This is a genomic window from Boseongicola sp. (assembly GCA_014075275.1).
GTDB lineage: Bacteria > Pseudomonadota > Alphaproteobacteria > Rhodobacterales > Rhodobacteraceae.
This window is the reverse complement of record CP046179.1, coordinates 588,529-645,675: the sequence shown is the minus strand read 5'-3', so window position 1 is coordinate 645,675 and position 57,147 is coordinate 588,529. Positions and strand designations below refer to the sequence as shown.

Here is a 57,147-nt window from a genome sequence, read left to right as displayed (position 1 = left end):
TCCGGTTTTATTTCAGCATCTTGTTCGGGCTGCGTGTGCATGTTCGTTTCCTTCCGAGCGGCCACTTAGAGTTTAGCTTTCGAGTAAATTGGCCAACTTTTTCCGCAAGTCTCATATCTGATCAAATTCTTCAGCGCAGAGTAATCATCTTGCAAGCGGAATGACCATCATTATTGGCCTCAAGTGTTTCCAGTCGGCGATTCAACTCGGACCGCCAAAGGCCATTTGCGGTTACTCTTGATCTATCGCGATCCATGCCCATCCAAATGGGGGAAGCTCGATGCGCTTTGCATCTATGTGCGCATTTGAAGGACCAATCAATTCACCCATTGCGGGTATTGAATAATGCATCGCCGCGTCGCAGAGGTTGAAGACACAGAGTAAAGTTTCCGCATCCGAGCGATTGAAAACCAACAATTGTTCGGAGATTTCCAAGAACTCGGTTTCTCCGGAACGAAGACAGTTGCTCTGAGCATAAAACCCAAGAACGGTGCGGTAGTGTACCAGCACTGAATTTGGATCATCTTCTTGTATGTTTACCGAGCGCAGTTCCTGCGCTGGTTTTATCGGCAACCAAGGGTCCTGCGAACTGAACCCGGCATTTGAGGCTGTAGAATCCCAGACCATTGGCGTGCGACAGCCATCGCGGCCCTTGTATTCGGGCCAGAATTTCAAACCAGGCGGATCTATGATCTCGGAATACTCCAGGTCAGTTTCAACTTGTCCAAGCTCTTCTCCTTGATACAGACATTTCGTGCCCTCAAGACTGACCATGAGTGCGATGGCCTGCTTTGCGACATCGTTTGCAAAGTTCTCGTTCCCCCAACGACCGGCATGGCGTTCGACATCATGATTTGAAAATGCCCAACAAGGCCATCCAACACTCGACCCATCAAAAAAACCGCCGACACATTTAGCAAAATGCTCAGGCGTGTAGTCCGGTCCCAACATTTCGAATGAATAGGCCATGTGAAGCCGGTTTTCGGCGGTGTAGTCCCGCATGATTTCGGCGCCGCGCCTACCCTCTCCTACTTCGCCGACCAGCATGCATCCAGGATAGCCATCGACGAGCGAACGCACCCGCTCGAGAAACTTCAGATTCTCTGGTTGGGTCTTGTCGAACTGGTGCCGCTGCACATTGTAAAGGTTTACCCAGTCGTCTTCGGTGGCCTCTGGTTCTGGTGGATTGTCGCGAAACTGAGGGTCGAAATACGGATAATTTATACTGTCCAAACGGAATCCATCCACACCGCGATCCAACCAAAATTGCATGCCATCGAGTGTCGCCTGAACAACTTCTTCGTTGTGGAAATTCAGCTGCGGTTGTGAGGACAAAAACGAGTGTAAGTAATATTGCTTCCGCCGTGGCTCCCAGGACCAGGCCGGGCCGCCAAAAACCGAAAGCCAATTATTTGGAGGGGTGCCGTCCTTTTTCGCATCCACCCATACATACCAATCCGATTTTGGACCTTCTTTCGCCGACCTGCTTTGAGCAAACCAGTCATGAACCTCGGCTGTATGGCTGGGTACTTGATCAATGATGACCTTCAAACCCAAAGCGTGGGATGCCGCCAGCATTTCGTCGAAATCTGCGAGGTCGCCGAACAATGGATCAACGTCAGTCGCGTCTGATATGTCGTAACCCATGTCGTTCATCGGGGATTTGAAGAACGGTGATAGCCAAATGACGTCGACACCGAGCGACGCAATATACGGCAATCGACGCGTGACGCCCGATAAATCACCTATTCCATCACCGTTGTCGTCTTGAAATGACCTGGGATAAACTTGGTAGATTACCGCGCTTTTCCACCATTCGCTCATCGAGAGCCTCCTTCTGCGTACAGAGCGATGGCGCTAACGAAAAATTGCGAGTGCCGCAAGTTGCGTCGTGCTAAGATGCGGACATGCGAATAATCACGATACTTGCGTCGCTGTTTTTAGTTCCAAGTCATTCCTTTGGTCAGGAGCAAATTCCGCGTCCCTTTGCCAGCTTCGATTTGGCCAGCGAGCAGATATTAGGCGACCCGCACGATTTAGCGATTGGTCCAGATGGACGATTGTATGTGGCTGACAAACTAAACGCGCGCATTGCGGTACTTAATGCAGACACGTTGGTATTGATCGAGACACTGGCCGACGGGTTTCTGCCCGGAGTGCGCGATGTTTCGTTCGGCCCAGATGGCCAGGTGGCGTTAGCGGTTAGTGGAGCAAGCATGGTGGCGGTTTTTGACAATGCGCGCGCAATCGGTCCGACCCCCAGCCTGGCGATCCGGGCGCCCAACTCTGAAGGAACGCTTTTCCATTCATCGGGGAAGATCTTTGCCATGGCGAGCGGAGTTGGGGCGCTGGCTTTGTTTGAGAACTCAGAGTTCGTTGCAGCGGTTGACGGGCACCTTGGTGCACATGACGTAGCGGAAGGCCCGGATGGCACCATTTGGGTCGGAGACAATGCATCGCGGCGTCTTGTTCAATATGCGCCAGATCTGACACAACTAAACATCGTCAACGCATCGAAGTTCGGGTTTGTAGGTCCCAGGTATCTGGATGTAACCGAAAATGGCTTTCTGGTTGTTGCAGATCAGGAAAGCCATCGCATCTTGATGATTGATCCAACTGGACCCAACGGCGGTACATTGATCGGTGTTTTAGGAGATGGAAGCCCGGGGCTGGGACCAAACAAGTTTGATGACCCCGAAGGAGTGGCCGTGGACGGAACGCGGTATTTCATCAGCGATTCCGATAATAATCGGGTCGTAAGATACTCTGTTGTCTTGAAATACTCTGTTGTCTTGAATTAGATCATTTGACCGGGAGGATCAGAGGGCCGTCTGAGATCGCAGTTTGCTCTTCATCCGTGACCGCCGCAATAAGCAAAACTGCGACCAGCAGTGCAAAGCCACCCGCTGCATAGGCCAAAAGCATTCCAAACACACCGGCACCGGCGAAAGCTGCGAGAACCGCAGAAAGGGTTGCTACAAAAACACCTGCAAAGACGAGCGCGAAGGCCATAAGTTGAATCCGATCCAATGGAACCAACTATTGTTATCGTCGCCAAATCCGGCCGGAATGCGGCTCTTACGCCTTCAATCAAGGCAAAATGGTGACTGATTGGGCCTCGGATGGAAACAGTTCGTTAATCTAACAGTTCATATGCACAACTGAACGAACCCAGCGTTGTTTCAACAGCATTTTTTTGATCAGGGTTGTTAGCTGAGATCATAGCGACCAGTCCGCGCTTTTTGTCTTCAATGACATCATCAACAGTTGCAGACAGGCCCGCATCTGCAAGTGCAGAATTGTAAACGCGGGTGATTGCCATGCGACGCAGGTCAGGTTTGAAGACTTTGCCAACAGCAGTTTTTGGCAGCTCATCTACAATTTCAAGATGTTTTGGAAATGCTGCACGCTCGGATATCTTCTGGCGTGCGAATTCAAGCAAATCTTGCTCGCTCGCAGTGGCATCTTGCACCAACTCGACATAGGCGCAGGGCAGTTCGCCGGCGTGCGCATCTGGTTGCCCAATCGCTCCGACCATGGCCACGGCCTCGTGCCCTGCCAAGGCCTCTTCAATATCAGCGGGATCAATATTGTGACCGCCCCGTATGATCAGGTCTTTTGCACGTCCGGTAATCCAAAGATAGCCATCGGCGTCAATGCGTCCCAAGTCACCTGTACGCAGGTATTTACCTAGTTGGTACAGATTTCTGTTCTTTTCAGCTTCGGTGTAGGTTCCATCGACGACAACACCGGGGTTAGAAATGCAAATCTCGCCAACCTCATCGTCGTCGCATTCGCGGGGGCCGTCAGACGTACCAATCAGAACTTTGACGTCGGTATAGGGTAGGCGAATGCCAACTGATCCAATCTTCTTGGTGCCGCCAAGTGGATTAACAGCAACCAGGCAAGTTGCCTCGGTCAGTCCGTAGCCTTCGACGATTTCAACACCAGTCGCTTTCTCGAAGCGTTTGTATAGCTCAATTGGCAGCGGAGATGAGCCGGAGAACGCGGTTTTGACAGAAGATACGTCGGCATCAACCGGACGCTGCATGAGCGCTGATATCGCAGTTGGGACCGTTATGATGAAAGTCACCTGCCATCGCTCGATCAATTTCCAGAAATTGTCGAACACACCATCGCCCCGGTATCCTGCCGGCGTTGGAAACACGACATGCGCACCTGATGAGACCATGGCCATAAGGATTACGTGGCAGGCAAACACGTGAAATAGCGGCAGCGGACAGATCACCACGCTTTCAGGTTCAAATAACAACGTATCACCCAGCCAACCATTGTAGATCATGCCGCCATAGGTGTGCTGGGCGACTTTTGGCATGCCTGTTGTTCCGCCTGTGTGAAAATAGGCCGCGACTCGGTCGGCTTTCACATCTTCAAAGTCGAGCGCTTTATTCTGTTTTCCAAGTTCCGAAACAAAATCAAGAACTTTTGCACTGTGTGAGACAGGGTTCTTGGGGCGAACCAGTGGAACGATCCAGGATTTTGGCGGGGTCAAATACCGATTAAGATCAACCTCAAATACCGTTTCGACATTCGGCGCCATCCGCACAGCTGCGGCTGCTTTTTGCGGCACGTCGGTCTTGGGAAAAGCCTTTAGTGTTACCAATACCTTCGCACCGGTCTCACGAAGAATAGCCCCTATCTGTTCGGCGCTCAGCAGAGGATTTATCGGGTTTGCTATTCCTGCAACTGTTCCCCCGAGAAGTGTGAAAACCGTCTCGTTCGCATTTGGCAAAAGATACGCAACCACGTCTTTTTCACCGATACCGTGCTTTCGGAACAAGTTCGCAGTCTGGGTCACTTTCGTATGGAGCTGATCCCAAGTTAGTGTTTCGGCCCTGTCGTTGGGTCCAGACATCAGCTGATACGAAACGGCTGCCTTACTGCCGTATTGCGACTTTGTGCGCGTCAGCATCTCGTAGATTGTGGTTGGCACAGATCGGTCAGACCACGGCATTGCATTTTCAACGGCATCTCTATCGGCGACAGTCGCGAAATTGCTCATGCAGAATTCCTTGTCTTAGGCAGTCAGCTCAGCTCTTGTTTGCCGATGATTTGTCGCCGTTTTGGACTGCTGGCGCAAGCTCACCGTCTTTACCACAGTTTCTGGTCACTTTTTTACTCGGCAGCGATTCCATCGGTGAACTGCAAGCGGGCCAGCCGCGCATAAAGACCACCGGCGGCAACCAATTCACTGTGCGTGCCTTCGTCGACGATTTTTCCGCCATCAAAAACAAGAATTCGATCCGCTTTTTTTACGGTTGCCAAGCGGTGAGCGACCACGATGGTTGTGCGGTCTTGAGACAAGGTTTCGACGGCAGCTTGAACGGCCATTTCGCTCTCGGCATCCAGAGCACTTGTCGCTTCGTCCAGAAGCAGAATCGGCGCGTCGCGTAAAATCGCGCGTGCGATGGCAATTCTCTGCTTTTGCCCGCCGGACAACATGACGCCTCGTTCACCTACGTAGGTTTCATATCCCTGAGGCAACGCCGTTAGAAACTCATGTGCAGCTGCCGCCTTGGCGGCCTGTTCAATTTCTGCGTCGGTAGCATCGGGGCGGCCAAACCGAATGTTCTCGCGAGCAGTCGCTGCAAATATGACAGGGTCTTGAGGTACAAGTGCGATCGACCGACGGAAGTCAGCGCGCTGAAGGCTCCGCAAATCGTTCTCGTCGACACGGATTTGACCAGTGTCCGGATCATAAAACCTCAGCAATAGTTGAATGATCGTGGATTTTCCGGCACCTGACGGACCGACAAGCGCAACCGTTTCGCCGGGTTTGATTTCAAATGAGATGTCCTCCAGCGCCGCAATCTCCGGGCGGGCCGGATATCGGAAAGTGACATCTGAAAACGCGACGGCGCCGGTTAGCATCTTTGACTCGATCGCATCACCCACCGGATCAGATACGCTGTCTTCAGCCCCCAAGAGTTCGACCAACCTCTCGGTTGCGCCTGCGGCGCGCTGAATCTCGCCCCATATCTCGGATAGCGCTCCTACCGAACCGGCGACCATGATTGCGTAAATGACGAACTGAACAAGTTCGCCAACTGACATCTCGCCACCGCGAACGTCCCGGGCACCGATCCATAGGACGCCGACAACACCTGCAAAAACCAGACTGATAACGATGACCGTCATTACGGCGCGGGTGCCAATCCGTTTTCTGGCAGCGGAAAACGCCTTCTCTGAAACTTCGGCAAAGGCTGCGCGGCTTGGGCTTTCATGGGTAAATGCCTGCACAGCCTGAACCGACAACAAAGCCTCGGACGCACTTCCCGAAGACGCTGCGATCCAATCCTGATTCTCACGACTGAGCGCGCGCAAGCGCCTGCCAAGTACTACGATGGGCACAATAATTGCTGGCACAATCAGCAAAACCATTCCGGCTAACTTGGGCGATGTAAAAAACAACAACACCAGCCCGCCGAATAGTATCAATACATTGCGAAGTGCTACCGAAATCGACGACCCAATAACGCTAAGGATCAACGTTGTATCGGTGGTAATGCGGCTTAGGACTTCGCCCGTCATGATCTTTTCAAAGAATGCCGGGCTCATTCCGATCATTCGATTAAAGACTGCGATCCTAATGTCGGTTACGACTCGTTCGCCAAGTCGCGTGACTAGATAATACCGAAATCCCGTTCCGACGGCCAACAAGATGGCAATTGCAAATGCGGCAATAAAGTAGCTGTCTAACAGCTCTGCCGCGGATGTTTCAAAGCCGTCGACAACCCGGCGCACCGCCAAAGGCAGAACAAGAGAGATCATGGCCGTCAGGATTAGCGCCGCGCCGGCGGCTGCCATCATGAGCCTATGCGGTGCCAGATATGGCCACAGCGCCGTCAAAGCCCTTACGTTCTTCGAGGTTTCGCGGTCTTCAGCTTGGGAAAATGACGTGTCTGACATAGTTCTCCGGGTCCGCAACCGACATAGCGATCACACCAGCAGCCGACAAGAGCGTGCGCGCAACTATTCCAGACGGTTTGTTCGATGGGATGCTTCGCATTCGTGGCGGGATGGACCAGCCATCATGGAAGCCAAGTAATATTGGTGCGGGTGGAGGGACTTGAACCCCCATGCCTTGCGGCGCCAGAACCTAAATCTGGTGCGTCTACCAATTTCGCCACACCCGCGATCCGCGCGCTCTCTAGCAAAGCCTTTTGGTATTGGCAAAAGGAAAGTGCGTATTCCCCCTCGCCCTTGGGATTCAATCTGCATATAACCCCCGTGCCACATTGCGGAGCTGCCCCATGATTGACGAACTCTCTCCGATCGAAACCGCCAAATTTGCTGCTGCCAAACGCGCAAGCGGATTTGTCGAGAATGGTATGAAAATTGGTCTTGGAACCGGATCGACGGCCGCTTGGCTGGTAAAATGCCTGGGCGACCGCGTTCGTGACGAGGGATTGAATATCATCGCAGTTGCCACTTCATCTCGAACCGCCAAACTTGCGGAAGAAGTTGGTATCAAAGTGACGTCGCTAAACGAAGCACGCTGGCTGGACCTGACTATCGACGGAGCGGATGAATACGACACCGATCTGAACCTGATAAAAGGTGGAGGTGGAGCATTGTTGCAGGAGAAAATCGTTGCAACTGCTTCTGATCGCATGATCGTGATCGCAGACAGCACTAAGAAAGTTGAAACGCTTGGGGCTTTTCCACTTCCAATCGAAGTTTTGGGTTTTGGAATGCAAACTACCCAAATGCTAATCGAAGAGATGCTGCAAGGCCTTGATGTCATGGGAAACAAGACCTCTCCGCGCATGGATGGTGAAGAAATGTTTGTCACCGACGAAGGCAATCATATTTTGGATCTTCACGTGGAGCGCATTGGGAATGCCAGACAATTAGCTCTGATCCTTAATCAGATTCCCGGCGTGGTTGAAAACGGGCTTTTCATTGATATCTGCGACGTGATTGTCACCGGTTATGGCGATGGCAAGGTTGAAACCCGAGATATCAATTCGGGCCAAGTCGATACGACACATTTTCAGCCGTCGCCTGTCAAAAACCTGTTTCGTGAAACGGAAGATACTTGATGAGCTATGATGTTGATCTGTTTGTAATTGGCGGCGGATCGGGTGGCGTTCGCGCGGCGCGAACTGCGGCTGCGACCGGAGCGAAAGTCGCAATCGCTGAAGACAGTCGTATGGGCGGCACCTGTGTTATTCGCGGATGCGTACCAAAAAAGCTAATGGTTTTCGCTTCTGAATTCAGCGGCAACTCCGACTTGGCCCGCAACTATGGCTGGTCGGCGGATGTTGGCGAATTTGATTGGTCTGCATTTAGCAGCAAATTGAATGTCGAGCTTGATCGGTTAGAGAATATTTATCGCAACTTGCTAGATAACTCGAACGTCGAAATCCACGACGCACGCGCAACTCTTTCTGATACACATACAGTTCAACTTTCGAACGGGAAAAGTATAACTGCGAAGCATATTCTTGTCGCGACGGGCGGGCATCCAATACGACCGGATCAAACCAATGCACATCTTGGGCTGGTGTCGGACGACATCTTCCAACTGGAAACATTGCCAAAGTCGATCTTGATCATCGGTGGTGGATATATCGCTTGCGAATTTGCCTGCATCCTCAATGGGCTCGGCGTTGAAGTTACGCAGTATTACCGGGGCGCTCAGATCTTGCGTGGATTTGATGACGAAGCTCGCGGACTGGTTGCCGAGATGATGCACGAAAAAGGTGTCAATCTGCATTTGGGCACAAACATTGTCGAAATGCGCTGCGCTGATGATGCCCCTGAAGACGGGATCGCCGACGGACCAACCCCTGTTGCAGCAGACGATGCAACAGGCAAACCGATTTGGGTTAAGGCCACTAACGGGGACGTGTGTACTTTCGATCACGTCATGTTCGCGACAGGTCGCGCACCAAACTCGCACAGCCTTGGGCTGGAAGAAATAGGTGTCAAAATCAATCGTCGCGGTGCCATCGAAGTGGATGACTTCAGTAAGACTGCCGTTGACAACATTTATGCGATTGGCGACGTGACTGACCGCATTCAGCTTACGCCTGTCGCCATTCGCGAAGGCATGGCTTTCACCGAAACTGTCTTCAAAAATAACCCGACCAAACCGGATCACCAGCTTGTTGCCTCGGCTGTATTCACCCAGCCAGAGCTTGGCACAGTGGGGCTCACCGAAGAACAGGCGCGCGAAAACGAGGCTATTGATGTATACTGCACGTCGTTTCGGCCAATGCGATCTGCCTTTGCCGGAAAGCCTGATCGTGTGCTAATGAAACTTATCGTCAGCCAAGCCACTCAGAAGGTGCTTGGTTGCCAGATTGTTGCCGATGGCGCAGGTGAATTGATCCAAATGATTGGCATTGCTGTTAAGGCTGGACTGACGAAAGACGATTTCGATCGGACGGTCGCAGTGCACCCAACAATCTCGGAAGAGTTGGTAACAATGCAAAACCCCGTTAGAAGCGCTTGAAATTAGGCGCTATAGGCTACAATTAGCTATCAACCGAATTTGACCAGACCTAGAGGGAAAGAACCTTACATGGCCAATAACAATGGCGGACCCTGGGGCGGCGGCGGTCGCGGTGGTGGATCGGACGGAGGCGACGACGACGACCGTCGCCCTGGACGCCCGACCGGACAAGACGGACCGCAGATCCCCGAGATCGACGAAATCATGAAAAAAGGTCAGGAGCAGCTTCGCGTCCTGATGGGAGGCCGTGGCGGCAACAATCGCCCTAACGGCAGCGGTGGAGGCGGTGGCGAAGGCCCCAAACTTACCCGAGGCTCAATTGTTATTGGCCTATTGGCAGCCGTCGGGCTTTGGACCTACACGTCGCTCTATACGGTTCGACCGGAAGAACAATCAGTTGAGTTGTTCCTTGGCGAATTTAGTTCGATAGGTGAATCGGGACTGAATTTTGCGCCTTGGCCCGTGATGACATACGAAATTCTGCCTGTAACGCGCGAACAATCCGAAGACATCGGGGTTGGGCGTTCAGGCGCGGCTGGCGGCGACGGGCTTATGCTGACGACGGACGAAAGCATCGTCGACATGGACTTCCAGGTCGTTTGGAATATCAACGACCCAGCTAAATTCCTGTTTAATCTACGTGATGGCCGCCAGACGGTGCAGGCTGTGTCAGAATCAGCCATGCGAGAAATTGTGGCCGGCAGCGAGTTGGCACCTCTTTTGAACCGTGAACGTGGAGCGGTTGCTCAGCGCGCCGAAGAATTGATCCAATCGATCCTCGACAGCTATGAATCCGGCATCAATATCGTGCGTGTAACGCTCGATAAGTCGGACCCGCCGCGCGAAGTTATCGACGCTTTCCGCGACGTTCAGGCTGCTGAACAGGAACGTTTGCGTCTTCAGCGAGAAGCGGATGGTTATGCCAACCGAGTGCAAGCTGAAGCGCGCGGTGAAGCTGCGCAAATATTGGAACAAGCAGAAGCCTATCGGGCGCAAGTCGTGAACGAAGCTGAAGGTGAAGCAAGCCGCTTTTCGGCGGTTCTGAACGAATACCTTCTGGCCCCCGAAGTCACCCGAAAGCGTCTCTATATTGAAACGCTCGAGAAAGTGTTGGGAGACGTCGACAAGATCATTCTTGATGAAAGCACTGGCGGTGCAAACGGCCAGGGCGTTGTGCCTTACCTACCGTTAAACGAATTAGGCCGACGCCAGACGGGAGACAACTGATATGCGCGCAGGAACATTTGTACTCATCGCTGCGGTTTTGGGCATCTTCACATTGCTCTCATCCGTTTTCATCGTGGACGAACGTGAAAAAGCTCTGGTCCTTCAATTCGGGCAAATCAGATCGGTTAAAGAAGATCCCGGTCTTGCTTTTAAAGTCCCTTATATCCAAGAGGTTGTACGCTACGACGACCGCATTCTGTCTTTGGACACTGCGGTCATTGAGATCACGCCATCGGATGATCGCCGGTTGGTGGTTGACGCCTTCGCGCGATATCGCATCGCGGACGTTGTCCAGTTTCGCCAAGCGGTTGGCCCCGGTGGTATTCGAACAGCCGAAGACCGCCTAAACGACATTCTGCGTACAAACATTCGTGCGGTTTTGGGTGAGGAAGGTGTTGAATCCAACACAATCCTGTCGTCCGAACGTGCCGAACTGATGAACCGCATTCGCATCCGCGCAGATGCCAGCGCCTCGGCCCTTGGTCTCGACGTTGTTGACGTGCGCCTGAAGCAAACAAACCTGCCCGAGCAAAACCTGGCAGAAACGTTCAATCAGATGCGCTCAGAGCGTGAACGCGAGGCCACAGACGAACGCGCACGTGGTGCAGAAGCGGCACAACGTGTTCGGGCACAAGCAGACAGAACTGTTGTCGAGCTTGTCTCGGAAGCACGACGCGAAGCCGATATCACGCGCGGTGAAGCGGACGCAGAGCGGAACAATATCTTCGCACAGGCGTTCGGCGCAGACCCTGAATTCTTTGAGTTCTACCGCTCCATGGCAGCTTACGAGAATGCCCTGAAAGGCAGTAATTCCACGATGGTCATTACTCCTGACAGCGAGTTCTTTGAGTTCCTCAAAGGCGACGGTCTGGATTGATGAGTATCATTCTACTGGGACTGGGATTAGTCCTGGTCATCGAGGGGCTGGTGTTCGCACTGGCCCCTTCGCGTTTGGAAGAACTTGTCAAAATCATCGCCGAGATGCCGCTTGAAACACGGCGTGCACTTGGTCTGGGCTGTGTCGCCCTTGGCGTTTTTCTGGTCTGGCTGGCTAAATCATTTTAGCTGAAGCCATCAGTCCTGAGGTTGGGACGAAATCGCAGGCAGGGGAATGCTATCGCCTGCATCATACTTAGCCAAGAGAACCAGGGCGCGTGCCTCGGCTTTCCGGATGCGCATCGCTGTGGAAAACGTCTCTTGCAAAGTCGGTGACGATGAACCGATCTCGTCGGCAATGCGGGCTTCAATTTTTTCATCGCCAGTTTTAGCAATCAAATCGATTGCGCGCTTAGCCAAACCATCGGCAATATCTTCCAGCATCGACATTGGTTGTTTCCTCTTCCTACAAACTCGATTTGTCTATAGGGGGCAGCATTGCGGCTGGCTATGGATCATTGACGATTTTATGCACCAAGATGCCGCTGTGAACCAATCTGCAACGCCTGCTCAGCGTATTGGTGGGGCAAACAAGGACCGGTCCATGTTTCTTTCTGTCTTCGATATGTTCAAGGTCGGCATCGGACCTTCGTCGTCCCATACGATGGGCCCGATGGTGGCCGCTGCGCGGTTTCTGGACGACCTCAGGGCATCGCCGTTTGCGGTCTCGGGTCTTCGCGCTTCGTTGCACGGTTCCCTTGCCTTCACTGGTGTCGGCCATGCGACCGACCGTGCCGTCATTCTTGGCCTGGCTGGGTTTCGCCCAGATGACTACGACGCCGCCAAAGCTGAAATAGCATTCAAGTCCATTCACGATACCAAAACTGTATCGCCGGATGGGTTAGGCGAGCTGACCTTCGACCCGACAAAAGATCTTATATTTGATTATGGGCCGCCGTTGGAGGGCCATGCCAATGGCCTGATTTTGATGGCGACCGATGCGCAGGGCGATGTCATCCGCCAAGAATCATATTTCTCGATCGGTGGCGGTTTTATCTTGAGCGAGGCAGAACTGGCAGCGGGCAAAGATACCGATGACGGTCCACCCGTCCCCTACCCCTTCAAATCCGCAAAAGAGATGCTGGCAATGTGCGCAGCAAATGGAAAATCCATTGCTGCCCTGAAACGTGAGAACGAGTTGTCACGCCAAGGCGCCACGGTCCTGGACGACGGCATGCGCCGTATCTGGCAGGTCATGCGCGAATGTATGGATGGAGGACTAATCACCGACGGCATTCTGCCCGGTGGCCTGAGCGTCCGTCGGCGGGCTGCTGCTATTAAGCGTTCGTTGGATGCTGAACGCGGCCAAAATCTGACGGCGCCACACACCATTAACGATTGGATCAGTGTCTATGCGATGGCAGTCAACGAGCAGAATGCAGCCGGAAGTCAGGTTGTAACCGCCCCAACAAATGGCGCGGCGGGCGTAATACCAGCTACAATCCGTTATTGGCTGGATCATGTTCCCGGCGCAACGGAATCGCGCGTTGGCGAATTTCTTTTGACCGCTGCCGCCATTGGCGGGCTGGTCAAATTCAACGCTTCGATATCCGGCGCAGAATGCGGATGTCAGGCCGAGGTCGGCTCGGCGTCTGCCATGGCCGCAGCAGGCTTGGCCGCCGTTCTGGGCGGCACGCCAGAGCAAATCGAGAATGCTGCCGAAATCGCCTTGGAACATCATCTTGGTATGACATGCGACCCCGTAAGGGGATTGGTGCAGGTGCCTTGCATTGAGCGCAATGGCCTTGGCGCAATCAAGGCTGTCTCGGCAGCGTCACTGGCGCTGCGCGGCGATGGACAGCACTTCGTGCCCTTGGATGCCGCAATCGAAACCATGCGCCAGACCGGTGAAGACATGAGCGAAAAATACAAGGAAACCGCGCTAGGTGGTCTGGCTGTGAATGTTCCGAACTGCTGATCCGCTGCAGTCTTCTTATTTTCAAATAGGCTTCGGAAGCGAACGGATTAGCACTTCACATTGCTTTTAGAACGCTTCGGGCTTGGCTTCACGCGCCATGTGATCGAGAACACCGTTGACGAATTTCGGTTCGCGTCCATCTGGAAAGAACGCCTTGGCCACATCGACAAATTCGGTGATCACGACTTTTGGGGGGGCGTTGCCTTCAAGAAACTCGGACCCGGCAGCACGAAACAAGGCACGGATGGTTGGATCAATACGGTTGATCGGCCACTTGGCCACCAACGCACGATCCGTCATCTGGTCGATCTTTGCCTGCCAATTGACAGCTCCGTCTATCAGCTGACGGAACAAGTTCACGTCTCCCTCGGCCATCGAGTCGCCGTCATATTCAGCGCCGAAGCGATGATCTTCAAATTCCGATTGCACCGCTTCGACGGTTTGACCAGAGGCTTCCATCTGAAAAAGCGCCTGCACCGCATAAAGCCGCGCCGCTGACTTCATCTGCCGTTTGTTGTTGCTCATGCCTGGTTCGAGCCGCCCATGTCGCCTGCAATCTGAATGTCGCCGGGGGTAAACCCAACTGACTTTTTGGTGCCGCCAAAACGACGGGCCAGTGCGACCAGATGCAAGGCTGCGCCCGCAGCTCCGCCAGCTGTATCCAGTCGGTTTGCGTCAGCACGTTCCTCGGCTTGCTCCATATTCTCGACGGTGATTATCCCGTTGCCTATCGCCAGCCCCTGCAAACCCAGCAGGGTCAGGCCCCGGGCACTTTCGTTGACGACCACGTCATAGTGACTGGTTCGCCCACGTATCACGCAACCCAGCGCAACAAATCCATCATAGTTGGACAAACGATGGGCCAGATTAATTGCAGCTGGAATTTCCAGAGAACCGGGCACTTCGATGGTCTCGTGGGTGGCGCCTACGCTTTCAATTACGCCCCTTGCCGACGCCAATTGGGCCTCGGATATTTTTGTGTAATAGGGCGCAATAACGATCATGATCTTTACCGGTTGGGTAAAGTTCGGCAGGCCTAGATCGTTGTCGGAATGGCCAGCCATTATCCGATCTCCGAAATCTTACGGGTGCCGACAATCTCCAATCCATAGGCGTCCAAACCAACGACTTTGGGTTGCGGAGAGTTAGTTAGAAGGATCAACTGGGCCAGTCCCAGAGACGATAAAATTTGCGCGCCCAGGCCATATTGCCGAAGTGTTTGCGGGGATACCGCGTCGCCTGTCACCAACTTCATCGTTGTATCACGTAAGAGGACTAAAACACCGCGTCCCTCTTCGCTGATCAGTTTCATCGCATCACCGAATTCAGCCGCACGACCACGGGGGCCCAAGCCAACAATGTCCAGCATCGGGTCCAACGCATGCATGCGCACCAGACAGGGTTCATCGCCGGAAATGTCGCCTGTCGTCAGAACGATATGTTCGTCACCGTGGGCGGTATCGGTGAAGATTTGCATCTTCCAGTCGCCACCGAACTCAGATTTGACGGTCTCTTCTTTGGTAACCGCAACAAGATTGTCGTGGCGTCGACGGTAGGCGATCAAGTCACTGATGGTCCCGATCTTCAGATTGTGAAGCTGGGCAAAAGACACAAGGTCGGGCAAACGGCTCATGCTGCCATCTTCGTTCATAATTTCGCATATGACGCCCGAGGCATTGAGACCAGCAAGCCTTGCAACGTCTACCGCAGCTTCTGTATGTCCGGCCCGAACCAGGACACCGCCATCACGCGCGCGCAGCGGGAAGATGTGGCCCGGGGTCGCGATATCCGATGCCGATTTTCCGCCATCGATGGCAACGGCCACTGTGCGGGCTCGGTCATGAGCAGAGATGCCTGTGGTGACGCCCTCGCGGGCTTCAATCGAAATGGTGAAGGCTGTTTCGTGGCGAGACGAATTGTGAGACGCCATCAATGGTAGTCCAAGCGCGTCGCAACGCTCGCCTGTCATGGTCAGGCAAATCAGGCCCCGGCCATGTTTGGCCATAAAGTTGATCGCCTCTGGCGTTGCCATCTGAGCGGGAATGACTAGATCGCCTTCGTTCTCGCGATCTTCGTGGTCGACCAGAATAAACATTCGGCCATTTCGAGCATCTTCTAAGATTTCCTCGATGGAAGACACGGCGTCGCGCCAGTTTTCTTCGACCGGTCCGGGGTTCTCGAATGTCATGAGCAATGTCCATATGCAGCTTGCGCCAGCGAATAGCTTAAGCGCCCAGTGATGGCCAGAGGGATCAACGCGCCGATCACGCAGATTGACTGCGCAAAAAGCCAGTTTCCGCAAATTTAGGTCGAACGGTTTAATGCGGGCTTACTGACTTTAGGCGAGTCTGGCGACGTAGCGGGCCAGAGTATCGATCTCCAGGTTGACCCGGTCGCCAACTGCGACCCGCCCCCAGGTCGTTACGGCCTTGGTGTGTGGGATGAAGTTGATGCCAAAAGTGTCGCCTTCAACGTCATTAACCGTCAGAGAAGTTCCGTTCAGAGTGACAGAGCCTTTCGGGGCAATGAAACGCGCCAAATCAGATGGCGCTTTTAAGGTCACCCTAGTGCTGTCGCCCTCGTCCTGCACATTCGCAACCTCAGCCAGTCCGTCTACGTGCCCCGAGACGATGTGCCCGCCCAGCTCATCCCCGACCTTTAATGCGCGTTCCAAATTCACAGTTCGATCAATGGCCCAATCACCCAGATTGGTGACAGAAACGCTTTCTGCTGAAATTTGCACATCGAACCAGTTTTGTGGTTCGGAACCTATGGCGACGACCGTCAGACATACGCCATCACAAGCGATCGATGCACCGATGTCTATTGTGTTGATGTCATAAGACGTGCCGATCCGAACATTCAGATCACCCGCTTGCCGGACTTCCAGTATCCGCCCCATATCGGTGACAATTCCGGTGAACATCGCCAAACTCCCCAGTGTTGACAGTGACCTAAACCGACTGCCCCAGCACTGCAAGGTCAAGGCAGGTGACAGGCGTTCGAATGCTGGGTATCAAGCGGATATGTCTGGGGCATCAACACGTCATTTTCTGTTTTTGCAGGGACCGCATGGGCCCTTCTTTGCAGGACTTTCAAAGCGTTTGCGGCGTGCGGGTGCGAGAACATCCCGAATTGGTTTCAACTTTGGGGACCAGGTGTTTTGGCGTCAGCAAGACACGTATCACGCCTATCACGGCGGACATTCCGACTGGCCAGGTTGGTTGACGGAATTTGTGGAACGCAACGGCGTTACGGACATTGTCTATTACGGGGCCAGTCGACCGATCCACAAAACCGCCCATGACGTTGCGACCCGTTTGGGCGTTAAACTGCATGTTTTTGAAGAAGGCTATTTGCGCCCCTATTGGGTCAGCTACGAACGCGGCGGCGCAAATGCGACGTCACCGATGCGTGCGTTGACCATCGAGGATATGCGCCAGGCACTGGATCATGGAAGCGCACCTTTGCACAGGGCGCCGGACCGCTGGGGAGACATGCGGGCCCATGTACTCTGGGGGGCTACTTATCACGCCATTTTGTTGGCAGGACGCGGTAAGTATCCGGGATTTAAACCTCATCGAACACCGGAGCCGCAGGGCGAATTCTGGTTGTATCTGAAGCACTTGCTGACGATGCCGTTGCGACGAATGCAAAGGTGGATGGCGACAATAGCCATTCGTCTACAAACGCACCCGTATCACGTTGTCCTTTTGCAATTGGCTCATGACGCCAACTTCCTGGACAATGGGCGCTTCAACTCGCAATCCGATTTTCTGCACAGCGTTTTTGATGGTTTTGCGCGCGGTGCGCCAGCACATCATCGCTTGGTCATAAAGGCTCATCCATTAGAGGATGGTCGTGAACCATTGGCACCCTTGGTTAAGTCGTTGACTGGCGAGTTCGGTCTTCATGGCCGTGTGTGTCTGCTGACAGGCGGAAAACTGGCGCGATTGCTGGACGGGGCCGAAAGCGCCGTTACGGTTAACTCCACCGCCGCAGAACAGGTTTTGTGGCGGGGATTGCCGCTAAAGTCGTTTGGTCCAGCGGCCTATCACCGGCCCGAATTTGCTTCGTCCCAATCGCTGGACAAGTTCTTTGCTTCACCTTCCTTGCCCAACACCGAAGCCTATGAAATTTATAGACGTTTTCTGCTGGCAACGTCACAGACACCCGGCGGATTTTATGGGCTTCGCAACCGGCGAAAACTATATCGAAAATTGCCCGATCTTATGTTGCGCGCCAAAGATCCCTACGAAACTGTTCTGAATCGCCCTGCGGCGGGTCCGCAACACCTGAAAGTTGTGAGCTAACAGCCTGTCATATTGCTGGAATTCGCGATTTTCAGCGTCTAGGTTTGAGACAAAATAAGCCGAGGCAGGCAAAAACAAGGTCGAGGAGACCGAGCAGTGAATATTACAGGTAACCGCCAGGCACGGGCGATCGTGCTGTGCGTTGTGACAAGTGTGGCCCTGACTGGGTGCGCGCTTCCGCGATCTGGACCCACAAAAAACGAAATCTTCTCGGGCGCTGTGCAAGAACAGGGCGATGCCTTTGTTGTTACCGTCAACGATCACGTTACCCGCACAACGGCAGTTGCTCCTGCGCTTGGATTTGCTGAGGGTTTAACCAAAGCCGCTTCGCTGGGATCCGATACCATCAGCGCGGGCGATACGCTGGGCTTGACCATTTGGGAGAACGTTGAGGACGGGCTGTTGGCGTCGGCCTCGACTGGCGGTGCCTCGTTGGAAGAAATTCAAGTTGATGGCAGTGGGTTTATCTTTGTGCCCTACGCCGGGCGCATTCGCGCAGCTGGAAACACAACTGAGACCGTGCGCCGGATTATCACCGAGAAGCTGGAAGCACAGACACCTGATCCACAGGTATTGGTGCGCCGTATGCCCGGCGATGGAGCAACAGTTTCGCTGATTGGTGGGGTTGGTGCGCAAGGCGTCTATCCGATTGAACGGCCTACCAGAACCCTGACGGCGATGTTGGCACGATCGGGTGGGATCACCCTGCCCCCGGAAATCACGCAGATTACTTTGATACGTGGAGCTCATAGCGGGACGATCTGGTTGCAGGATCTTTATACCGATCCGCGTCTGGATGTGGCTCTGCGCAGTGGCGACAGGATCTTGGTGGAGGAAGACAAACGCTTCTTCACTGCCCTTGGCGCGACAGGCGCGCAACAGAAGGTGCCGTTCGACACCCAGTCGATTTCTGCCATCGAGGCTCTGGCGAGGGTTGGCGGTCTTTCGAGCAATGTGGCTGATCCAACCGGCGTCTTTGTTTTTCGAAATGAACCAGCTGAAATTGCCAATACCGTCTTGGGTCGTTTTGATCTGATTGGCGAACAGCGCATGGTTTATGTGCTTGATATCACTGGTCCAAATGGTGTCTTCGTGGCGCGGGATTTCTCGATCCGTGATGGTGATACTGTCTATGTGACCGAGGCACCTTATACGCAGTTTGCCAAGGTGCTGACTGCGGTTGTCGGGCCATTGCAGACGGCATCTTCGATCGAACAGCTGGTCGAGTGAGCCAAGCCAAAGGCACGTCAGAGCGGACGCGGCTTTGCGTCTACAACGGCGGATTACTGATGCGGCGCCGGGCGCGCCGCATTCTTGAACTGGCCGGATTTGATGTAGCTACAGGCGTTCCAGTGGCCGACGATCTAATTGGCGTTTGGGGGCGTTCGCCAACCGCATGGCGGGGCGAAGCCGTGGCCGGTTGGACCGAAGCCCCTATCCTGACGGTTGAGGATGCTTTCCTGCGATCTGTTTTGCCGGGACGGGTTGGCGGAGACGAAGGTCTAGGGCTTGTTCTGGACAAGCGTGGAGTTCACTTCGATGGAGAAGAACCATCCGAGATTGAACGGATTCTGGCCACCGAGCCGTTGGATGATACCCAGCTTTTGAACCGTGCGCGCGGCGCGATTGAACGGCTAAAGTATTGGCATCTAGGGAAGTATTGCGCGACCGATCCGACACTGGAGGCTCCTGCGCCAGGCTATGTGCTGGTTCTGGATCAGACCGAAGGCGACGCGGCTTTGATGGGTGCCACGCGGCCAGACTTTCACGAGATGTTGGTTCGGGCCGCAGAGGAAAATCCGGGCTCTGACATCCTGATCAAAGTGCATCCTGAAACCATTGCGGGGGCGCGCAAGGGACATTTCGATGGGGAACTGCCTGTTGATCGCGCGCGGCTTTTTACATCGGACATCAGCCCTTGGGTTTTGTTCGAAGGTGCGGTGGCGGTTTATACGCATTCATCAAACCTTGGGTTCGAGGCCATTTTTGCGGGTCATAGGCCATATGTATTTGGTCGACCTTTCTATGCTGGATGGGGTCGCACGATTGACGAATTGGTCTTTCCAAGACGTCAGCGCGAATTGACGCGTGCGCAATTATTTGCAGGCGCGATGATCCTGTATCCAACCTGGTATGACCCGATGTCGGATAGGCTTTGCGAGATCGAAGACGTCATCTCTTCGCTTGCGGCAAAGGCTTCGGCCTGGCGGCAGGATCGCGACGGTTATGTGGCGGTGGGGATGCGACGTTGGAAGCGTCGGCATCTGAAACAGGCGTATGGCCGAGAAAAGCCGTTGGCGTTCTCGAAGGCTTCATCTGCTGCACGAAAGGCCGCGAAGGACGGGCGGAAAGTTGTTGCCTGGGGACAGATCGAGGCCCCTGTCGACGCGATCAGGATGGAGGACGGGTTTCTGCGGTCAAAGGGATTGGGGGCCGATCTGGTGCCGCCGGTATCCTTGGTGCTGGATGACGTCGGCCTCTACTATGATCCCGGCAAACCGTCGAAACTGGACCAGCTAATCATCAATTCCGAGAAATTGCCGCTTGCAGAAATCGAACGTTCTGAGCACTTGACTGGGCAAATGGTTAACAAAAAATTAACCAAATACAATCTTCAAGAGATTTCAGTCCAAAATTTCGATCAGCGTCAAAAAGTGCTGGTTGTCGGTCAGGTCGAAGACGATGCCTCGGTTATATTAGGGGCGCATGATGTGTGCACAAATCTTAATTTGTTGAAAATGGCGCGCGCGGAGAACCCTGACGCATTGATCCTTTGGAAACCGCACCCGGATGTGGAAGTCGGTTTGCGCACAGGTGCCGTTGACGAGGCCAACCTTGAAGGATTGGCAGACGTCGCCCTGAACGGCGTTGGAGCGGATCAGGCGTTGGCGTTGTGCGATAGGGTTTGGACCATGACATCGACAATGGGGTTTGAAGCGCTGCTTCGCGGTAAACCGGTAACTTGTCTGGGCATGCCCTTTTATGCCGGATGGGGGCTGACGGATGATCGCGCGCCACGCCCGCGCCATCGCACCCGTGATGTGCGCCTCGCAGAACTGGCCCATGCCTGCCTGATTGGATATCCGCGATATTTCGATCCTGAGACGGGCGAAGCAATTTCGGCGGAGCAAGCTGTTTATCTGCTGTCCAAGATGGATGCGCCTGTTTTGGGAACAGCGAGTTTTGGGCAACGTTTGTTGCGAAAGCTGGGGCTTTAACCTGTTCGCGACCAGATTTGCAGGACGTCATTACCGACTGTTGAACAGTCTTGAAGTTCAAAGCTCGGCACAGTCGATAGTTCCGAAACACCAAGAGGACCAACCGAGGGCTGACCTTCAGCTCCGATAACCTTGCCAGCGCCAAAGACGATGAGTTGGTCAACCAGATCCGCCATCAGAAGCGACGCTGCCAGCATACCGCCCCCTTCGCAGAAAATGCGGGTGATGCCGGTTTTGCCGAGTTCCGTCAGCATTTCGGACGCCGATATCTGGCCGTTGGCGGGACGCGCCGGGATCAGACGAGCACCTGCCTTTTGCCAAGACTGCGCCTCGGGGGTTTCGACCGAACTTTCATCGCAGACGATCCAGACAGGTTGGTCGCTTGCGGTGTGAAAAAGTTTGCTGTCCTGCGGCAAACGCAGATGCCGGGACGCAACCACGCGCACAGGATAGTGCGAAATACCGAGGTCGCGGACATTTAGTGATGGGTCATCTGCGCGCACGGTCCCTGCCCCGACCAGAATCGCATCGTGATTTGCGCGCATGGCATGGACGCGGCGGCGAGCCTGTGGACCAGTAATCCATTGGCTTTCACCGGACGCCGTCGCAATCCGGCCATCAAGTGTGGATGCCAGTTTCAGGGTGACCATGGGGCGACTTTTGGTCACGCGGGTTAAAAACCCTGTCTGCTGCTGGCGAGCGGCTTCCCCCAGGCAATCGGTTTCCACAGCAATTCCAGCGGCTTGCAAAATCGCGATGCCTTTGCCCGCGACGCGCGGGTCTGGATCACCTGTGGCAATGACAACGCGGGAAACGCCCGCTTCGATCAGGGCGTCGGCGCAGGGCGGCGTTTCACCCTGATGTGCGCATGGTTCGAGGGTTACGTAGACGGTCGCGCCGTTCGCATGGCCGCCGGCCTGCTGCAATGCCACTGTTTCGGCGTGGGGACGACCGCCGTCAGCCGTGCGCCCCCGACCTATGACGCGACCATCTTTTACGATGACACAGCCAACAGCAGGGTTCGGCCAGACGCGCCCAAGACCACGCGCGCCCAAAGACAACGAATGCCGCATATGGCGTTGGTCTTCGAGTGTCACTCGTCTTTCGCGGGGGGCCGCAGCTCGCTTACGAATTTGTCGAAATCATCCGCTGCCTGGAAGTTCTTGTAGACGCTGGCAAAGCGGACGTAGGCCACAGTGTCGATGCGAGCGAGAGACTCCATCACGATCTCGCCGATGGTGGTCGAAGGAATGTCGGTTTCGCCCATGCTTTCCAACCGGCGCACTATGCCCGAGATCATTTGATCCATGCGTTCGGGTTCAACGGGGCGTTTTTGCAGGGCAATGCGGATCGAGCGCTCGAGTTTGTCGCGATCGAAATCTTCGCGCCGACCATTGGATTTGATCACTACAAGATCGCGCAGTTGAACGCGCTCGTAGGTGGTGAAACGTCCGCCGCAGGCGGGACAAAAACGTCGTCGCCGTATGGCGACGTGATCTTCCGCCGGGCGTGAGTCTTTCACTTGGGTATCGATATTTCCGCAAAATGGGCAGCGCATCCGCCTCTACTCCCTGCCAATTCTGGGGGTGGTCCCCCTTATTTACACATTGACTATAGGGGAGCATCTGCATTTTGGGTAGGTGCGATTTTCAGCTACCAGATGCGCGGCATTTCGGCGTTGCCGTGCTGCATCTGTTACGTGGCGTCGCGAGACCTGTCGGGCGGTGAATTGGCTCAGATATGAGGTGTTGGCACATTTCTTCCCCTTATGGGCGCGGCTTTCTCGGAAGACATTATGCGCACAGATTTTAATACGGGAGATTTAGATGTCTATCGCAAGAGTTACGGAAATTTCAGCCTCTTCAACTAAAGGGTTCGAGGATGCTGTGCGCCACGGCGTGAAACGCGCGTCAAAGACGCTGCGCAATGTTAAGTCGGCCTGGGTTAAAGAGCAGTCGGTTGTCGTTGGAGAGGACGGCGAGATTGCACACTTTCAGGTCAACATGATGGTCACTTTCGTTTTGGAAGGCTGACCATCTCGGGCGGCCGCGTTATCTCACGGAGCAGACGACTTGTCGCTGATGCGGCCGCCGACGATGTTCAAACAAATAAACCCCTTGCCAGGTACCAAGCGCCAGTTTTCCCGAGATAATCGGGATACTTAGGCTGACTGGCATCATGGCAGCTTTGATGTGCGCGGGCATATCGTCGGGACCCTCATAGGTGTGTTTCAGGTAAGACATCGAGGGATCGTCCGAAGGCGGCACCAGACGGTGGAAGAACGCCTGGAGGTCAGTTTGAACCTCGGGGTCGGCATTTTCCTGAATGAGCAGTGAACACGAGGTGTGACGAACGAACAGCGTCATAATCCCATCGCCTTTGGCGAGAGGGGTTATTTGGTCAATGAACTCGTAAAGACCTGGTCCGCTGGTGGCGATTTCGATGAGGTGAGTCATTCTGGATAAAGCTCCAGATAACGGGTGCCTGCCGTGTTCAGTTCCTGTTCTGTAGCAACTGAAAAGCCCCGGTTGGTGAAGATTTTCAGCGGGTCAGAGTCGGCCTGATCTGAGAAAATTCGCAAGCCGTTTCCAAAGGTTACCGGCTCAATCGTCAGGTTCACACGGTGGATGGCCTGATGGGCGAGGAACCAGTCGTGGACGCGGGTGCCCGCCCAGGATCAGGGCCTTGGTCATGGGATGGACGGAGGTCGTTTGGGCGGCGAGATCTTTAGGTGCAAGGTCCGTCGGATCCAGCCACAGTTGGGTGGGACGTTGCCAGCCCTTTGTTTTTGTTGAAAAATGATACGGCGACGATGAGGTTTGTCGGCAGCGAGATGTGTATTGCGGCCCATGATGGCCCAATCGGCAGCCTCGACATCGCGAAAGAAAAGCCTTTGTTCTTCGGGACTTGCCCAGTTTTGGGGAGCGTCTTCGGGGTTGCGGGCGATGAAGGCATCGGCACTGGTGGCGACGGTGAGGGTGAAGCAGGTCATGGGAGCGGTTTAGCGGGGTTCGTCTGAGCCGTGAAGGGGTTAACGAACGCTTAAGCGAGCGCACGCTACTGGAAATTCCCGCTGCGCCCCCAAGGCACATCAATCTATTGTTTTAATTATATATTATCCCAAAAAGGGCTGTCTGTATCGCGTCGGTATTACGTCGGTATAGCGTCGGTGCCATCGAACGTTGCTTGCGACCTGATTGCTCAGAAACTGTTAACTCTGAGGCGCAACCTAACGATAGACCGTTTCCAAAGCATGACCACTGCGTGCGTCTTTGCTGCGTCAGTATCCGGTCATCATCCCCTTGAGAAAAGGCAATACAATTGCTGCGACGATACCGACAAGTCCACCTGTCAGTAACCGGGGAACGATGCCGCCAAGGTTGGGAGCGACGGCGCTCAAAATGCCGCAGACCACGGCGTAGAATAAAAGCGAAATGGGATCCATGGGTTCCAGAATACCGATGCTTGTGGATTGGTCAATTGATCGGATCAGCTGAACAGCAATGCCAATCCATATCCAACGCCATAGATCGCGAAGGTCAACGCCCCCATCAGCGGCAAATTTACCGAGAACAGGCGCAGGTAGCTGATGCCGCTGGCAAGCGTTTCCTGCAAGCGTCCGGGTGGAGTATTCAGGCCGATTGCATTGTTCACCAGCGCGACGGGGATCACTGTCCATAGGGGCGTGTGGGCGATACCCAAAAGCAATGTCAGGAAGAACGAGAATTTGGCGTGCATGGGTGATGTTTTCCTAGCGGCAATGACGGCAGTTTGCCGTGGTTGCCGATCAGGTTCAATCATTTGGCGGTTCAGTTGTGATTGTCGAAGTAGTGACGCACGCAGTCCTGCACGTGGCGAAAGCGGTCACCGCCAAGGTGTTTGCCACCATACCAGCGGGTGACGATGATGACGTGGTTGGTGAGCCCCTGGCGCTCAAGCATTCGCAGGATGACCATCCCTGCCCCGCTTTCGCCGTCATCATTCTTGATTGGCGCATCGTCAAGGATAGCCGCCCAGGTGTTGTGGGTGGCTTTGGCGAACTTCTTGGTGCGGCACAGGGTTTTGAGGGCGACCTGAATGTCATCGCGTGAAGAGACAGCCGCGCCAGAGACCGCGTATTTCGAGCCGCGGTCGGTCAAGATGTTGTCGAAGGTTTGTATGTGACCCTTCCCCAAGGCAGCTACACCTGTAGGCTATTAAGATCTTTTGACAACAAATGCCTGGCCGCTAGGAAGCTCGACAGGAAATTCGGGCCGGTCTGCGAAAAACTCATCGAAAGCTGCTTGTGCGCCAGGGTAATCCTGCGCACCGTAGTCGTCACATATTGCTATTCCGCCGGGGGAGACATTGCCCCAGAAGAATTCCAGGGTATCCAGCGTCGGTTGATACAAATCGACATCCACATGCAGCAACGCTACCTGACACTCCGCAATCTCGGAAAAGCGGTCAGGAATCCATCCTTCATAAACAACAATATTGTCGTAGGCATCGAAGCGCCCCATGACAGCGTCCATGTCACTTATCGCAAATTTTCGAGTGACTCCGTCGCGTTTCATGACGCCGACACCAATATCTTTGTCTGGAACCGCGTCAGATAGGCCTTCAAAACTATCAAAGACGTGGAAATTTCGACGACCGCCGTCAGCCTCGGCCATGAAAAGCGTCGATTTTCCAAATCGGACTCCGCATTCAACGACATCGCCGGAAATGCCATTCAAGCCGCGCAACAAGGATTGGAGAAAGAACAAACGCTGATCCGGAATCCCCGCTAACGATGAGTATTTTTGGTGAGCAATTTTAAAATAATCTCGTTCAAGCCACGCCGTTTGAATGGGCACCATACGTTGCCGCTGATTGCGCGACATGAAAGGCTTCAGGAGTCGGTCATGTTTCTTGTTGCCCTGTGGCATTTGATAGTCCCGCTTTCAATCTACTAGTTCTGGTGACCGCAAAATTGTCTAGAATTCAATTCAACCTTAGCCGAAGAGCCGGTCGCCTTGTTCGTCGATGATTTGTTTCGCTTTCAGGATAGCAATTTCGGCTGCTTTATCGGGAGAGTCCAAAACGTCGGCGCGGATGACCTGGTGGGTTTTGATTTCGCCGTCGATCTCTTTTTCGATGCGGGCGTTCAGGCGGTAGCCACCGGATTCTTTCATTGGCTCAGGGGTGATGGTGAAACCGTTGTGGGTTTCCGGCTTGGCCTCGGGGGTGGAAGATGCGCCGCCGCCGAAGAGTTTCTTTAGGATGGACATGGGGTGCTCCCGTGCGTTGGTTTTGGTGAGTGTAGTTGATGGGGGTGGCGGGGTGAAGGGTATGCAAGCGGGTCACGCAGGAAGAATGAGGCCCCGGATCAAGTCTGGGGCGGGTTTTAATGGATAAGTAGAGGCCCCGGATCAAGTCCGGGGCGGGAGGGCAAGGTTTTTTGGATGCGCGCTCCGGGTCAGGCCCAGGTTGGGTGGTTTTCCATTTTGGTCGCGCCCCGGACTTGATCCAGGGCCTCCGCCGTAGATTATCGGTTGTGATTCACAGTTTCTAAACCAATCCGCCAAAGCATTGCGGCATGACGCACTTTGTTTACATCATGGCCTCACGCCCCGGTGGTGCGCTTTACATTGGCAGAACGAATGGCCTTCGCCGGCGGCTTGAAGCTCAACGGGCCGGGCTTTCGGCGCATACCGCAAAATACAAAATCAAAACGCTGGTCTGGTTCGAGGCGCATGCAGACTTCGAGGCGTCTTTGCGTCGGGAACGGTCCATCAAACGATGGCGGCGGAGCTGGAAGGATCAGCTGATCATGGAGATGAACCCGGGTTGGCGGAACATTTCCGGGTTGGTGCCGGATGAGGATTAGGGGCGAGGCCCCGGATCAAGCCCGGGGCGGGTGAGTAAGTGTGAGAGGCATGGCGTTGGATTTGCGGGTTTTGGTTTCGACCATGGGATATACGTAGATGTATACGGTCAGATTGGTCAAAGGTGGGAATTGGCGGGGTGGAACCCCGCCCTACCCGCAGGCCCTCAAACTGGATTACCCTAGATCGTTGAAGCAACGCAGGGCGACGTATGATGCAGAAATTTGGAAGAAAGAGGATTTCTCTTAATACCTAAGGCGTAGTCTGCAGCATCAAATGTTGCGCTCCAAACTTCTGAGTTGGATGGTCCGTCCACATCATGGTCGTTCAGATAAGATACGAACAAAAGATGTGCTTTAACACCATGCCGATGAAAGAACCAAAGATGCGCCAATCGATTGGCATATTGAAAATAAAGCCTCGACCACAATTCAGGATTTACAGAGCCAAAACTGGGGGCAACCTCAACGAAAGCGCGCTCGATTTTTTCCCGGGACCTTCGCGACGCTTGAGTCGCAGGTGAAAAAAACTCACGCACATGCGCTTTTGCCTCAACCAGCACAGGCGCGCCATCTAACATGCCCAGAGCGTCCCATTGTGGTCCTCGCGCTGGCCAAAATTCTGCTAGATCGCTTGCCAAATGGCCCTGATTTACTCGCAAAAGAAATGAACGATCTCGGTATTCAGCCCAGTCATCATCAACCAGCGGCGAAACCTACCTGACGCCCTTGATCTCTTCCGGCAACCAATCATCTGCCCCGGATGCAACGGATTTCTGAATCCATTTCAGACTACCCTTAGTACCTTCAGGTTGGGCGACCCTCACTGATCCAAGAAACTCCGCAGCTTCCGGCTCCGGCTTGGATGCTTCAGCTTCCTGAGCGCCTTCGCCTCAATCTGCCTGATCCGCTCTCGCGTCACGCTGAACTGTTGGCCCACTTCCTCCAGCGTGTGGTCGGTGTTCATGCCGATGCCGAAGCGCATGCGCAGGACACGTTCTTCGCGGGGCGTGAGGGAGGCCAGGACGCGGGTTGTGGTTTCTTTCAGGTTTTCCTGAATGGCAGAATCCAGCGGCAGGATGGCGTTTTTGTCTTCGATGAAATCGCCCAACTGCGAGTCTTCTTCGTCGCCAATCGGGGTTTCCAGTGAAATCGGTTCCTTGGCGATTTTCATCACCTTGCGGACCTTTTCCAAAGGCATTTGCAGCTTTTCGGCCAGTTCTTCTGGCGTCGGCTCGCGGCCGATTTCGTGCAGCATCTGGCGACCGGTGCGGACCAGTTTGTTGATCGTCTCGATCATATGGACAGGGATGCGGATCGTGCGGGCCTGATCGGCAATGGAACGTGTGATCGCCTGACGGATCCACCAGGTGGCGTAGGTCGAGAATTTATAGCCGCGGCGGTATTCGAATTTGTCGACGGCCTTCATCAGGCCGATGTTGCCTTCTTGAATAAGATCAAGGAATTGCAGGCCGCGGTTGGTGTATTTCTTGGCGATCGAGATCACCAGACGCAGGTTCGCCTCGACCATTTCTTTCTTGGCCTGACGCGCTTCTTTTTCGCCCTTTTGCACCTGCTGGACGATGCGGCGGAATTCGGGGATATCGACGCCGACATATTGCCCTACCTGGGCCATTTCGCCGCGAAGTTCCTCGATCTTCGGGATCGAGCGGTCCATCAGGGTTTGCCAGCCACGCCCCGACTTTTCCCGCATGTCATCGAGCCAGTTCGGATCAAGCTCACGACCGCGATAAGCTTCGATGAATTCGCGACGGTTGATGCGGGCCTGGTCAGCGAGTTTCACCATATTCGAGTCAATGGACATAATGCGGCGGTTGATGCCGTAAAGCTGGTCAATCAGGGCTTCGATACGGTTGTTGTGGAGGTGGAGAGAGTTCACCAGTTCCACGATTTCCGAACGCAGTTTCTGATAGCCCTTCTCTTCTTTGGCGGAAAAGCTGTCGTCTTCGTTCAGGGTCGCGGACATGCGGTTATCCTGCATGTCGGACAGTTCCGTGTAATCGCGCGCGATCAGGTCGAGGGTTTCGAGGACGGCAGGTTTCAGCGCAGCTTCCATGGCGGCAAGCGACATGTTGGCGGCTTCGTCTTCATCGTCGTCGTCATCGGCCTGGATCGGATTGCCGTCAGCGTCGAGTTCCTGTTCCTCGGATTTCTTTTCAGCGGCGGGTGCCGCGGCAGCGCCGGCAGCACCGGGAACGACAGGTTGGACGACGGGGGTTTCATCCTCTTCCTCGCCCATTGTGTTGCCGAAGGTGGTTTCAAGGTCGATCACATCGCGCAAAAGGATGTCTTCGTTCAGAAGTTCGTCGCGCCAGATGGTGATCGCCTGGAATGTCAGCGGGCTTTCGCAAAGCCCGAGGATCATCGTGTTACGGCCAGCTTCAATCCGCTTGGCGATGGCGATCTCGCCTTCGCGGCTGAGGAGTTCGACCGAGCCCATTTCGCGCAGATACATGCGCACCGGGTCATCGGTGCGGTCCAGCTTTTCGGTTTCCGTGGTCGAGACGGCGACTTCGCGGGACGTCGAGGCGGTGACAACTTCGGTGGATGCCGGTTCGCCATCTTCTTCAGCGTCTTCGTCTTCAATGATATTGATGCCCATTTCTGAGAGCATCGACATCACGTCTTCGATCTGTTCGGAGGCAACCTGATCCGGCGGCAAAACGCGGTTCAGCTGATCGTAGGTGATGTAGCCCTTCTCGCGAGCATCGGCGATCATCTTTTTGACCGCTGTCTGGCTCATGTCGAGACCGCCGTCAGCTTCCTGATCGTCGGCTTTGCGTTCGTCTGTATTGTCCTTGGCAGCCATCCGGCACTCCCAACAATCTCATGTGATTCGGGTTTGGCGAATCATCTAGTGCGAATCAGAGAATCACAACCCGCCGTCCCGTGAATTCTTAGCGATCTACGCAGATTTGTTACGGTCGTCCACGGCGACCTTTGTCAAAAGTAATCTTGTCCAACATGGCATCAAGTTTTTGCTTTTCGTCGCGATTAATGCGTGCGCCATTGGGTCCGATTTCATAATCCGTCTTATCTTCGCGTCCCGAACGTTCTGCCCGGTTTCTGGCCTCGGCCGCCTGACCTAACCGCCATGTCAGCCCTTCATCCGCCAGCCCGGCCATGTCTTCGACCGCTTCCTGGATCTCGTGTTCTGCACCGCGCTTGGCCTGGATTTTAGCAAACGCCTCGGCCACCGATAATTCGGCAACGTCGGGTCGGGCCGTCTCCTGAACACCGGGTGCGATCTGCACATGGCGTGGCTGGAACAGTTTTTCAAGAGCCTCGGAGCCGCAAATTTCGGTTAATTTTTCGTAACTTGCACCGCCGGAGTGCAAGAGCGCCTGACGGACAGCCTCGTGTTCGGGCTGGGTCGAGTTGAGATGCTCCAGATCGGCGATGAACTGTTCGACCAAATGGCTATGGCGCACCAGCGTCGCGAGAATGACGGCCTCGCGCAGTTGATCTTCGAAAGCGGCTCCGGCGGCGGCGAGCGCGCTGGCCTTGGCTTCGACCGTCGGGGGCGGATTCCCTTTTTGGGAGCCGCGAAAACCGCCGCCAGGACGGAAGGCCCGCCCACCCTGCTGTGGGGCGTGACCATCAAACAGGCCGCGACGCAGTCGATTGATTTCTTCGCCGTAGTGACGGCGCAAGGAAGGATCGCGCAGTTTCAGGATTGATTCGCGCAATGCCCGGTCCAGTGCCGCTTTGCGCTCGGGCGAATCAAAAGATTTGCCTTCGGTTTCGCGTCGCCAGAGAAGTTGGACCATTGGCACGGCGTGATCCAGCTGTGCCTGCATGGCCGCTGCGCCCCCCGCGCGGACAAGGTCGTCGGGATCCATGCCTTCGGGCATGATGCAAAAGCGGAGCGACTTTCCGGCCTCTATCAAGGGCAGCGCCAGATCAACAACCCGCTGTGCGGCGCGGATGCCCGCGGTGTCACCATCAAGTGCGATGATGGGTTCGTCGTGCATTCGCCACAGGAGCTGTAGCTGGTCTTCTGTGACGGCAGTTCCGAGCGGGGCGACAGTGGCTTTGAACCCGGCTTCGGCCAATGCGATGACGTCCATATAGCCTTCGGCGACGATCAGAGGTTTGCCTTTGCCCGAACCCTCGCGGGCCGGGGCGTGGTTATAAAGGCTGCGGCCCTTGTCGAACAATTCAGTTTCGGGAGAGTTTAGGTATTTGGCGTTATCGTCGGGGTCCATCGCCCTGCCCCCAAAAGCAATGGCGCGCCCGCGCACGTCGCGGATGGGAAAGATGATACGATTGCGAAAGGTGTCGTAGGGTTTGCGGCCCTGATTGGAGGGCTTGGCAAGACCGCATGCCAATATCAGATCCTCGGGCACGCTTTTACCGGTCAGGTGATCCCACAGACCCTGCCAGGCGTCCGGAGCAAAGCCGATGTCCCAGCGAGCCTGAGCGGCATCATCAAGGCCCCTGCCCGCCAGATAATCGCGCGCCTCCGCAGCAGCGGAAGTTCTGAGTTGCAGGCGGAAGAATTGGACCGCTTGTTCCATCACGTCGATCAGTTGGGTGCGTCGGTCAGCTTTTTCCTGGGCTTTGGGATCGCGCGCGGGCATTTGCATGCCGGTTTCGCGGGCGATGATTTCGACGGCCTCCATAAACGAGACGTTGTCGGTTTCCTGCACAAATGAGACGACATCGCCTTTCTGGTGACAGCCGAAGCAATAGTAGAAGCCTTTTTGGTCATCTACATGAAAAGAAGCGCTTTTTTCCTGATGAAAGGGGCACGGCGCCCACATATCGCCCTTGCCCTGATTGGACTTGCGTGCATCCCATGTGACTTTGCGCCCGACCACCTGACTTAGCGAGGCGCGGGTTTTCAGTTCGTCCATAAATCCAGGGGGCAGACTCATGGGCCTGTTATCGAAAGAAAGCGGCCCGGAGTCTAGGGACAGCGGGCCGCTTTTTGGGTGGGTATTGTTGGTGGAGGTCAGCCGCGGAGAATATACTCCGGGATCTGGAAGGCAAAGGTGTCATCGTTCGGGCACCCTGACATGTCGGTCAGAGAAGTGCCGTCGATGTAGTCGCCCGAGATCACGGAACCGCCTTGAACACCGCTTGCCTGGGCTGACATATCAACCCGCTTTTGCGCAATGATCTGGCTGCCAAATATCTCAAAATTTGCTGGCATTTTCAAACCGCCGCTGAGGATCATTTGAACCGCATTGGCCGGATCGCAACCGTCGTCGACGCCCATGCGGAAGCCGTTGGTTCCGGTGATAGAATCGACATCCGTGCTGGTGTTGATCAGCACCATGTTTTCCAGCGCGCCGCCGTTTCTGAATGCGATCGGGCAGCTTGACTTGATGACAACATCACGGAAAACACCGTCGAAGCGTGCGGTGCTTCCGCCGCTGCAGGTAATCTCATACATCCCGCCTGACGGGAAGTTCGCCGGCACATAGTCACCACCGGAATAGCCGACAGGTGCGGTGTAGGTCGACGATGTCAGATAGTCGCGGTGGAAACGCGAGTCCGAGTTCGTGAGGTTGTTTACAATCAGGTCGGTATTGTCGAGGATCGCCAATGGCATGAAGTCCTCGCCGATTGCTTCCTCAAGTCCGGGATTTCCTGATGTATCGTCGCCTGGGACGGTCAAGTCAGACCTACCATTCTGCATGATCACCTTGGTGCCAAGTTCAAAATCATTGCTCTGGTTCAACTCTACGCCTGTGTCGGAGTAGATGCAGAAGTCATCAAGGAAATTGTTGTTTGACTGGGCATCAACAGTATTGCGGGCCATCCAGCCATCACCGGGGCAAGGGATACTGGACGTATAGACCGCCGTCGCGACGACGTCGAACGTCGGGATGCCGACGAATTGGAGCAAAAATGACGTCAGTGGGTTCGCGAGGTCGGACAAACGTGTCGTTTGGACATAAACCGCCAACCGGGAGTTTTCGTCGATGCTGAAAGTACGTGTCCCGACGTCGTAATTACCGAAGTGCACGTTGGTGCTTTGCAATATCGTTCCGTATGTGGACGACGGCATGTTAACGTCGGCGACTTCCAGCGCCTTGGTGCGTGCTGTGGCAGCCGAATTATGGTCGCGGGTCATAATGGCGGCATGGGCCGCTGCGTCGGCGGTGACCTGCAATTGGGTACGGGCCTGCACGAGGCTTGCCATGTCGATGGCGATACCGGCGAAGATGCACATCATTACAACGATGAAGACATTCAGCACCGAGATGCTGCCGTCTTCTCTGCGCGCAGAGTCGACTATAGTCTTGCGAAAGTCTGGATCGAGTATTCTCATTTTCAAAACTCCACTACACGCTGTGCTTCAACGCGGATCGTCAGATCTCCGATGGTGCCAAAAATACCCAGATTTCCGGCGAAATCCCCAGCGGGGACAGTGATGACAGTTGTAACGATGTAGTCGCTGACGGTCGTCGCTGCCTGAGTGCGGGGACTGAATTTACTCATGGCGAACTCGGCCCAAACTTCTGCGTCGCTGGTCGCAGCGAAGCGGCCCACGGAGTAGGCGCGGTTGGTTTCCTGCGCGACTTGCAGCGCGCGTGCCTGACCGTGGAATATAAGGGACAGCTCAGCGATAGCGAACATAAGAAGAAGGAAGAAAGGCACCCAAAGCACGGCTTCGACGGTGACCGCACCGTCATCCTTCCGGCGGAATCTACGCAGGATGCTTAACGGCGACAGGCGCTGTACTGCCTGGCGATCAGTGGGATTGGAAGTGGTTCCAAGGATCATGATTACACCTCCGACAAGTGATAGGCACCGACGGTGACTCTAAGACCCGGAAATGCGTTCAAGAAACCTACGATTGCCAAATCAGAAACCGGCATAGAAATGACGGTTGAAATGCCTCGCGTGCCGGAATCGATATTTGTGACAACAATGGCGTTAGGGCTGAAAGTCTGAACACGCGGGAATGCCTGCGCATACATTTCTGCAGCAGTATCGATATATCCGGTTGAAGCGTGGCGATTTGCATCCTGTGCGATACGCGTTGCCTGAGCCTGATGATAAAATATTAGAGATACATCAGCGATTGCCGCGATGAAGACTCCGAAGATCGGTACCCAGAGAACGGATTCAACGGTGAGACCACCGCCTTCGTCCTTGGTAAACTTCCGACCCGTTAAGTATTTAATTGCACGCCACATAGCACTCGCATACCCATATTTGCGCCCGTGTTGGGCGGTTTCCCGTTGGGTTTAGAGCTTAGAATTCCGGCGAAAATAGGGACGTATGCCGTTAATTATTACTGAATTATGTCAGCCACGTGGCAGATATCGTTCACTGGTCCCAGAAGTGAAACAATCGCCGGATGGACCGGCGATTGTAAGGTCTTGTTCAGATTTGACGAAAGATCAGAGACCTTTAGCCTTGTAGCTGGACGAAATGCGTTCGATCGCCACGATAAACGCGGCAGTGCGCAAATCGGAAACGTCATCGCGCTCGTGCCAGACTTTGCTCATCGCCTGGTAGGCCGCGCGCATAGTGTCATCGAGGCCCGAGCGCACCAATTCCAATTCGCCCGCGCCGCGCAGATACTTCTCTTTGAAGTTGCCGGTCATGGACCAGTTGTCGCCCAAGTGATCGCTCAAGCGTTCAAGCTCTTCCACGATCAGGTTATGGCGCGCCTCTTCCTGACGGCGCTGCATACGGCCAAAGCGGATGTGGCTGAGGTTCTTGACCCACTCGAAGTAGGACACGGTCACACCGCCAGCGTTGGCATACATGTCAGGAATGATCACCGTGCCTTTGTCGCGCAGGATCGCGTCGGCACCGGCTGTAACGGGGCCATTTGCAGCCTCGATGATCAGAGGTGCTTTGACGTTCTCGGCGTTGCCAAGATTGATCGTACCTTCCAAAGCAGCCGGGACAAGGATGTCGCAATCCTTTTCCAGAACGGACGAGCCGTCTTCGACGTAAGTGCCATCGGGATAGCCTTTCACGCCGCCGTGGGCGCGAATCCAGTGGCTGATCTTTTCGACATCGAGGCCGCCGTCATCAACTAAAGCGCCATCGCGTTCAATGATGCCGGTGATGATCGAGCCGTCTTCTTCGGCCAGGAACTTGGCAGCATGGTAGCCCACATTGCCGAGGCCCTGAACGATGACGCGTTTGCCTTCCAGCGTGCCCGTCAGGCCGGATACAGCCACATCTTCGGGGTGGCGGAAGAACTCCTGCAGCGCGTATTGCACCCCGCGACCCGTCGCCTCGACCCGACCCTGGATACCGCCCGCATGGGGTGGTTTACCGGTGACACAGGCCTTGGAGTTGATGTCGGTGGTGTTCATCCGCGCGTATTGGTCGGCGATCCAGGCCATCTCGCGTTCGCCGGTGCCCATGTCTGGGGCGGGAACGTTTTGCGAGGGGTGGATCAGGTCGCGCTTGGCCAACTCATAGGCAAAACGGCGGGTAATGCGTTCCAGTTCTTCTTCGTCGTATTCGCGCGGATCAATGCAGAGACCGCCCTTGGAGCCGCCGAAAGGCGTTTCCACCAGCGCGCATTTGTAGGTCATCAGTGCTGCGAGGGCTTCGACCTCGTCCTGATTAACGCCCAGCGAAAAGCGGATGCCGCCCTTTACGGGTTCCATATGTTCAGAGTGAACCGAACGGTATCCGGTGAAGGTTTTAATTTCGCCCCGAAGTTTTACTCCGAAACGCACGGTATAGGTCGAATTGCAGACCCGGATTTTATCTTCCAGCCCAGGTGGCAGGTCCATCAGTGCCGCAGCACGGTTGAACATAAGATCAACGCTTTCGCGAAATGATGGTTCTCGGGTCGCGGTTCCGTCCATATAACATTCTCCCCTAATATGTATCCGCCGCAAAATTTTACGTTACGGATTATTCATGAGCCTAACAGACCAAATAGATTTATCCAGACGTTGGCTGGCATTGGTATGTCGTACTGGTTTCAGCAAACCCCAAAAGCCGTGGGTGTTGCCCGAAGGTGTGCGACGCTCGGCAGACTGAATGCGACTGAAATCGTGTCCCATCCGACGTGAGCCTTTGGCGGCAATCGGATACCTCAGTCCCGGCTCCAGTCGGCGTGGTCAGGCAACAGCCCCTGTTCAAGCGCTGACAACACTTCGGCCATTGCTTTGGCTTGCCCACCTGACAGGACACCGCCAACACCCACATAGGTGCCAAACCGCCACCAAAGGCCGGGGCGCCAGGCGGCTTTTCGGCGTTGCTTAAGGCGCACCGTAAATCCGCTGGATGGTTTGAAGGCCAAGGCACCGCGTTCGATGTGTCGGATATTTTCGACGTCTGCCAATATTTCTCCGTCCGTAGTCCGCAGTTGGTGGCGCGTAAGTTCGATGCCGTGTGATGTTGCGCGCATAGTCGAATAGGTCATCCAGGCCGATCCCACCGACATGGCCAGAAGAAAGCCCTGTCCAAAGAGATTTGGTTGACTGATCAGCGTGAGGCGCAACAGAAGCACTGCGAAAATAGCAAATGCGGCGACCATGGCCCATCGCCGGAACGGTGAGGGCACGACTGTCATCAGGACCGGATTGGGTTCTTGCATTAACGGTGTTGCTTTCAGAAGTGCCAGTTGGCCGTTCATGCGGTGAATTCCGTCGCACGGCAAGTGGGGTGTGTTCGAGTGAATGGCTCGCAGATTTGAGCGATTGATAATGTGCACTTGCTCGACACAGCGAAAATCCCTTAGGTGGAGGCATGCGGTTTGCGGTTCTGGCATCAGTATTATTGGCCTTGGCAGGGTGTGGAAACTGGCCGGATCTCCCTGTTCCAGAGCAGAGCGGAAGCAATGTCGGCTGGCCGAAACTGGTGCCGGTTGGCCCCTTGCTGGAGCCGACAGATTCTAGTGGTGACGCTGAGGGGGAAACGGCTGAACTGCGGCTTGCCCGATTGAACGCGCGTGCGGCGCTTTTGCGTCGCCCAGTCACCGACATGGATGAATTTGAACGACTTCGGGGCCTCTTGGCGCAGTGATCGCATAGAGGGGCGTTGCCGAACCTTTCCCGACAGGATAACACCCAGCCGTCAATGAACGGAGCCAACTTAATGTCAGTGCCACTTCGCCTTGGAATTGCGGGTTTGGGAACAGTCAGCACGGGAGTCGTGAAGATCATGCAGCGTCACGCTGCGGTGATGGAAGCGCGCACTGGGCGGGCTGTTCAGATTTCGGCAGTTTCAGCGCGCAGCAAGGGCCGTGATCGTGGTGTCGATCTGAGCGGTTATGCCTGGGAGGACGACCCGGTTTCGCTGGCGACACGCGACGATGTTGATGTATTCGTGGAACTGATGGGCGGCGAGGATGGCCCTGCCAAGGCTGCGACCGAAGCCGCGATTGCTGCTGGAAAAGATGTTGTGACAGCCAACAAGGCGATGTTGGCGGTGCATGGGCAGACGCTTGCCGAGGCAGCCGAAGGACAGAACGCCTGTTTGCGTTTCGAGGCCGCAGTGGCTGGTGCGATACCGGTGATCAAAGTGCTGACGGAATCTCTGGCAGGGAACGAGATCACGCGCGTAATGGGCGTCATGAACGGCACCTGCAACTATATCCTGACGCGGATGCAATCGGCGGGTTTGGATTATCAGACGGTTTTTGCCGAAGCCAACGAGCTGGGGTATCTGGAGGCCGATCCGACGCTGGATGTGGGCGGGATTGATGCGGGTCACAAACTGGCGCTGCTGGCTTCTATTGCATATGGCACCAAGGTAGATTTTGCGGCGATGGAGATCGAAGGTATCGAGAACGTCACCATCGAAGACATCGAGCAGGCCGCCGATATGGGCTATCGGATCAAGTTGCTGGGCGTTGCTCAGATGACTGGACGCGGATTGGAGACACGGATGTCACCCTGTCTGGTCCCGGCAGCCTCGCCCCTGGGGCAATTGGAGAACGCTATGAATATGGTGGTTCTGGAAGGTGACAGTTCAGGGCAAATCGTGTTGCGCGGCGCGGGTGCCGGGGAAGGTCCGACGGCCAGCGCAGTGATGAGCGATGTGCTGGATTTGGCGCGTGGCATTCGCGTTTCGACGTTTGGCAAACCCGCCGCGGATCTTAAAGAGGCGCGCGCGGCCCGGTCTTCGGCCCCTGCCCCGTTCTACCTGCGCACTGAGCTAGTCGACAAACCGGGCGCGCTGGCCAAAATTGCCACCGTGCTGGCCGATGCAGGCATTTCGATCGACCGTATGCGCCAGTATGGTCATACGTCCACGACGGCCCCAGTGTTGATCGTGACCCACAAGGCGACACGCACGGCATTGGATGAAGCGATTGCAGCTATGGACGGCACAGGCGTTCTGGCCAGCGCGCCTGTTGCGATCCGGATTGAGGACGTTTGAAGACTTTCGTCTAAAAAACGAACCGCCAAACACCAGAGCTGAGAAGTTCACCGGCCAGCAATACCGCGACCAGCGCGTATAGCCACTTTGAAAGCGGGCGCCGCCACAGGATAATGGCGGCACCCAGGGACATTGTCGCTTCGATCGGGCCAACAATGCCGGCATGGGCCGCATTGTCCCAATAGCTAACGGGGCTTTCGAATGCCCAGTTCGAAACCGGCCAGAAATGCATGCGCGCGTCGTGAGTGTGCAGGGGGAAATCCAATGCCAGATGGAGTAAACCGCCCGCCGCGAAGGCAATTGCGAGGGGTGTTTTTTCCAAAGCGCCAATGCCAGGCCGATGCCCCAGAAGATAAAGCTGTTGTCGATGGCGAAGACCTGTTGCCAGGCATCCGAATAATACAGCTCGCGAAAGACAATCACGGGCGGAATGCCCAGAACCCAGATCGACACCGAAACCATCAGATAAAGAGAAAGATCCGGGGCGAATGACCCCAGGATGGCGGCCAGTGTCGTTCCACGTTGATGTCCGCGCCCGAAGGCCGCGCTGCCGATCAAAAGATGCGCTGGTGTGTTCACGCTTTGGGTTTAGTCGATCTGACGGACAGCCAGCGCCCGCTGAATTTCCTGACGAACCAGTTTGCGCACGTTTCTGGTGATGCGCTCGCCCAGATCGCCCTGCAACTGGTCGCGCAAAAGCTCGGAGACGATCTCGCGCAGTTCATCGGCTTCGATGTATTCCGCATCTTCGTCAATGTCGGCTTGCGGTTCGCCTGTCATTTCAACTGCGCTATCTTCCGCAACACCGTCGGCCAAATCGACTGGCGAGTCAGCGGGCTCGGCCATTTCGTTGGCAGCTTCGTCCTGCGCAGCCTCTTCGGCGATGTTGTTTGCGGTTTCCGCCACCGGCATTTCTGGCGCTTCATCTGCGATCAGATCGGATTCTGCTTCTAGCAAAGATGCATCTGCTTCGGCTGTTGCAGGTGAAACCTGCGCAGCGCGACCTTCGACCGCTGACGCCAACGAGGCTTCGAAAGCATCGTCGCCGATTACGGCATCTTCGACCATAGACGTGACGGCCGAGCTGAGGTTGTCTGCCAATTGGTCGATGCTGTCCGCTTCGAACAGTGACGCCGGTTCATCGCCAGCTGCATCCTGTAGTGGCACGGTTTCTGCTGCGCCTTCAAAGGGTTGGATGTCTTCTTCGGGTTCTTCCTCGGGATAGAGAACCAAGGGTTCGGCCTCGGCCGGTTGAGTCTGATCTTCTTCGGCGCCCGGAGTATCATCGTGGTGGCGGAAGGACACCGGCCCCTCGTCCGCCACTGCTGGTGCATCATCGTTTGCCGGGCCGGTTTCGATCAATGCGATCTGGCTTAGGCGCAGCGGGCGCTCATTTTCCGTCGATTCCTGATCGCGGTTGCGCGTGAATACCACCCGATCTGGACGGTGCTGGGCCTGATCTTCGCTGCCGTCCGGCTCCCAGTCTTCGGCGGAATTCGAAACGGCGGCTTCAAGCTCGGCAATGCGCACTTCCAACGATTTGCGTTGAGAATTATGCCCCATCTTGGGGTGCTGAACGCGAAGCTCTTCCGTCAGAACAAGGGCGCTTGGACCTTTAGGCAGAGGCGGACGCGTGTTGCGCGGAAGTTCAGCCGACACCAGACGTCTGACCGACGACAGCATATCTTCGACATCCTGGCCTGGTACTGGTTTTGACATGTAATCCGACTCTGCTTGCCCCAAGGGCGAGCGTAACCTCAGACGGGTTTGCGTTCAACCGGCTCGCGGCTACTCTTTGCCGAGAGCTTTCAACACCCGGTTCAATTGGTTGCTTTGCTTGGACAGCTGGCCGCGCGGCGCATCCTTGACCGAATTATAGTACGCCGCCGGATCATAGATCGGGACGTTCAATCCCAGGTGCTCGGCAGTCATTAGACCCATAGAATCAAGCACTTCGTAGATGGCGCTATAGCGATCAACTTCGGCGGTAATGCGGTTGGTGCGCGCATCCAGTAGTTCTTGCTCGCGATCGAGTACGTCAAGCGTCGTGCGCGCGCCAAGCTGGAATTCTTCGCGCACACCTTGCAGGGCCAGTTCGGCGGCCCGGACCTGACGATCGGAGGCATCGATTGACGCCACGGCAACAGCCAGATTGGCGTAGGCATTACCGACCTGCTGGTCGACCAGAAGGCCGGTTGTGTGCAGCATCGCGCGCACCTGATCACGCTGCGCCTGCGCCTGACGCTGGCGAGACGGCACGGCACCACCCTGATACAGCGGCCCCGACAAAGTCAGGCCAAGGCTGGTTGCATCATCGCCGTCATCATCAATGGACAAGCGGCCCGAAGCGTTGAGCGAAGGCTGCATGGAACGGGCGGCTTGCTGGACGAAAAGCTCGGCTGCCTTCACCTGGTGCTGGATTTGCGTCATCTGCGGGTTTTCGCCACGGGCAATGCCACGCGCGGCCTGTTCAGACGACGGAATAGACGGAACACGGGGTGGCGACGCCAAAACGCCGGGATAGCTGCCCACGACGGTGCGATATTGTTCGCGACTGCGGGCAAATCCACCCTGCTCAGCGGCAAGACCACTGCGCGCAGCTGCCAGTCGAGCCTCGGCAAGGGAGACATCGGTGCGGGTGACTTCGCCGACTTCGAACCGGTCGCGTGTGGCTCGCAATTGCTCGGTCAGAAGACGCACGTTGGCTTGGCGCAGCTCCACAAAAGCCGACGACCGCTGAACAGCCAGAAATGCGCGCACAGCGTTCAGAAGCGTGGAGTTTTCGACATCAACAAGCGCGGCGCGTGTGGCCAGAACGGTTTCCTTTGCCGCGTCGATTCCAATCTGAGATCGGCCGAAATCATAGAGAAGCATTTCTGCGTTCAGGGATAAATTTGCTGAGACTTCATCACCTTGCGAGGGGTTGTTATAGTTTGCCGATGCCGCCCAGGACAGAACCGGTCGCAATGCGGCAACGGCCTGTGCAACGTCTTCGTCGGCCGCGCGCAGAACGGCGCGGTTTTGCTCAATCAGCCCGCTGTTTTTATAGGTTGCTACCAGGGTGTCGGTCAGCGTTTCGCCCGAGGCAGCCGTTCCAGCGGCCAACGCCGATATCATGAGCGCCAGGCGCACGGTCTTAAGAAACGTCAAATTCATTCTCCCGAATTCAGGATCAAAGCGCGAAAGCGGCTTCTTTTTCAAATCCAGCCAAAAGCGGGCCATTGCCGTTGAATGCAAAACGCCAGGAGATGTTTCCGTCACGTTTGTAGCCAACCTTTACAACGCCCACGCTGCTTTCTTGGAATATCGCCAAGATGCGCCCGCCGTCTTTCAGTTGGGCGGACAGGGCCTCGGGCACTTGCTCGACGCCACCCTGCACCATGATCGCGTCGTAAGGGCCGTGTTTGGCGGCGCCGTTAACCAAGGGGCCGTGGACCACAGCCACGTTATCCGCTCCGGACTCGCCAAGTGCGTTTTCGGCGTCGGTGGCCAGAGACTCTTTATCTTCCACCGCAATCACCGCTTCGGCCAGATGGGCCAATACCGCTGAAGAGTATCCAAGCCCACAGGCAATATCCAAAACAATCTCATCTGGCTGAACGTCGACGGCTTCCAGCATTTTGGCCAATGTACGTGGATCCAACAGCACCCTTCCCTGCCCTATGGCAAGATTTTCACCCGCGTAGGCGGCTTCTTTCAGGCTGGTCGGCACGAAGAGCTCTCGCTGGATTTTCAGCATGGCTTCGATGATCGGAAACTTGGTCACATCAGAGGGTCGAACCTGAGTATCGACCATTGTTGTGCGTCGACGGGCAAAATCGCTCATGTACTAAACTCTTTCGTTCAGATTCGTTTTTCAACTTGAACCACAGAACGCCCGGGCGGGCAAGGTTGCGGTGGTTTATGCATCCGTTGGATCAGAGCATTGAGGTAGGCACGGCCAGGCTTTGGATCAACCGGGTCATGTGTGGAAGGATGAGATGGGATGTTTCGAGACCTGGGAAACGAATGCTGTCGTGTTGGGGGGTTGCGAGCGTTGGTATTTCTGCTAATCAACCGCCACTTCGGCGAGTTGGCGGAGTGGTTACGCAGCGGATTGCAAATCCGTGTACACCGGTTCGATTCCGGTACTCGCCTCCATTTATTTTCAAGCACTTGGCTGACCTCATAGATTACGCGCACTGCGCGGTTTACAGGGGCGTTTACATATCTGTTCACTGTCCACCCCTTTTCGCTTGCCCCAACTTCACCAGCACAGCGTCCGTTTCATCAGGCGAGACGCGGGCGTAGTGTTCGATGACGTTGGCGGCGTAGCGTAGCGACCACCCCATGTGGTTTGCAATCTGGGCCAGCGACAATCCAGCATTTAGAAGCCGGGTCGCAGCCGTGCCACGCGCGTCCTGAAGGCGTAAGTCCGGCGACAGGCCTGCCTTGTTGCGCCACTGGCGAACTCCCTCAGAAGCGCGGTGTTCGGTCAAGGGTTGCCCCGATGCATTCGTGAGTATGAGCATTCTGCCCTTCGGTGTCGCATCGATAACGTTGGCCAAAGCGGGCGTAATAGGTATGTGTGCGAGACGCTTGCGTTTGTTCGTGCGGACTCGAAGCCGACGACCCCCCGGAGTCGGCTCGACGTGGCGCACTGACAGCTTGATCAAGTCACCGACCCTAAGGCCGGATTCGGAGGCGACCGTCAGTATGCGGCTCGCCCATTCGGGGGCTATCGCGTCGAAAGCCTCACGGTCAGCAGTCGTCCAGACTATATCAGAGCGATCCACCTCATAGAGACGTGACAACTTATGGCAGTGATGTTCGGAAAGCTTGCCTGACTTTACCGCCCAATTCAGAACGCGGACGGCATGCGTGCCCGCCATGTCGTGTTGCTTAGGGGAACCCTTCCACAGCGCCCGCCACGCATTTACCTCGCCTCTCGAATTGCGCTCCTCGAATATCACCAATGGCGCATCTTCAAAGTGCTCCGCAAAACGCAACAACCATTTGCGCTGGTCCGCTTTGGAGCGTTCCCTTTTAGGCACGTCGGCACTACTCAAGAATTCGTCCACTACCTGTGGGACCAAAACCTTGGAAGGAGTGGGGCGTTGGACGGCTTCAGCGAACGCAATAAAGAAGTCAGGGTCGCTTGGATTTCGCTTCTCGTCCTCCCAAAACTTTGGACCTCTCCGCCAAGCATAGAAGTGAAAGCGACTTCTGCCGTTTGCCAGCTTGCGCCGCACCCGGTGGACACCCCTAGGTAGTTGCATTGCGCGTCCCCCTCCATTTTTCCAATGGGGTCAATTCGGACAAGTCGGAACCGTCCTGACTCCAATGGATTTCAGTCCCGTCCGCGCATCGGATTTTGCCTGTGGTAATTCCTTCTGCTAGGAGACCCTTGGCAATCGCAATGACATCTTTTGGATGCGGGACGTTAGGACGAGGCATTGCTATCCCCAGTGTTGTGGCTGCTGTTCTCAACATCAATGATGTCGGCTGCCCCAGCATCATGCGGGTAGGCCGCATCAAGAATCTCTTGCGCGTTCCAACTTAGACGCGAACAAACCTGCTGGAAAATCTGTGTGATATTGACCGCCAAGACGTGACCACCGAAGAACTCTTGCGGCGAACTCTCAAATGGACGAACCAATGCGACGTTGGGAGTGATCATAAGAAACGTCGTGCCATACCGATAATGAAAAGGGAGCATCGGCTTTCTCACCGGCCCTGATAGTTTTTCACCCCACCCTGACTGTCCAGACCCCGTGTGTGTAACAATTTCAGCGAAGCGAAGTGCGGCCTCCGGGCCTAACATGAATTCCCTGACAAGAACTTTCATCAGCGCGAAAAGGACAGCTTCGGGAAAACTGAAAAGACGGTGCTTACCCTTACCGCCCTCGGTCGCACCCATACCAAAGCGGCTTGACCAATTCTGGATTGTCTTGGCATCCAAATCCGCCAAGTCAGCTATCTCAGCGCTGGTAAATGTAGGCTCAGAATTCATACACAGAACTTACCATGAGTTTTTATGGAGTCAATAACTCATGGTAAGTTTTATAGTGGCCGCGGCTTGATTACGTAGCCTGCGGTGCTTTCGCTCATGTAAGCCCGAGTGGCCAATGGGTAATTCTATATATCTTCGCTGATGAGTATGTGTAGATTAAGAAACTTGGAGAACCGGCGCACCTTGGGCATAGTCCTATTCAACATAAAGTCTGATTTTCGAAAGAGGTTTTTTAAACGGGGCCATGGAAGAGATTAACGTTCACTCCAATAATCTGGAAAACATCATAATCGGTACTCTCGGGGCGAAGTGGAATGCCCAAGGCACACGAATTCTACGTTATTTCATAGACTTCAGGCATAAAGTGCTGAATTTACATAAGGAACTCAGTGCACCAGAACTCGACATATTACAAAACAAAGTCGATGCCCTCATGGCGTCGTGGGACAAAAAGCACCTTGATCTGCAGGCACGGAACCAGCGTGAAGCGGGCAAGGAACTTGCTGCGGATATGGAGGCTGAAGCGGGCGCTAGGCGTGACGAACTAAGGAGCATCCTAGGAGCAACTTTGAACCACGACGATACTGTGGACTGGGACGTTTTGAAGTCCCACGAGCCTTTCAAAGTTCCGCCATTTGCAGCGCCTCCGGGCAAACCCAAGGACGAACCACTTCCAGCAGAACCGCAAGTCGGTTTCTTTGACCGTCTGTTCGGCGGCGCGAAAAGGAAAGAGTCGGAGCATGCTGAGCGCTGTAAGAAGATCCGAGCGGCAAATCGGCAGAAACAGGATGAATACAAGAGGAAACTTAATGAGTGGGCGAATCGACGCTTAGAGTTTGACGCTGAACTGCAAACCCAGAATGCAAAGTACGAGGCTCGGCAACGCGAGAGCAATGCGGATGTCGACCGTCTGCAGACTGCTTGGGTAGACGGTGACCCAGAAGCCGTCATTGAGCATGCAAGTTTGGTATTGGATGCTTCGTCGTATCCGGATCTCATTCAAAAGGATTACGAGCTCGCCTATAACCCGGAAGAACGCACGATGGTGATCGAGTACCAATTACCCGATCCTGAGCAACTCCCCTTGGCGAAGACGGTTCGTTTCGTGTCTACAACCGGTGAACTAAAAGAGACGTCGATTAGCCAGAAGGAGGCACGGGAACTTTTTGACGATGTCTGTTACCAGATTTGTCTTCGTACGATCCATGAACTCTTCGAAGCCGACACCCCCGGTCACTTCCAGAATATAGCCTTTAATGGAGTTACCAACACAATCAACAAGGCCACTGGAAACAACGTCGAAGCAGTCATTATGTCCGTACTTGTAGGCCGAGAGGAGTTCCTAGCAATTAACCTAGAGCGCATCGAACCCAAAGCATGTTTCAAGACTCTTAAGGGTGTTTCTGCGGCTAGTTTGGCGGGACTAGCACCTGTTCCTCCCGTGCTTCGCATGGATAAGAGCGATCGTCGTATTGTCGATGCCCGGAGCATTGAGATCGACCATGACGGCGGAACAAATCTTGCCGCTATGGACTGGGAAGAGTTCGAACACTTCGTGCGTGAACTGTTCGAAAAAGAGTTCGCTTCACGTGGAGGTGAAGTGAAAGTCACTCAATCCAGTAGTGATGGTGGCGTCGACGCCATAGCGTACGATCCGGACCCTATTACCGGCGGAAAGATTGTTATTCAGGCCAAACGCTACACCAAGACAGTGGGTGTCTCAGCTGTCAGGGACCTTTATGGCACCACTTTGTCGGAGGGGGCGAGCAGAGGCATCCTTGTGACCACCGCCGACTACGGGCCAGATGCCCACAAATTTTGCGTTGATAAACCAATCACTCTACTCAACGGCGCGAACTTACTACATCTGCTAGAGAAGCACGGCATCAAAGCCACGATCAATCTCCGTGAGGCTCGCGCGGCGATGGGACTAGCAGGGGCTACTGCGGGCAAAAAGTAACGTGGTAATTGGCGGCTGCGTAAGATACGCGCCGGCGTGCTGACCCCCTACCCCGCTTCACATTTGCTCGCAGCGCGCATGCACCGAGGGCGTTGGGTTTCCACATCCCGATTGGCCGTTTGGAAGCTATCGCCCCCTACTTGGCGGATTAAGGCGTAGCTTGTGAAGTCTGGTGAATTGGACGCCCACTATCAGAAGCAGAATTCAGCTTATCGATAGTGCTCGATTACGCCCATGGCAGAGACTGGTAGAACTTATCGACCCGCGCGAAGCAATCATCAAAGTCTGGTAGTTCTTCGACCTCCAGCTTGAGTGTATCCCATTCGGACCGCGCACGTCGCTCGATTTCTGGGTTGGACAGTGAGTTTGAAGCGGGATGGATATCGCGCGCGTGGCACTTTTCAATTAGCAAGCTGTGTAGTTTTAGCTTTTCATCGTCATCCAGTGAGAATTTCGCGAGCAACGCATCGACGTCGTAGATGTCCTGCCGCCTGTAGCGGTTTCTAACTTCCTGTTGAAGCAGTGCTCGCAGCTTCTCGGCCAGCAAATCAAGGAGCGAGTACGCTCTAACCTCGCCGCCGGTTTCAGCAAATTTTACAACTTGAATTGAATCAACCGGTTCTCGAAAGCTGATATCAACTTCCAAGACATCAGACGCCTTGCCATCAAGGAAATTCGCCTCTTGTTTCGAACTGTCTGAAGTCAGCGCCTATGGGTCCAATTAGGTTAATTTGATAAGAGAGAGTTGTTGGCTCATCGTAACCACTGAGGAGTGGGACATGAGACAGACAACTGGAACTCGCAGGAGCCCCGGCGAGAAGATCGTCAAAGAGATCAAGCGCGCGACGCGCAAACAGTATTCGTCAGAAGAGAAGATCCGGATCGTGCTGGATGGCTTGCGTGGCGAAGACAGCATTGCTGAGTTGTGCCGTCGTGAGGGAATATCTCAAGGTATCTACTACAAATGGTCCAAGGACTTCATGGAAGCTGGCAAACGGCGGCTTGCTGGAGATACGGCGCGTGCGGCTACGACCGACGAAGTCAAGGACCTGCGCCGCGAAGCCCGAGACCTGAAGGAGGTCGTTGCCGAGCAAACACTGGAACTGCGTCTTCTCAAAAAAAGCATGACCGGCGGTGGGGGCGACCAAGAATGAGGTATGCTGCATCTGAGAAGTTGGAGATCATCCGGCTTGTTGAGGGGTCGCATTTGTCTGCTCGTCGAACATTGGCAAAGCTGGGCATCCCCCGCACCACATTTTACCGTTGGTATGATCGGTATCGGCAGCGCGGCGACGCTGGCCTTGTGGATCAAGCGCCTAAGCCCAGACATGTCTGGAACCGCATCCCCGACGAAGTCCGGCGCAAGGTCGTCAAGCTGGCGCTGCAGGAGACGGAGCTGTCGCCGCGCGAACTGGCAGTGACGTTCACGGATCGGGAGCGCTACTTCGTCTCGGAATCTTCAGTCTATCGGGCCCTGAAGGCCCACGATCTGATCACCAGCCCGGCCTTTATCGTGCTCAAGGCGGCAAACGAGTTCAAAGACAAGACCACTGCGATCAACCAGCTTTGGCAAACCGACTTCACCTATCTCAAAGTGCTTGGCTGGGGCTGGTTCTATCTCAGCACAATCCTGGACGACTACAGCCGCTACATCATCTCGTGGAAACTCTGCACGAACATGCGGGCAGAGGACGTGACGGACACCCTGGATTTGGCGCTACAAGCATCAGGGTGCGATCAGGTTCACGTCATCCACAAACCCCGCCTCCTCAGCGACAACGGGTCCAGTTACGTCTCTGGCGATCTGGCTGAATGGCTGCAGGACAAAGGCATGAAGCATTCTCGGGGCGCACCATATCATCCCCAGACACAGGGCAAGATCGAGAGGTGGCATCAAACCCTGAAGAACCGCATCCTATTGGAGAACTACTTCCTTCCGGGAGACCTCGAAACCCAGATCGAAGCCTTCGTCGATCACTACAATCACAAGCGCTACCACGAGAGCCTGAACAACGTCACACCCGCCGACGTCTACTTCGGGCGTGACAAAGCCATTCTAAGACAACGGGAAAGGATCAAACGAAAGACGCTCGAAGCGCGGCGCTTGCATCACAGACAGCGCGCCGCATAATAACATCAACCAGACGAGCCAAACTCTTTACTTGTTTAAGCAACTCTTGGTTCCCAAAACCCTGACGACGGACAGATAAATATAAATTTGCGGCCTGGCTAAATGATCATGCCCTATCTGTTCGCGAACGCGCCTCAACTGCAAGCCCCGGCAATTGTGAGTGTTCGTCGGATCAGCTAGTCTTGACGCAATAATCAAAACGCACGGGGCAGGCAGAGCAAATCAGGTGACGGTGTTAGATAAATACCAGCGGCTTGAAGCCGAAGGCATATGGCGCGCCGACGCTGACGCCCAACGACGCGATGTAATTGTGGCCATTGGCGACGCAACACTGACAATCACCGATCTTAACGAAGTCGCCCTTGCCCATTGGTCGCTGCCGGCGGTCAAACGCCTTAACCCCGGCGAGCGACCAGCACTATTCTCTCCCGGAGACGACGCACCCGAAACATTAGAGATCGCCGACGAAACCATGGTGGACGCCTTGCGCAAGGTCTTGCGGGCAATCCGGCGAAAGGGTGCCCATCCCGGGCGGTTGCGCGCCTTGATTACCATCAGCGTTCTGGCGACCATTGTGCTTCTATCAACGCTTTGGCTTCCAGGCGCCTTGGCGCGTTACACAGCAGCCATCGTGCCCGAAGCGGCCCGCAAACAGGCGGGTGCCGATCTGATGGAAAACGTCGAACGTCTTACCGGGGCACCATGCCTTGATCCATCTGGTCGAGCGGCTCTGCGTGAATTCCAGACCCGTCTTTTCCCGTCCCGCCCGCCAACGCTCCATGTCCTGCCATCTGCGGTTCGAACCACCCAACATCTTCCTGGCGACATTATTTTAATTAGTCACACCCTTGTTGAGGACTTCGAAACTCCTGATGTTCTCGCAGGTTTTATCCTTGCCGAAGATCTTCGAATTTCTGCTCAAGACCCTTTTGAGCGAATGATGCACGACGCCGGAATAATCGCAGCTCTTCAGCTCCTAACGAAAGGAACGCTGCCAGACACTGCGTTGGTGCGCCACGCTGAAAAACTGGTGGCATCAACCCCAGCAGCTGTTCCAATTCGCCAATTGGCCAATAAGTTCACCGGGGCGCAGACTTCACCCATAGAATACAGTGAGGTTGCTGGGCTATCTGACGCAGATCAGGAAATTCTGGAAGAAAACGCCGGGATCAATGACCCGCAGCCGCTCTTGTCAGACAGCGCGTGGATTGCCCTTCAGCACATCTGCGAAAGTTAATTGCCCGTCCACACCATAGGCGCGTCGGTTGACCAAACCCGTGCCATCGCAGCATCACCCGCCGCTGTTTGTGGGCCACGATTTTTGTTCAACCGATCGTCACTCCAAACTTTGCGATATCCGGTTGGGGCGCTTTTTGGTACAGAAGTCATCGGAGCTTTCGCAATACTGCGCTTTGGCGCGACGCTGACAGGCACAGGTTGACTGACCACAAGCCGCTCATTCGCCTTGGCAAATGTCGGCGTCTCATCGCAGATTTGTTGGCGAGCGGCGCTCAATCGCGGTGCCCAGACGACTTCACCATTCAACTCGGTCTTGGCAAATGCACAGCCTTGACTGTCAACAAAGCCCACGCTTTTGTAGCCTGCGGGCGGCAATTCTGCCGGGGCATTCGCTGCCTGGGTTGTCGTTGCCGTTACCATGGCCACAGCCGAAATTACTGCCAGATATGTGCGCATGTCTGCCCTCAATGCCAATATGTTGTGGTCAGGATGGACTGACGTGCGATCTCTGTAAAATGGTTCTGCGCACTATTTCGTGCCGAACATCCTGTCTCCTGCATCACCAAGCCCCGGCACAATATAGCCAAGCTCGTTCAACCGCTCGTCCAAGGCAGCCGTCACAACCGGCACATCGGGATGCGCTTCTTTCATCCGAGCAACCCCTTCAGGTGCTGCCAGCAAACACAGAAACCGGATGTCGGTTGCGCCTTGCTCTTTGATCAGATCAATCGCCGCGGCCGAACTGTTACCAGTCGCCAGCATTGGATCAACGGCAATAACCAACCTGTCCGGCAGTTCGCCCGGAAGTTTGCAGTAATATTGTACAGGGCGCAGCGTTTCCTCGTCCCGATAAAGGCCGACAAATCCAACCCGCGCCGATGGGATCAGATCCAGCATCCCGTCCAACAACCCGTTCCCGGCCCGCAAAATTGATACAAGTGCCAACTTGCGGCCATCCAGAACCGGCGCGTCCATCGCCATCAGTGGTGTCTCGATCTGGCGCGTCGTCATCGACAATTCGCGAGTCACCTCATAGGCCAGTAGATGACTAATCTCGCGCAGCAATTGACGAAACACCGCCGTCGACGTGTTCTTGTCGCGCATAAGCGTCAGCTTGTGCTGTACCAGCGGATGGTCAACGACTGTCAGATGTTGGTCCATTTAAGTCTCCAGTTTTTTCAGGATGGCCGATCTTGTGTCTGCGTCACAAAAGGCAGCGTTGGCACTTTCAACAGCGATCTCGTTAAAAACGCTCTCGTCCCAATCAAATGTGTCGGCCAACCGGTCATATTCGTTATTCATTGTCGTGTGGAAAAACGGCGGATCATCGGTAGATACCGTAACTTTGCATCCGGCACCTCTAAGCCGCTCAATCGGATGATCCCGCCACGTCGGATAAACGCCTAGAACCACGTTTGATCCCGGACACACCTCCAGAACGATGCCGTCCTCGGCAATCCGATCCACCAAAGCCGGGTCTTCAATTGCCCGAACACCGTGTCCAACTCGCTCGACGTGCAAATCATCAATCGCGTCGCGAACGCTTTCAGGTCCACCCCATTCGCCCGCATGGGCAGTCAAACGCAAACCGGCCTCTTTGGCGCATTCATAACCCCATGAAAAATCGCTCAACTTGCCAGAGGTCTCATCTCCGCCAATGCCATAGCCTACAATCCAATCCCCGGCGGTCTCAGCGGCACAAATGGCCGTCTCGCGCGCCTTGTCAGGTCCAAAATGGCGAATGCACGTAACGATCCCACGCAACACTATGCCATCTTTCGCCTCGGCCGCATCCGCCGCCTCTTGAATGGCCGCCAGATATTCTTTCCAGGCCCCAACATCGCGCCCGCCGCAAAAATCAGGACTTAGAAACGTTTCGGCATAAACCACCCCGTTGGCAGCACATTCCTCCAAGACGGCAGTCGTCAGGCGGGCAAAGTCTTCCGGCGAATTCAATACAGACGTTGCCGCCTCATAAACCCGCAAAAAGTCCCAGAAATCCTTGTATTTATAGGCGCCGCGCTCATCGAAAATGCCCGAAAGATCGACACTCTTTTCTGACGCCAGACCCCGAATGAAAGCAGGCGGCGCAGCGCCTTCAAGATGCAGATGAAGCTCGACTTTAGGCAACGAACTGAAACTCACAGAAAACTCCTTCCCGGCCCGATCGACGGAACCGAAAGATGCGCCGCAATAGAAGCCGCAACATCGACAAACCCAATCTGACCAGCATCCTTGATACCCGCGCCCATTCCCAAAACCGGAACACGTTCGCGGGTGTGATCGGTGCCGATCCAACTAGGGTCGTTGCCATGATCTGCTGTAAAGATCATCAGGTCATCTGGACGCATCGCAGCACGCAGGCGCGGCACCTGAGTATCGAACCACTCCAGCGCCCGCGCATAGCCTGAAACATCGCGGCGATGGCCATATTGCGTATCAAACTCGACAAAGTTCGCGAATGTAAGGCTGCCATCTTCGGCGCTTCCGACATAATCAAGAAGATGCTCCATCAGGTCGGCATCCCGGCCTTTCTTATTCTCATCAATGCCACGCATCGAAAAGATGTCGCCGATTTTGCCAACAGCATAAACCTTGCGCCCTGCCCCTGACACCCAATCGCACAAGGTCGGCGACGGCGGCGCAATGGCAAAGTCCTTGCGGTTGATTGTTCGCTCAAACGTGCCGGGTTCGCCAAGAAATGGGCGCGCAATCACCCGCCCGACTTTCATGTCATGCAGCATCGGCGCCAGATTGCGACACATATCCAACAGGCGATCCAGACCAAAGCGTTCTTCATGGGCCGCAATCTGAAAGACACTGTCCACCGACGTATAGCAGATCGGCCAACCGGTCCGCAGGTGCTCGGCCCCCAACTCTTCAATGATAGCGATTCCAGAGGCATGACAATTCCCCAATATGCCACCTGTAACTGCAAACCGAATGGCGGCCTCAGTCACATCTGGCGGAAATGTCGGTGTCGCCTTTGGAAAATACGTCCAATCCCAGGGCACTGGCACGCCTGCCAACTCCCAATGTCCTGACGGAGTATCCTTGCCCAGCGACACTTCAGTTGCCGCGCCCCAAAGCCCCTCTGCACTATCGCTAAATCCGGGCAAAGCCTGCCCCGACGCCAATTCGATGGCCTGCCCCAATCCAAGTTTTGACAGGTTCGGCACATTCAACGGGCCGCTACGACCGTCTTCGGCAATACCGTTCCAACAATCCTCGGCAATATGCCCTACGGTGTTAGAACCGGTATCAGGCTTTTCCTGATTAAAGAACTTGTCCGCATCCGGTGCGCCCCCGATCCCGGCGCTATCCAAAACGATCAAAAAAGCGCGCGGCATCAGCCTATTTTCTCCCAGATCAAAGGGCTAACTTCCCCTATTTCGCCAAACCCAATCGCGCCCAGAAATGCTTTTTCGGCATCTGCGGCGGCACGCGCGCTGGCGGCATGCAACCGCGCCAATGGTTGGCCCTTTTCAACGCTGGTGCCCAGATCAACGATCTCCGAAAACCCAACGGACGGGTCAATTCGCTCGCCGCCCTTCAGCCGACCGCCGCCCATGTGGACAACCGCCATCCCAATGGCTTTGCCATCAATTGACGCAATCTGCCCCGACCCAGGGCTTTCAATGTCACGGATAACATTTGCTTCGGGCAGCCGTTGCCGCCATTGGCCACTGAACGCCGAAGGCCCACCAAGAGCAGCCACCATTTCATCAAATTTTTCAGTAGCTTGTCCGCTTTCCAACGTGTCCCGCAACTTCATCGCCGCCTTGGCTACGTCAGCTTCAACATTCGCAAGAACCAACAGCTCCGCCCCAAGGGTCAACGACAACTCAATAAGGCGCGAGTTTTTTGGCGCTGTCAGAGCCTCCATGACCTCAACCATTTCAAGCGCGTTCCCGGCAGCTGAAGCCAAAGGTTGGCTCATATCCGTAATCAACGCAGCCGATTTGCATCCGGCTCCATTTGCAACGCTCACCAAAGAGGTCGCCAAGGCACGGGCTTCCTCGACTGTCGTCATGAACGCGCCCGAACCGACTTTCACATCCGACATTAAGCCGAAAAGCCCGGCTGCAAGTTTCTTCGATAAAATTGAAGCGGTAATTAAATCGATGCTTTCGACAGTCGACGTCACATCCCGCACAGCATAAAGACGTCGGTCCGCCGGGGCGATATCAGCGTTCGCCGAAACAATGGCGCAACCAACGTCCCGTGCGATCTTTCGAAATTTCGTTTCATCCACATCAGTCGAAACACCGGGAATGGCTTCCAACTTGTCCAGCGTCCCGCCAGTGTGCCCAAGCCCCCGGCCCGAGATCATCGGAACATAAACACCGCACGCAGCCAACATCGGCGCCAGAATCAACGACACACAGTCACCGATACCGCCTGTAGAATGCTTATCAACCACCGGCCCCGGCAAATCCCAGGTCAGCACATCGCCCGAGTCACGCATCGCCAACGTCAAGGCGACTCGTGCTTCCTCAGACAATCCCTGAACGCAAACCGCCATTGCAAATGCCCCGGCCTGAGCGTCTGAAACCCCGCCAGTAGATAACCCTTTGGCGAACCAGCTCAATTCCGCCTGGGTTGGCTCACCCCGGTCGCGAACTTTGGTAATGATCGTACGCGCGTCCATTCTCAGACGTTGTCCATGTCGCCAGCCTCAAACGCACCAGGCAGTAAATCCGCCACGGCCATGTCCTGGCGCACACCATCAACAGTGCCCATCGTCACCCGCGCACCTTTGGCTGCAAACTCCGCCAGTTTTTGACGGCACCCACCACAGGGTGCCACCGGACGGGGACTGTCCGCGATAACCGCAACCTCAGTAAATGTGGTTTCACCCCCAGCCACCATAGCGGCAATTGCTCCAGCTTCGGCACAGGTCCCCTCGGGATAGGCTGCATTTTCGACGTTGCACCCAACAAATACTTGCCCCGAGGCCGTCTTTAACGCCGCCCCAACTTTGAACTTTGAATACGGTGCATAAGCATTCTGTCGCACCTTGGCAGCGTCATCAATCAGGCTCATTGGGCAATCCTTTTGGTCTCGGTTCAGGGTGCCGAATGGGCGCGGCAATGGCAAGGGGCGGCAAGATGTAATCTGCTGCCAATCACTGCAATCCAGCGACCAATGAATAACCGCGCTTGCTCTTCCCGCCGCGACACAGCAAACTGATAAAAATACGCATTTCAGACTGAATTACTGGCCACGCCCAAATTTAGTTTAGCGTTAAACAATATGGGAGTGACAGGGATGACCAGCGATCCAAGACAATCGGCACTACGCCAGGAGGCTCTGGACTATCACGCTCATCCTAAACCAGGAAAACTGGAAATCAGGGCAACCAAACCCTTGGCAAACGGCCATGACCTATCCCGCGCTTATTCTCCGGGTGTCGCCGAAGCCTGCCTTGAAATCAAAGCCGACCCTATGACGGCCAACCTATACACCTCGCGCGGCAATCTTGTTGCGGTCGTGACCAACGGAACTGCGGTTCTGGGCCTTGGCAATATCGGCGGACTGGCCTCAAAGCCAGTCATGGAGGGCAAGGCCGTTCTGTTCAAAAAATTCGCCAACATCGACTGCTTCGATATAGAGCTGAACGAAGCCGACCCCGAGAAAGTTGCCGACATCGTATGCGCCCTAGAGCCGACCTTTGGCGCCATTAACCTTGAAGACATCAAGGCACCGGATTGCTTCATCGTTGAAAAGCTCTGCCGCGAACGCATGAACATCCCTGTATTTCACGATGACCAACATGGAACCGCTATTGTCGTTGGGGCCGCGGCAACCAACGCCTTGCATGTGGCAGGCAAAGATTTCAAAGACATCAAAGTGGTATCAACCGGCGGCGGCGCCGCGGGTATTGCCTGCCTGAATATGCTCCTGAAACTGGGCGTTAAGCGCGAAAACGTCTGGCTCGTCGACATCGAAGGGCTGGTCTATGAGGGTCGCGAAAGCGACATGACCCCTCAAAAAGCCGAGTATGCGCAGCCGGGTGGGCCACGCTCACTTGCCGACGTCATCGAGGGCGCAGACATGTTCCTGGGGCTTTCCGGCCCCGGTGTTCTGACCCCCGAAATGGTGGCGAAAATGACGTCTCAGCCGATCATTTTCGCTCTGGCAAATCCCACACCGGAAATTATGCCCGATGCCGCACGCGAGGTTGCTCCGGATGCAATCATCGCCACTGGCCGTTCGGATTTTCCCAACCAGGTCAACAACGTGCTGTGCTTCCCTTTCATCTTCCGGGGTGCGCTCGACATCAACGCAACCGAGATTAACGATGAAATGAAACTTGCGTGCATCGACGGCATTGCCCAGCTTGCCCGCGCGACAACCAGTGCCGAAGCCGCCGCCGCCTATAAAGGCGAGCAACTGACTTTCGGCGCAGACTATCTTATTCCGAAACCATTTGATCCGCGTTTGATGGGTGTCGTTGCCTCTGCGGTTGCCAAAGCCGCGATGGACACAGGCGTTGCATTGCGTCCCGTGGAGGATTTCGAAGCCTACAAACAAAAACTCGACGGTTCCGTCTTCCGCTCAGCTCTTATCATGCGACCTGTATTCGAAGCCGCCGCAACCGCCCAGCGCCAGATCGTCTTTGCTGAAGGCGAAGATGACCGCGTTCTTCGTGCCGCCAACGCTATGCTGGAAGAAACCATCGACAAGCCAATCCTGATTGGCCGCCCTGATGTCATTGAAAGCCGGATTGAGCGCATCGGTCTGCCAATTCACGCGGGCGTCGATTTCGAAGTCGTCAATCCCGAGAACGATCCGCGCTATCGCGAGTATTGGGAGACATACCACAGCCTAATGGAACGCCACGGCGTTACTCCGGATCTGGCCCGCGCAATCATGCGCACGAATACAACCGCTATTGCCTCGGTTATGGTCCAGCGCGGGGAAGCAGACAGCCTGATCTGCGGCACCTTTGGCCAGTACCTTTGGCATCTGAAATATATCAACGAAGTGTTGGGCAAGGACAAAGGTCTTCACCCGATTGGCGCGCTCAGCTTGATGATCACCGAAGACGCACCACTATTTGTCGCCGACACGCAGGTACATCCCGAACCGACACCTCAGCAAATAGCCAATGTCGTCATCGCAGCCGCACGTCATACTCTGCGCTTCGGCGTTCGCCCCAAAATTGCTCTTTGCTCTCATTCCCAGTTCGGCAATCTCGACTGCGAATCCGGACGGACCATGCGGGCCGCGATGGACATTTTGGACAGCGAACCGCGCCCCTTCGATTACGAAGGCGAAATGCACGCCGATGCAGCGCTCGATCCAAAACTTCGCGCTCGCATAATGCCACGCGCGCGTTTTGACGAACCGGCAAATGTGCTGGTCTTCGCCAATACAGATTCTGCCTCAGGCGTGCGCAATATCCTGAAAATGAAGGCTGGCGGGCTGGAAGTGGGGCCGATCCTGATGGGCATGGGCAACTGCGCACATATCGTCACGCCGTCCATTACAGCGCGCGGGCTTTTGAACATATCTGCCCTCGCTGGCACACC

At 55.2% G+C, this 57,147-nt stretch carries 56 protein-coding genes, 2 tRNA genes and 1 pseudogene (1 of these 59 only partly in view); 20 read left to right on the top strand and 39 right to left on the bottom strand.

Annotated elements, in window-relative coordinates; genetic code table 11:
* Positions 1 to 231: 231 nt before the first annotated feature.
* A complete protein-coding gene (locus tag GKR98_03310) occupies positions 232 to 1,824 on the bottom strand; it encodes an alpha-glucosidase (GenBank protein ID QMU57320.1) in 1,593 nt (530 codons plus the stop codon).
* Positions 1,825 to 1,907: 83 nt separating this feature from the next.
* Here GKR98_03310 and GKR98_03305 point away from each other — a divergent pair, with 83 nt between their 5' ends.
* Positions 1,908 to 2,801, top strand: coding sequence for a hypothetical protein (locus GKR98_03305; GenBank protein QMU57319.1), 894 nt, complete (start codon positions 1,908 to 1,910; stop codon positions 2,799 to 2,801).
* A gap of 1 nt (position 2,802) precedes the next feature.
* Here the strand turns inward: GKR98_03305 and GKR98_03300 are convergent, their stop codons facing one another.
* The 4 genes from GKR98_03300 to GKR98_03285 all read right to left on the bottom strand — a co-directional run bounded on the left by GKR98_03300 (position 2,803) and on the right by GKR98_03285 (position 7,157).
* Positions 2,803 to 3,012, bottom strand: a complete 210-nt coding sequence (locus tag GKR98_03300) for a hypothetical protein (protein QMU57318.1) — start codon at positions 3,010 to 3,012, stop codon at positions 2,803 to 2,805.
* A gap of 124 nt (positions 3,013 to 3,136) precedes the next feature.
* Positions 3,137 to 5,023 carry an acyl-CoA synthetase gene (locus GKR98_03295; GenBank protein ID QMU57317.1) on the bottom strand — a complete coding sequence of 629 codons (1,887 nt, stop codon included), beginning with the start codon at positions 5,021 to 5,023 and terminating at the stop codon, positions 3,137 to 3,139.
* A 113-nt stretch (positions 5,024 to 5,136) separates the two neighbouring features.
* Positions 5,137 to 6,930 (bottom strand): ATP-binding cassette domain-containing protein, encoded by a 1,794-nt coding sequence (locus tag GKR98_03290; protein QMU57316.1) that lies wholly within the window; start codon positions 6,928 to 6,930, stop codon positions 5,137 to 5,139.
* Between the two features lie 142 nt (positions 6,931 to 7,072).
* Positions 7,073 to 7,157, bottom strand: a tRNA-Leu gene (locus tag GKR98_03285).
* Positions 7,158 to 7,274: 117 nt separating this feature from the next.
* On the opposite strand from GKR98_03285, the gene rpiA reads away from it, so the two are divergent.
* From rpiA to GKR98_03260, 5 genes are all read left to right on the top strand, one after another.
* A complete protein-coding gene (gene rpiA, locus GKR98_03280; GenBank protein ID QMU57315.1) occupies positions 7,275 to 8,066 on the top strand; it encodes a ribose-5-phosphate isomerase RpiA in 792 nt (263 codons plus the stop codon).
* Complete coding sequence (gene gorA / locus GKR98_03275; GenBank protein ID QMU57314.1) at positions 8,063 to 9,484, top strand: glutathione-disulfide reductase; 1,422 nt, start codon at positions 8,063 to 8,065, stop codon at positions 9,482 to 9,484. The genes rpiA and gorA overlap by 4 nt, the downstream gene beginning before the upstream one ends.
* A 69-nt stretch (positions 9,485 to 9,553) precedes the next feature.
* Positions 9,554 to 10,711: an FtsH protease activity modulator HflK gene (hflK, locus tag GKR98_03270; GenBank protein ID QMU57313.1), complete on the top strand. Its 1,158-nt coding sequence runs from the start codon at positions 9,554 to 9,556 to the stop codon at positions 10,709 to 10,711.
* Position 10,712: 1 nt separating this feature from the next.
* A complete protein-coding gene (locus tag GKR98_03265) occupies positions 10,713 to 11,588 on the top strand; it encodes a protease modulator HflC (GenBank protein QMU57312.1) in 876 nt (291 codons plus the stop codon).
* Positions 11,588 to 11,776 carry a DUF2065 family protein gene (locus tag GKR98_03260; protein QMU57311.1) on the top strand — a complete coding sequence of 63 codons (189 nt, stop codon included), beginning with the start codon at positions 11,588 to 11,590 and terminating at the stop codon, positions 11,774 to 11,776. Before GKR98_03265 ends, GKR98_03260 begins: the two co-directional genes overlap by 1 nt.
* 9 nt (positions 11,777 to 11,785) lie before the next feature.
* Here the strand turns inward: GKR98_03260 and GKR98_03255 are convergent, their stop codons facing one another.
* Positions 11,786 to 12,037, bottom strand: a complete 252-nt coding sequence (locus GKR98_03255; protein QMU57310.1) for a hypothetical protein — start codon at positions 12,035 to 12,037, stop codon at positions 11,786 to 11,788.
* Between the two features lie 154 nt (positions 12,038 to 12,191).
* Between GKR98_03255 and GKR98_03250 the strand changes: the two genes are divergently transcribed.
* Positions 12,192 to 13,565: an L-serine ammonia-lyase gene (locus GKR98_03250; GenBank protein QMU57309.1), complete on the top strand. Its 1,374-nt coding sequence runs from the start codon at positions 12,192 to 12,194 to the stop codon at positions 13,563 to 13,565.
* Between the two features lie 66 nt (positions 13,566 to 13,631).
* On the opposite strand, the gene nusB is transcribed toward GKR98_03250, so the two are convergent.
* The 4 genes from nusB to GKR98_03230 all read right to left on the bottom strand — a co-directional run bounded on the left by nusB (position 13,632) and on the right by GKR98_03230 (position 16,491).
* Positions 13,632 to 14,090 (bottom strand): transcription antitermination factor NusB, encoded by a 459-nt coding sequence (gene nusB, locus GKR98_03245; protein ID QMU57308.1) that lies wholly within the window; start codon positions 14,088 to 14,090, stop codon positions 13,632 to 13,634.
* Positions 14,087 to 14,629 (bottom strand): 6,7-dimethyl-8-ribityllumazine synthase, encoded by a 543-nt coding sequence (locus GKR98_03240; protein QMU57307.1) that lies wholly within the window; start codon positions 14,627 to 14,629, stop codon positions 14,087 to 14,089. The genes nusB and GKR98_03240 overlap by 4 nt, the downstream gene beginning before the upstream one ends.
* On the bottom strand, positions 14,629 to 15,753 hold the full coding sequence (ribB, locus tag GKR98_03235; protein QMU57306.1) for a 3,4-dihydroxy-2-butanone-4-phosphate synthase: 1,125 nt from the start codon (positions 15,751 to 15,753) through the stop codon (positions 14,629 to 14,631). Before ribB ends, GKR98_03240 begins: the two co-directional genes overlap by 1 nt.
* Before the next feature lie 150 nt (positions 15,754 to 15,903).
* Entirely contained in the window at positions 15,904 to 16,491 is a 588-nt protein-coding gene (locus tag GKR98_03230) for a riboflavin synthase (protein QMU57305.1), read from the bottom strand.
* Between the two features lie 100 nt (positions 16,492 to 16,591).
* Here GKR98_03230 and GKR98_03225 point away from each other — a divergent pair, with 100 nt between their 5' ends.
* The 3 genes from GKR98_03225 to GKR98_03215 all read left to right on the top strand — a co-directional run bounded on the left by GKR98_03225 (position 16,592) and on the right by GKR98_03215 (position 21,096).
* Entirely contained in the window at positions 16,592 to 17,878 is a 1,287-nt protein-coding gene (locus GKR98_03225) for a capsule biosynthesis protein CapA (GenBank protein ID QMU57304.1), read from the top strand.
* A 96-nt stretch (positions 17,879 to 17,974) separates the two neighbouring features.
* Positions 17,975 to 19,108, top strand: coding sequence for a polysaccharide export protein (locus GKR98_03220; protein QMU57303.1), 1,134 nt, complete (start codon positions 17,975 to 17,977; stop codon positions 19,106 to 19,108).
* On the top strand, positions 19,105 to 21,096 hold the full coding sequence (locus tag GKR98_03215) for a capsular polysaccharide biosynthesis protein (GenBank protein ID QMU57302.1): 1,992 nt from the start codon (positions 19,105 to 19,107) through the stop codon (positions 21,094 to 21,096). Before GKR98_03220 ends, GKR98_03215 begins: the two co-directional genes overlap by 4 nt.
* Here GKR98_03215 and ribD read toward each other — a convergent pair.
* Positions 21,093 to 22,169: a bifunctional diaminohydroxyphosphoribosylaminopyrimidine deaminase/5-amino-6-(5-phosphoribosylamino)uracil reductase RibD gene (gene ribD / locus GKR98_03210; protein QMU59948.1), complete on the bottom strand. Its 1,077-nt coding sequence runs from the start codon at positions 22,167 to 22,169 to the stop codon at positions 21,093 to 21,095. The genes GKR98_03215 and ribD overlap by 4 nt on opposite strands.
* A 20-nt stretch (positions 22,170 to 22,189) precedes the next feature.
* On the bottom strand, positions 22,190 to 22,654 hold the full coding sequence (gene nrdR / locus GKR98_03205) for a transcriptional repressor NrdR (protein ID QMU57301.1): 465 nt from the start codon (positions 22,652 to 22,654) through the stop codon (positions 22,190 to 22,192).
* A gap of 268 nt (positions 22,655 to 22,922) precedes the next feature.
* On the opposite strand from nrdR, the gene GKR98_03200 reads away from it, so the two are divergent.
* On the top strand, positions 22,923 to 23,129 hold the full coding sequence (locus GKR98_03200) for a dodecin domain-containing protein (GenBank protein QMU57300.1): 207 nt from the start codon (positions 22,923 to 22,925) through the stop codon (positions 23,127 to 23,129).
* 18 nt (positions 23,130 to 23,147) lie between these two features.
* Here GKR98_03200 and GKR98_03195 read toward each other — a convergent pair whose 3' ends face one another.
* A complete protein-coding gene (locus GKR98_03195; protein ID QMU57299.1) occupies positions 23,148 to 23,552 on the bottom strand; it encodes a YjbQ family protein in 405 nt (134 codons plus the stop codon).
* Positions 23,549 to 23,716 (bottom strand): hypothetical protein, encoded by a 168-nt coding sequence (locus tag GKR98_03190; protein QMU57298.1) that lies wholly within the window; start codon positions 23,714 to 23,716, stop codon positions 23,549 to 23,551. Before GKR98_03190 ends, GKR98_03195 begins: the two co-directional genes overlap by 4 nt.
* Before the next feature lie 192 nt (positions 23,717 to 23,908).
* On the opposite strand from GKR98_03190, the gene GKR98_03185 reads away from it, so the two are divergent.
* Positions 23,909 to 24,115: a hypothetical protein gene (locus GKR98_03185; protein QMU57297.1), complete on the top strand. Its 207-nt coding sequence runs from the start codon at positions 23,909 to 23,911 to the stop codon at positions 24,113 to 24,115.
* Between the two features lie 470 nt (positions 24,116 to 24,585).
* Here GKR98_03185 and GKR98_03180 read toward each other — a convergent pair whose 3' ends face one another.
* From GKR98_03180 to GKR98_03165, 4 genes are all read right to left on the bottom strand, one after another.
* Entirely contained in the window at positions 24,586 to 24,897 is a 312-nt protein-coding gene (locus tag GKR98_03180) for a hypothetical protein (GenBank protein ID QMU57296.1), read from the bottom strand.
* A gap of 8 nt (positions 24,898 to 24,905) precedes the next feature.
* A complete protein-coding gene (locus GKR98_03175) occupies positions 24,906 to 25,256 on the bottom strand; it encodes a YigZ family protein (protein ID QMU59947.1) in 351 nt (116 codons plus the stop codon).
* A 36-nt stretch (positions 25,257 to 25,292) separates the two neighbouring features.
* Positions 25,293 to 26,006 (bottom strand): methyltransferase, encoded by a 714-nt coding sequence (locus tag GKR98_03170; protein ID QMU57295.1) that lies wholly within the window; start codon positions 26,004 to 26,006, stop codon positions 25,293 to 25,295.
* Positions 26,007 to 26,072: 66 nt separating this feature from the next.
* Positions 26,073 to 26,348, bottom strand: coding sequence for a hypothetical protein (locus tag GKR98_03165; protein ID QMU57294.1), 276 nt, complete (start codon positions 26,346 to 26,348; stop codon positions 26,073 to 26,075).
* A gap of 308 nt (positions 26,349 to 26,656) precedes the next feature.
* Between GKR98_03165 and GKR98_03160 the strand changes: the two genes are divergently transcribed.
* Positions 26,657 to 26,947 carry a GIY-YIG nuclease family protein gene (locus GKR98_03160; protein ID QMU57293.1) on the top strand — a complete coding sequence of 97 codons (291 nt, stop codon included), beginning with the start codon at positions 26,657 to 26,659 and terminating at the stop codon, positions 26,945 to 26,947.
* A gap of 179 nt (positions 26,948 to 27,126) precedes the next feature.
* Here the strand turns inward: GKR98_03160 and GKR98_03155 are convergent, their stop codons facing one another.
* The 8 genes from GKR98_03155 to GKR98_03120 all read right to left on the bottom strand — a co-directional run bounded on the left by GKR98_03155 (position 27,127) and on the right by GKR98_03120 (position 36,539).
* A complete protein-coding gene (locus GKR98_03155) occupies positions 27,127 to 27,525 on the bottom strand; it encodes a hypothetical protein (GenBank protein ID QMU57292.1) in 399 nt (132 codons plus the stop codon).
* A 242-nt stretch (positions 27,526 to 27,767) separates the two neighbouring features.
* Positions 27,768 to 29,774 (bottom strand): RNA polymerase sigma factor RpoD, encoded by a 2,007-nt coding sequence (gene rpoD / locus GKR98_03150; protein ID QMU57291.1) that lies wholly within the window; start codon positions 29,772 to 29,774, stop codon positions 27,768 to 27,770.
* A gap of 109 nt (positions 29,775 to 29,883) precedes the next feature.
* Positions 29,884 to 31,845: a DNA primase gene (locus GKR98_03145; protein QMU57290.1), complete on the bottom strand. Its 1,962-nt coding sequence runs from the start codon at positions 31,843 to 31,845 to the stop codon at positions 29,884 to 29,886.
* A 77-nt stretch (positions 31,846 to 31,922) separates the two neighbouring features.
* Entirely contained in the window at positions 31,923 to 33,248 is a 1,326-nt protein-coding gene (locus tag GKR98_03140) for a hypothetical protein (GenBank protein QMU57289.1), read from the bottom strand.
* Positions 33,249 to 33,250: 2 nt separating this feature from the next.
* Entirely contained in the window at positions 33,251 to 33,703 is a 453-nt protein-coding gene (locus GKR98_03135; GenBank protein QMU57288.1) for a hypothetical protein, read from the bottom strand.
* 2 nt (positions 33,704 to 33,705) lie between these two features.
* Positions 33,706 to 34,119 (bottom strand): hypothetical protein, encoded by a 414-nt coding sequence (locus GKR98_03130; protein ID QMU57287.1) that lies wholly within the window; start codon positions 34,117 to 34,119, stop codon positions 33,706 to 33,708.
* 207 nt (positions 34,120 to 34,326) lie between these two features.
* Positions 34,327 to 35,763, bottom strand: coding sequence for a glutamate dehydrogenase (locus GKR98_03125; GenBank protein ID QMU57286.1), 1,437 nt, complete (start codon positions 35,761 to 35,763; stop codon positions 34,327 to 34,329).
* Between the two features lie 233 nt (positions 35,764 to 35,996).
* Positions 35,997 to 36,539: a hypothetical protein gene (locus tag GKR98_03120; protein QMU57285.1), complete on the bottom strand. Its 543-nt coding sequence runs from the start codon at positions 36,537 to 36,539 to the stop codon at positions 35,997 to 35,999.
* A 113-nt stretch (positions 36,540 to 36,652) separates the two neighbouring features.
* Here GKR98_03120 and GKR98_03115 point away from each other — a divergent pair, with 113 nt between their 5' ends.
* Positions 36,653 to 36,928 (top strand): hypothetical protein, encoded by a 276-nt coding sequence (locus GKR98_03115; GenBank protein ID QMU57284.1) that lies wholly within the window; start codon positions 36,653 to 36,655, stop codon positions 36,926 to 36,928.
* A gap of 72 nt (positions 36,929 to 37,000) precedes the next feature.
* Entirely contained in the window at positions 37,001 to 38,287 is a 1,287-nt protein-coding gene (locus GKR98_03110; GenBank protein ID QMU57283.1) for a homoserine dehydrogenase, read from the top strand.
* A gap of 10 nt (positions 38,288 to 38,297) precedes the next feature.
* On the opposite strand, the pseudogene GKR98_03105 reads toward GKR98_03110, so the two are convergent.
* The 4 genes and pseudogenes from GKR98_03105 to GKR98_03090 form a co-directional block, all read right to left on the bottom strand.
* A pseudogene (locus GKR98_03105) lies at positions 38,298 to 38,866 on the bottom strand (cobalamin biosynthesis protein CobQ).
* A gap of 9 nt (positions 38,867 to 38,875) precedes the next feature.
* Complete coding sequence (locus GKR98_03100; GenBank protein QMU57282.1) at positions 38,876 to 40,006, bottom strand: hypothetical protein; 1,131 nt, start codon at positions 40,004 to 40,006, stop codon at positions 38,876 to 38,878.
* 69 nt (positions 40,007 to 40,075) lie between these two features.
* A complete protein-coding gene (locus GKR98_03095) occupies positions 40,076 to 41,404 on the bottom strand; it encodes a TolC family outer membrane protein (protein ID QMU59946.1) in 1,329 nt (442 codons plus the stop codon).
* Between the two features lie 55 nt (positions 41,405 to 41,459).
* Positions 41,460 to 42,113 carry a protein-L-isoaspartate O-methyltransferase gene (locus tag GKR98_03090; GenBank protein ID QMU57281.1) on the bottom strand — a complete coding sequence of 218 codons (654 nt, stop codon included), beginning with the start codon at positions 42,111 to 42,113 and terminating at the stop codon, positions 41,460 to 41,462.
* Between the two features lie 240 nt (positions 42,114 to 42,353).
* Here GKR98_03090 and GKR98_03085 point away from each other — a divergent pair.
* Positions 42,354 to 42,427 (top strand) — tRNA-Cys (locus GKR98_03085).
* A gap of 74 nt (positions 42,428 to 42,501) precedes the next feature.
* On the opposite strand, the gene GKR98_03080 is transcribed toward GKR98_03085, so the two are convergent.
* A complete protein-coding gene (locus GKR98_03080; protein ID QMU59945.1) occupies positions 42,502 to 43,320 on the bottom strand; it encodes a tyrosine-type recombinase/integrase in 819 nt (272 codons plus the stop codon).
* A 389-nt stretch (positions 43,321 to 43,709) separates the two neighbouring features.
* Positions 43,710 to 44,279 carry a hypothetical protein gene (locus GKR98_03075; GenBank protein QMU57280.1) on the bottom strand — a complete coding sequence of 190 codons (570 nt, stop codon included), beginning with the start codon at positions 44,277 to 44,279 and terminating at the stop codon, positions 43,710 to 43,712.
* A 244-nt stretch (positions 44,280 to 44,523) separates the two neighbouring features.
* Between GKR98_03075 and GKR98_03070 the strand changes: the two genes are divergently transcribed.
* On the top strand, positions 44,524 to 46,239 hold the full coding sequence (locus tag GKR98_03070) for a restriction endonuclease (protein ID QMU57279.1): 1,716 nt from the start codon (positions 44,524 to 44,526) through the stop codon (positions 46,237 to 46,239).
* A 226-nt stretch (positions 46,240 to 46,465) separates the two neighbouring features.
* Here the strand turns inward: GKR98_03070 and GKR98_03065 are convergent, their stop codons facing one another.
* Positions 46,466 to 46,945: a hypothetical protein gene (locus GKR98_03065; protein QMU57278.1), complete on the bottom strand. Its 480-nt coding sequence runs from the start codon at positions 46,943 to 46,945 to the stop codon at positions 46,466 to 46,468.
* Positions 46,946 to 47,018: 73 nt separating this feature from the next.
* Between GKR98_03065 and GKR98_03060 the strand changes: the two genes are divergently transcribed.
* Positions 47,019 to 48,370, top strand: a protein-coding gene (locus GKR98_03060) for an IS3 family transposase (GenBank protein QMU57277.1) whose coding sequence is annotated in 2 segments (ribosomal slippage) — positions 47,019 to 47,354 and positions 47,357 to 48,370 — 1,350 coding nt in all. Because the reading frame shifts where the segments join, the coding sequence is not laid out codon by codon here.
* A gap of 226 nt (positions 48,371 to 48,596) precedes the next feature.
* Positions 48,597 to 49,607, top strand: coding sequence for a hypothetical protein (locus GKR98_03055; GenBank protein ID QMU57276.1), 1,011 nt, complete (start codon positions 48,597 to 48,599; stop codon positions 49,605 to 49,607).
* Here GKR98_03055 and GKR98_03050 read toward each other — a convergent pair.
* The 6 genes from GKR98_03050 to GKR98_03025 all read right to left on the bottom strand — a co-directional run bounded on the left by GKR98_03050 (position 49,604) and on the right by GKR98_03025 (position 54,655).
* On the bottom strand, positions 49,604 to 50,065 hold the full coding sequence (locus GKR98_03050; GenBank protein QMU57275.1) for a hypothetical protein: 462 nt from the start codon (positions 50,063 to 50,065) through the stop codon (positions 49,604 to 49,606). The genes GKR98_03055 and GKR98_03050 overlap by 4 nt on opposite strands.
* 72 nt (positions 50,066 to 50,137) lie before the next feature.
* Positions 50,138 to 50,770: a uracil phosphoribosyltransferase gene (locus GKR98_03045; GenBank protein QMU57274.1), complete on the bottom strand. Its 633-nt coding sequence runs from the start codon at positions 50,768 to 50,770 to the stop codon at positions 50,138 to 50,140.
* Positions 50,771 to 51,754: an adenosine deaminase gene (locus tag GKR98_03040; GenBank protein ID QMU57273.1), complete on the bottom strand. Its 984-nt coding sequence runs from the start codon at positions 51,752 to 51,754 to the stop codon at positions 50,771 to 50,773.
* Positions 51,751 to 52,959, bottom strand: coding sequence for a phosphopentomutase (locus GKR98_03035; GenBank protein QMU57272.1), 1,209 nt, complete (start codon positions 52,957 to 52,959; stop codon positions 51,751 to 51,753). Before GKR98_03035 ends, GKR98_03040 begins: the two co-directional genes overlap by 4 nt.
* Positions 52,959 to 54,260 carry a thymidine phosphorylase gene (locus GKR98_03030; GenBank protein QMU57271.1) on the bottom strand — a complete coding sequence of 434 codons (1,302 nt, stop codon included), beginning with the start codon at positions 54,258 to 54,260 and terminating at the stop codon, positions 52,959 to 52,961. Before GKR98_03030 ends, GKR98_03035 begins: the two co-directional genes overlap by 1 nt.
* Before the next feature lie 2 nt (positions 54,261 to 54,262).
* Positions 54,263 to 54,655, bottom strand: a complete 393-nt coding sequence (locus tag GKR98_03025; protein ID QMU57270.1) for a cytidine deaminase — start codon at positions 54,653 to 54,655, stop codon at positions 54,263 to 54,265.
* 225 nt (positions 54,656 to 54,880) lie between these two features.
* Between GKR98_03025 and GKR98_03020 the strand changes: the two genes are divergently transcribed.
* Positions 54,881 to 57,147 carry the 5' portion of an NADP-dependent malic enzyme gene (locus GKR98_03020; protein QMU57269.1) on the top strand. It continues 25 nt past the right edge of the window, so only the first 2,267 of its 2,292 coding nucleotides appear in the window; its start codon is at positions 54,881 to 54,883; its stop codon lies beyond the right edge, outside the window.

Excerpts from the sequence above, each read along its gene's own strand:
- GKR98_03310 (QMU57320.1), bottom strand. The coding sequence starts at position 1,824 with ATGAGCGAATGGTGGAAAAGCGCGGTAATCTACCAAGTTTATCCCAGG.
- GKR98_03305 (QMU57319.1), top strand. The coding sequence starts at position 1,908 with ATGCGAATAATCACGATACTTGCGTCGCTGTTTTTAGTTCCAAGTCAT.
- GKR98_03300 (QMU57318.1), bottom strand. The coding sequence starts at position 3,012 with ATGGCCTTCGCGCTCGTCTTTGCAGGTGTTTTTGTAGCAACCCTTTCT.
- GKR98_03295 (QMU57317.1), bottom strand. The coding sequence starts at position 5,023 with ATGAGCAATTTCGCGACTGTCGCCGATAGAGATGCCGTTGAAAATGCA.
- GKR98_03290 (QMU57316.1), bottom strand. The coding sequence starts at position 6,930 with ATGTCAGACACGTCATTTTCCCAAGCTGAAGACCGCGAAACCTCGAAG.
- rpiA (QMU57315.1), top strand. The coding sequence starts at position 7,275 with ATGATTGACGAACTCTCTCCGATCGAAACCGCCAAATTTGCTGCTGCC.
- hflK (QMU57313.1), top strand. The coding sequence starts at position 9,554 with ATGGCCAATAACAATGGCGGACCCTGGGGCGGCGGCGGTCGCGGTGGT.
- GKR98_03265 (QMU57312.1), top strand. The coding sequence starts at position 10,713 with ATGCGCGCAGGAACATTTGTACTCATCGCTGCGGTTTTGGGCATCTTC.
- GKR98_03260 (QMU57311.1), top strand. The coding sequence starts at position 11,588 with ATGAGTATCATTCTACTGGGACTGGGATTAGTCCTGGTCATCGAGGGG.
- GKR98_03255 (QMU57310.1), bottom strand. The coding sequence starts at position 12,037 with ATGTCGATGCTGGAAGATATTGCCGATGGTTTGGCTAAGCGCGCAATC.
- GKR98_03250 (QMU57309.1), top strand. The coding sequence starts at position 12,192 with ATGTTTCTTTCTGTCTTCGATATGTTCAAGGTCGGCATCGGACCTTCG.
- nusB (QMU57308.1), bottom strand. The coding sequence starts at position 14,090 with ATGAGCAACAACAAACGGCAGATGAAGTCAGCGGCGCGGCTTTATGCG.
- GKR98_03240 (QMU57307.1), bottom strand. The coding sequence starts at position 14,629 with ATGGCTGGCCATTCCGACAACGATCTAGGCCTGCCGAACTTTACCCAA.
- ribB (QMU57306.1), bottom strand. The coding sequence starts at position 15,753 with ATGACATTCGAGAACCCCGGACCGGTCGAAGAAAACTGGCGCGACGCC.
- GKR98_03230 (QMU57305.1), bottom strand. The coding sequence starts at position 16,491 with ATGTTCACCGGAATTGTCACCGATATGGGGCGGATACTGGAAGTCCGG.
- GKR98_03225 (QMU57304.1), top strand. The coding sequence starts at position 16,592 with ATGTCTGGGGCATCAACACGTCATTTTCTGTTTTTGCAGGGACCGCAT.
- ribD (QMU59948.1), bottom strand. The coding sequence starts at position 22,169 with ATGCGGCATTCGTTGTCTTTGGGCGCGCGTGGTCTTGGGCGCGTCTGG.
- nrdR (QMU57301.1), bottom strand. The coding sequence starts at position 22,654 with ATGCGCTGCCCATTTTGCGGAAATATCGATACCCAAGTGAAAGACTCA.
- GKR98_03200 (QMU57300.1), top strand. The coding sequence starts at position 22,923 with ATGTCTATCGCAAGAGTTACGGAAATTTCAGCCTCTTCAACTAAAGGG.
- GKR98_03195 (QMU57299.1), bottom strand. The coding sequence starts at position 23,552 with ATGACTCACCTCATCGAAATCGCCACCAGCGGACCAGGTCTTTACGAG.
- GKR98_03185 (QMU57297.1), top strand. The coding sequence starts at position 23,909 with ATGAGGTTTGTCGGCAGCGAGATGTGTATTGCGGCCCATGATGGCCCA.
- GKR98_03180 (QMU57296.1), bottom strand. The coding sequence starts at position 24,897 with ATGATTGAACCTGATCGGCAACCACGGCAAACTGCCGTCATTGCCGCT.
- GKR98_03170 (QMU57295.1), bottom strand. The coding sequence starts at position 26,006 with ATGCCACAGGGCAACAAGAAACATGACCGACTCCTGAAGCCTTTCATG.
- GKR98_03165 (QMU57294.1), bottom strand. The coding sequence starts at position 26,348 with ATGTCCATCCTAAAGAAACTCTTCGGCGGCGGCGCATCTTCCACCCCC.
- GKR98_03160 (QMU57293.1), top strand. The coding sequence starts at position 26,657 with ATGACGCACTTTGTTTACATCATGGCCTCACGCCCCGGTGGTGCGCTT.
- GKR98_03155 (QMU57292.1), bottom strand. The coding sequence starts at position 27,525 with ATGTTAGATGGCGCGCCTGTGCTGGTTGAGGCAAAAGCGCATGTGCGT.
- rpoD (QMU57291.1), bottom strand. The coding sequence starts at position 29,774 with ATGGCTGCCAAGGACAATACAGACGAACGCAAAGCCGACGATCAGGAA.
- GKR98_03145 (QMU57290.1), bottom strand. The coding sequence starts at position 31,845 with ATGAGTCTGCCCCCTGGATTTATGGACGAACTGAAAACCCGCGCCTCG.
- GKR98_03140 (QMU57289.1), bottom strand. The coding sequence starts at position 33,248 with ATGAGAATACTCGATCCAGACTTTCGCAAGACTATAGTCGACTCTGCG.
- GKR98_03135 (QMU57288.1), bottom strand. The coding sequence starts at position 33,703 with ATGATCCTTGGAACCACTTCCAATCCCACTGATCGCCAGGCAGTACAG.
- GKR98_03130 (QMU57287.1), bottom strand. The coding sequence starts at position 34,119 with ATGTGGCGTGCAATTAAATACTTAACGGGTCGGAAGTTTACCAAGGAC.
- GKR98_03125 (QMU57286.1), bottom strand. The coding sequence starts at position 35,763 with ATGGACGGAACCGCGACCCGAGAACCATCATTTCGCGAAAGCGTTGAT.
- GKR98_03120 (QMU57285.1), bottom strand. The coding sequence starts at position 36,539 with ATGAACGGCCAACTGGCACTTCTGAAAGCAACACCGTTAATGCAAGAA.
- GKR98_03115 (QMU57284.1), top strand. The coding sequence starts at position 36,653 with ATGCGGTTTGCGGTTCTGGCATCAGTATTATTGGCCTTGGCAGGGTGT.
- GKR98_03110 (QMU57283.1), top strand. The coding sequence starts at position 37,001 with ATGTCAGTGCCACTTCGCCTTGGAATTGCGGGTTTGGGAACAGTCAGC.
- GKR98_03100 (QMU57282.1), bottom strand. The coding sequence starts at position 40,006 with ATGTCAAAACCAGTACCAGGCCAGGATGTCGAAGATATGCTGTCGTCG.
- GKR98_03095 (QMU59946.1), bottom strand. The coding sequence starts at position 41,404 with ATGATATCGGCGTTGGCCGCTGGAACGGCTGCCTCGGGCGAAACGCTG.
- GKR98_03090 (QMU57281.1), bottom strand. The coding sequence starts at position 42,113 with ATGAGCGATTTTGCCCGTCGACGCACAACAATGGTCGATACTCAGGTT.
- GKR98_03075 (QMU57280.1), bottom strand. The coding sequence starts at position 44,279 with ATGAATTCTGAGCCTACATTTACCAGCGCTGAGATAGCTGACTTGGCG.
- GKR98_03070 (QMU57279.1), top strand. The coding sequence starts at position 44,524 with ATGGAAGAGATTAACGTTCACTCCAATAATCTGGAAAACATCATAATC.
- GKR98_03050 (QMU57275.1), bottom strand. The coding sequence starts at position 50,065 with ATGCGCACATATCTGGCAGTAATTTCGGCTGTGGCCATGGTAACGGCA.
- GKR98_03045 (QMU57274.1), bottom strand. The coding sequence starts at position 50,770 with ATGGACCAACATCTGACAGTCGTTGACCATCCGCTGGTACAGCACAAG.
- GKR98_03035 (QMU57272.1), bottom strand. The coding sequence starts at position 52,959 with ATGCCGCGCGCTTTTTTGATCGTTTTGGATAGCGCCGGGATCGGGGGC.
- GKR98_03030 (QMU57271.1), bottom strand. The coding sequence starts at position 54,260 with ATGGACGCGCGTACGATCATTACCAAAGTTCGCGACCGGGGTGAGCCA.
- GKR98_03025 (QMU57270.1), bottom strand. The coding sequence starts at position 54,655 with ATGAGCCTGATTGATGACGCTGCCAAGGTGCGACAGAATGCTTATGCA.